The following is a 56,585-nucleotide window of genomic DNA, read 5'->3' as shown; positions in this document are numbered from 1 at the left end:
ACTACAACATCGGCGTCAAGGAACAGATCATCTTCCCTGAAATCGATTACGACAAGATCGACGCGCTGCGTGGCATGAACATCTCGATCACGACCACCGCTAAGACCGACGAAGAAGCCAAAGCGCTGCTCGCCGCCTTCAAATTCCCGTTCAGGAACTAAGAGCATGGCAAAACTTGCACTGATTAACCGCGAACAGAAGCGTGCAGACCTGGTGGAGAAATTCGCCGCAAAGCGTGCAGCTCTGAAAGCGATCATCAACGACCAGTCGAAGTCGGAAGAAGAGCAATACGAAGCACGCCTGAAACTGCAGGCACTGCCACGTAACTCGGCGCCGACCCGCCAGCGTAACCGCTGCGCAATCACCGGTCGTCCACGTGGCACTTTCCGTAAATTCGGTCTTGCCCGCACCAAAGTCCGTGAGTTCGCCATGAAAGGCGAAATCCCGGGTATGACCAAAGCCAGCTGGTAATAGGAGAATATGCAATGAGTATGAGCGATCCTATCGCCGATATGCTGACCCGCATTCGCAACGCACAAGTTGTCCAGAAAACCACGGTCGCAATGCCGTCGTCCAAAGTCAAGGTTGCCATTGCCAACGTCCTGAAGGACGAGGGTTACATTGAAGATTTCGCCGTGTCCACCGAAGGTGGCAAGTCGGAACTGAAAATCGGTTTGAAGTATTACACCGGCCGTCCGGTCATCGAGCGCATCGAGCGCGTCTCGCGTCCAGGCCTGCGCGTCTACAAGGGCAAGAACGAGATCCCAACCGTCATGAACGGCCTGGGTGTCGCTATCGTTTCGACCCCGCAAGGCGTCATGACCGACCGCAAAGCACGTGCTACCGGCGTCGGTGGCGAAGTGCTGTGCTACGTGGCTTAAGGAGTAGACATGTCTCGAGTAGCTAAGATGCCAATCGCCGTCCCGGCCGGTACCGATGTCGCGATCAACGCGTCGTCGATCACCGTCAAGGGCCCGCTGGGCACCCTGACCCAGGCCCTGAACGGCCAGGTCAAAGTAGAAAACAAAGACGGCACGCTGACTTTCGACGTAGTGGACGATTCCCGTGAATCGAACGCCATGTCGGGTACCCTGCGCGCCCTGGTCAACAACATGGTTACCGGCGTCACCAAGGGTTTCGAGCGCAAGCTGAACCTGGTGGGCGTGGGCTACAAGGCAGCAGTGCAGGGCAACGCCCTGAACCTGTCCCTGGGCTTCTCGCACCCGGTGCTGCACGCGATGCCGGAAGGCGTCACTGCAACCACCCCGACCCCGACCGAGATCCTGATCAAGGGTATCGATCGTCAAAAGGTCGGCCAGGTGGCTGCCGAAGTGCGTGCTTACCGCTCGCCTGAGCCTTACAAAGGCAAGGGTGTCCGTTATTCGGACGAAGTGGTGAAGCTTAAAGAAACCAAGAAGAAATAATCGGAGCTGACATGGACAAAAAAGAATCACGTCTGCGTCGCGGACGTCAAACCCGCATCAAGATTGCACAGCTGGGCGTGAACCGTTTGTCGGTTCACCGCACCAACCTGCACATCTATGCGAACCTGACCAGCCCGGACGCAAAGGTGCTGGTGTCGGCTTCGACGCTGGAAGCTGAAGTGCGCGCTGAACTGGCTGGCAAGACCGGCGTCGGCGGTAACGCTGCCGCTGCTGCCATCGTCGGCAAGCGCGTCGCTGAAAAAGCACTGAAAGCAGGAATCACCGAAGTAGCGTTCGACCGCTCGGGTTTCCGTTACCACGGCCGTGTGAAGGCGCTGGCGGAAGCCGCGCGTGAAGCCGGTCTGAAGTTCTAAGGAAGAATCGTCATGGCAAAAATGCAAGCGAAAATGGCAAGCGACAAGCCGGATGATGGCATGCGCGAGAAAATGATCGCGATCAACCGCGTGACCAAAGTGGTCAAGGGTGGTCGTATCATGGGTTTTGCAGCGCTGACCGTTGTCGGTGACGGCGATGGCCGCATCGGCATGGGCAAAGGCAAGTCGAAGGAAGTTCCAGTCGGCGTGCAAAAAGCGATGGAAGAAGCCCGCCGCAACCTGATCAAGGTGCCCCTCAAGAACGGTACGCTGCACCACACCGTCACCGGTCGTCACGGCGCCTCGCGCGTCATGATGTCGCCAGCCAAGCCTGGTACCGGCGTCATCGCTGGTGGCGCAATGCGCGCTATCTTCGAAGTGATGGGCGTGACCGACGTGGTCGCCAAATCGACCGGTTCGTCGAACCCGTACAACCTGGTTCGCGCAACGCTCGACGGCCTGTCGAAAATGAGCACTGCTTCCGACATCGCCGCCAAGCGCGGCAAGTCGGTTGAAGACATCCTGGGTTAAGGGGAACAAACATGGCAAACACTGTCAAAGTTCAGCTCGTCAAGGGCTTGATCGGTACCCGTCAGGATCACCGTGCCACCGTGCGCGGCCTGGGTCTGCGTCGTGTCAACTCGGTCTCCGAGCTGCAGGACACCCCATCCGTGCGTGGCATGATCAACAAAGTCGCGTACCTCGTTAAAGTAGTCTCGTAAGCCCTCGGGCTTACGTACGGAGAAATCAATGGAACTCAATACCATTCAACCAGCTGACGGCGCCAAGCACTACAAGCGCCGCGTCGGTCGCGGTATCGGCTCCGGCCTGGGCAAGACTGCCGGCCGTGGTCACAAGGGTCAGAAATCGCGTTCGGGCGGCTTCCACAAAGTCGGCTTCGAAGGCGGTCAGATGCCTCTGCAGCGTCGTCTGCCGAAGCGTGGCTTCAAGTCGCTGAACGCGACCTTCAAGGCGGAAGTTCGCCTGTCGGACCTGAACAACCTGGCAGTCGGCGATGTCGACATCATGGTGCTCAAGCAAGCAGGTATCCTGCCTGTGCTGGCACGTGATGTCCGCGTCATCCTGTCGGGCGAGGTCACCAAGGCGGTGAACCTCAAGGGCCTGAAGGTCTCGGCCGGCGCGAAAGCGGCGATCGAAGCAGCTGGCGGTTCGGTCGCTTAATTGCGGCCCTGCCTGATCGGAGCAAAAATTGGCGACTAATTCACAACTTGGTAAAAGCGCTGCTTCCGGATTCCCCTGGGGCCGGCTGTGGTTTTTGCTTGGCGCGTTGGTCGTGTACCGCATCGGTGCTCACATCCCGGTTCCCGGGATTGACCCGGTGCAGCTGGCGGCACTGTTCAAGCAGAACGAAGGCGGCATCCTGGGCATGTTCAACATGTTCTCGGGCGGCGCCTTGTCCCGCTTTACCGTGTTCGCCCTCGGCATCATGCCTTACATTTCGGCTTCGATCATCATGCAGCTCGCATCGATTGTCTCGCCGCAACTCGAGGCATTGAAGAAAGAGGGCGAGGCCGGCCGTCGCAAGATCACCCAGTACACCCGTTATTTCACGGTGGCGCTGGCGCTGTTCCAGGCGTTCGGTATCTCGGTTGCGCTCGAGTCGCAACCTGGTCTCGTGCTCGATCCGGGCATGGGCTTCCGCTTCGTCACGGTGACGACCCTGCTGACTGGCACCATGTTCCTTATGTGGCTGGGCGAGCAAATCACCGAGCGTGGTCTTGGTAACGGTATTTCGATCATCATTTTTGCCGGTATCGCAGCAGGTCTGCCGTCGGCCCTCGGTGGCTTGTTCACCCTGGTTTCGAACGGTTCGATCAGCAGCTTCTCCGCGATCATTATCGTGGTCCTGGTAGCAGCGGTAACGTATGCTGTCGTGTTCGTGGAGCGCGGGCAGCGCAAGATCCTGGTCAATTACGCCAAGCGTCAAGTCGGTAACAAGATCTACGGTGGCCAAACCAGCCACCTGCCCTTGAAACTGAACATGGCCGGCGTGATCCCACCGATCTTCGCTTCCTCGATCATCCTGTTCCCGGCGACGATCGTCGACTGGTTCACGCGTGGCAAGGATTCCACGAGCCCGTTCATCGGGTTCCTGAAAGACCTCGCTGCGTCGATGGGTCCAGGCGAGCCGATCCACGCGTTGCTGTATGCGGTGGCGATTGTGTTTTTCTGCTTCTTCTATACGGCGCTGGTATTTAACAGCAAGGAAACGGCGGACAACTTGAAGAAGAGCGGCGCGTTTGTCCCAGGCATCCGTCCTGGCGACCAGACCGCACGCTACATCGACAAGATCCTGATGCGCCTGACCCTGGCCGGTGCGGTTTATATCACCCTGGTGTGTTTGGTGCCGGAATTCATGACCTCGCAGTGGAAAGTTCCTTTCTACTTCGGTGGTACGTCCCTCCTCATTGTCGTGGTGGTGACGATGGACTTCATGGCACAAGTACAGAATTACGTCATGTCGCAACAGTACGAATCATTGTTGCGGAAGGCGAATTTCAAGGGCGGTATTCCGTCACGTTAAGCGGGAAGGCATAGAGCGTATGGCAAAAGACGACGTCATCCAAATGCAAGGGGAGATTCTCGAGAATCTCCCGAACGCAACATTTCGCGTGAAGCTGGAAAATGGGCACGTGGTTCTTGGGCATATCTCGGGTAAAATGCGGATGAATTACATCCGTATTCTCCCGGGCGACAAGGTGACGGTGGAGTTGACCCCGTACGACCTGTCCCGGGCCCGCATTGTGTTCCGCACCAAGTAAAAATCATTAAGTAAACGAACCGAAGAGAGTGCAAAATGAAAGTTAACGCTTCAGTCAAGCGGATCTGCCGCAACTGCAAGATCATCAAGCGCAAGGGCGTGGTCCGTGTGATCTGCGTCGAGCCGCGTCACAAGCAGCGTCAAGGTTAAGAGGAATAACGAATGGCACGTATTGCAGGGGTTAACATCCCAAATCATCAGCACACTGTTATCGGCCTGACGGCGATCTACGGTGTTGGCCGCCCACGCTCGCAGAAGATCTGCGACGCGACTGGTATCGCGACCAACAAGAAGGTCAAGGACCTCGACGATAACGAACTCGAGAAGCTGCGTGACGAAGTCGCGAAGTTTGTCGTGGAAGGCGATCTGCGCCGCGAACTGTCCATGAACATCAAGCGTCTGATGGATCTGGGCTGCTACCGCGGCATGCGTCACCGTAAGGGTCTGCCAGTGCGCGGTCAGCGTACCCGCACCAATGCTCGCACCCGCAAGGGTCCGCGCAAGGCCGCTCAATCGCTCAAGAAATAATCTAGGAACCGACTATGGCCAAGCAACAGAGCAGCGCAGCAGCAGCCCGCGTGCGCAAGAAAGTCAAGAAGAACGTTGCCGAGGGCATCGCCCACGTGCACGCGTCCTTCAACAACACGATCATCACGATCACCGACCGCCAGGGCAACGCCCTGTCGTGGGCAACCTCCGGCGGCGCCGGCTTCAAGGGTTCGCGCAAATCGACCCCGTTCGCAGCTCAGGTCGCTGCCGAAGCTGCTGGCAAGGTCGCTCAGGAGTCGGGCGTGAAGAACCTGGAAGTGCGCATCAAGGGCCCAGGCCCAGGCCGTGAATCGGCTGTGCGTGCACTGAACAACCTGGGCATCAAGATCACCGAGATCCAGGACGTTACTCCAGTTCCGCACAACGGCTGCCGTCCTCCAAAGCGTCGTCGTATCTAATTGATACTACACGCGTGCAGTGAGCGGTTTTCGGATCGCTGACTGTGGCGAAAAGCCGTCATACGGGGCCTAGCGCCCCGTTATGTATTACGAGATCAGCCGGTGCAGAGCCCAGAAATGGGTTATACTGCCCGGCTCTTGTCGCCTGTCGCATTTTGTTGGCAGGTGTTTTTAAGCCACGTCCGCTCATTCACTGGGTCGGACTAGCGCCTGGATGCGAAAGCATCGCTGGGGCGTGATTATTCATAAAAGGTAACTAACGTGGCACGTTATATCGGACCAAAAGCAAAACTGTCGCGCCGTGAAGGCACTGACCTGTTCCTGAAGAGCGCACGTCGCTCGCTCGATTCGAAGTGCAAACTGGACATCAAGCCAGGCCAGCACGGCGTCAAGTCGGGTGCCCGCACCTCGGACTACGGCAACCAGCTGCGTGAAAAGCAGAAGGTCAAGCGCATGTACGGCATCCTGGAACGTCAGTTCCGCCGCTACTTCGCCGACGCATCGCGTAAAAAAGGCAACACCGGCGAAACCCTGCTGAAGCTGCTGGAAGCGCGTCTCGACAACGTCGCTTACCGCATGGGCTTCGGCTCGACCCGCGCTGAAGCGCGCCAGCTGGTGAGCCACAAGGCTTTCACCGTGAATGGCCAGGTCGTGAACATCGCTTCGTACCAGGTCAAGACCGGCGACGTGATCGCTGTGCGCGAAAAGGCCAAGAAGCAGGTGCGTATCGCTGAAGCCCTGTCGCTGGCTGAACAAGTCGGCATGCCGAGCTGGGTGTCGGTCGACAGCAAGAAGATGGAAGGGACCTTCCGTTCGTTCCCAGAACGTAACGAAATCGCTGCTGACGTCAACGAAGCGCTGATCGTCGAACTGTACTCGCGTTAATTGACGACCTCGGGGACGGCTTGCCGTCCCCATGTCGTCACCCCGGCGGAGGCCGGGGCCCAAGTTTGCTGGCTTCGCCGCGAACTTGGATCCCGGCCTGCGCCGGGATGACGGGAGTGGTAGTGCGGGAGCAGCAACCTCGGGTTGGCACCGCACCGGATTCAAAGTCCTGCCTCTTCCGTCATCTCAGAATTCGTCTCACCGCCTGCTCGTCGAGCAGGCGCTTTATTTATTAATGCCATCAGCCTTATCGGTGTAACGAACCGAGGGTATTGAAAAGGACATTTCATGCAAAACAGTCTGTTGAAGCCACGTATCATCGACGTCGAAGCACTCGGCGCCGGCCACGCGAAAGTCGTGATGGAGCCGTTCGAACGTGGTTATGGCCACACCCTGGGCAACGCGCTGCGCCGCGTGCTGCTGTCGTCGATGACCGGCTACGCGCCGACCGAAGTGACGATCGCGGGTGTCGTGCACGAATACTCGTCGCTGGATGGCGTGCAGGAAGACGTCGTCGACCTGCTGCTGAACCTGAAGGGTGTCGTCTTCAAGGTCCACAACCGTGACTCCGTGACGCTGACCCTGAAGAAGGAAGGCGAAGGCGCCGTCCTGGCTTCGGACATCGACCTGCCGCATGACGTGGAACTGATCAACCCGGATCACGTGATCGCTCACCTGACCGCCGGTGGCAAGCTGGACATGCAGATCAAGGTCGAAAAAGGCCGCGGCTATGTGCCGGGCAACGTCCGCCGCCTGTCGGAAGACACCAACAAGACCATCGGCCGCATCATCCTGGACGCGTCGTTCTCGCCAGTGCGCCGCGTGTCGTACGCAGTGGAATCGGCACGTGTCGAACAGCGTACCGACCTGGACAAGCTGATCATCAACATCGAGACCAACGGCGTCATCACCCCGGAAGAAGCGATCCGCCAGTCGGCACGCGTCCTGGTGGACCAGCTGAACGTGTTCGCTGCCCTGGAAGGCACCGAAGCCGCCGCCGAAGCGCCATCGCGCGCTCCGCTGGTCGATCCGATCCTGCTGCGTCCAGTCGACGACCTCGAGCTGACGGTGCGTTCGGCAAACTGCCTGAAAGCAGAGAACATCTACTACATCGGCGACCTGATCCAGCGTTCGGAAAACGAACTGCTCAAGACGCCAAACCTGGGCCGCAAGTCGCTCAACGAAATCAAGGAAGTCCTGGCTTCCCGTGGTCTCACTTTGGGCATGAAGCTCGAGAACTGGCCACCTGCCGGCCTGGAGAAGTAAAAAGTATTCACCCGAAAGTACACACCTACTTTCGGGTGCTAGCAGCCAAAAAGGACTGGCGAAGCCAGATCCTTTTTGGATGACAAAACCGTAGTAATTAACCCTAATAGAACCGGTCCGCGGGCATGCGCAAGCATGAACGATCGAAGAACTGGAATATAAACACTCGAAAGGAACTACCATGCGTCACCGTCACGGCCTTCGCAAGCTGAACCGTACTTCGTCCCACCGCCTGGCAATGCTGCGCAACATGACCGTCTCCCTGCTGCGTCATGAAGCCATCAAAACCACCGTGCCAAAAGCTAAGGAACTGCGCCGCGTTATCGAGCCGATCCTGACCCTGGGCAAGACCGACACCCTGGCAAACAAGCGCCTGGCCTTCGCTCGCCTGCGCGACCGCGAAATGGTCCTGAAGCTGTTCGCTGAACTGGGCCCACGTTACGCCAACCGTAACGGCGGCTACCTGCGCATCCTGAAAATGGGTTTCCGCGTGGGCGACAACGCGCCAATGGCGTATGTCGAACTGATGGACCGTCCGGACGAAACCTCGGTGGAAGACGCTCCAACCGCTGAGTAATCGCTTCTCGCGACGACTGAAAGAACCAGGCCTCGTGCCTGGTTTTTTTTCGTCCCTGCCCGGCGCCGCTGCTGCACGCGGAAGGCGTCCTCGGTGTACCATGCCGGTGCGCTGTAACAACTCATCCGACACCATGCTCCGATCATCCTGTTTCTCCTCACGCAGCCTGCTGCAGGCCTGTGTGCTGTTCCTGGCCTCGCTGTTGCTGTTCACCGCCGCAGGCGCACGTGCCGCCGACAATTTCCTCGATCCGGCCATCGCCTTCCGCTTCGACGCCCGCATGGCGGACCCGAAGACGGTCGAGGTGCGCTACCAGATCGCCGAGGGCTATTACATGTACCGCGAGCGCTTCGCTTTCCGTGCGACTGGCGCCACGCTGGGCGCGCCCGAGATCCCTCCGGGGAAGGTGAAGTACGACGAGACCTTCCAGAAAGACGTCGAGACCCACAAGAATGAGCTGTTGATCCGTATCCCGGTCGAGGGGAGCGGGCCGTTCACCCTGACGGCGATCAGCCAGGGCTGCGCCGACGCCGGGCTGTGCTATCCGCCGCAGGAACATTCGGCCCAACTGGCGGCCGCCGGCGGCACGCCCGCACTACCTGCACTGCCGATTGGCGCCAATGCGCCGCCTGTGTCGACCTCGCCTTTGTCGCCGCAGCCTGCCATGGAGACTGCGCCCGCAAAGCCAGTCGCCGCCCCGGCGGCAGCGCCGGCCACGCTGCCGGCGGCAGCAGCCTCGCAAGCGCCCTCGGACCTGTCCACCATCGCCGCCGTGCTGGGCGGCGGCAGCCTGCTTGCCATCGTGCCGGCTTTCGTTTTGCTCGGCCTGGGCCTGGCCTTCACGCCCTGCGTGCTGCCGATGGTGCCGATCCTGTCCTCGATCATCGTGGGGGAGGGCAAGGAGGTGCCCCGTTCGCGCGGCTTCATCCTGTCGGTGGCCTATTCGCTCGGCATGGCCATCGTCTACACGGCGCTCGGTATCGCGGCCGGCCTGGCCGGCGAGGGTCTCGCGGCGGCGCTGCAGAACCCGTTGGTGCTGGGCAGCTTTGCCCTGCTGATCGTGGCGATGTCGCTGTCGATGTTCGGCTTTTATGAGCTGCAGCTACCTACTTCGCTGCAAAGCCGGCTGGCCTCCGCCTCCGGCCGCCAGTCCGGCGGCAAGCTGGCCGGGGTGTTCGCGATGGGCGCCATCTCCGCGCTGATCGTCGGGCCTTGCGTGGCGGCGCCGCTGGCCGGTGCGCTGGTCTATATCAGCCAGACCCGCGACGTGCTGGTGGGCGGCGCGGCGCTGTTCGCGATGGCGGTCGGGATGAGCATTCCGCTGCTGCTGGTCGGCGTCTCGGCCGGTTCGCTGCTGCCGCGCGCAGGCGCCTGGATGGAATCGGTCAAGCGCCTGTTCGGCGTGCTGATGCTGGCCATGGCCTTGTGGCTGGTGTCGCCGGTGCTGCCGCCCGTGGTGCAGATGCTGGGCTGGGCCGCGCTGCTGCTCGGCTATGGCTTCTATCTGCTGCGCAAGCACCGCCACTGGGCCTCCATGGCGGCGGGCGCCGTCTTCGCGCTGCTGGGCGCCATGCAGCTGGTCGGTGCGGCCAGCGGCGGGCGCGATGCGCTGGCGCCGCTGGCGCACCTGACCGGCGGCGCGCACCAGGAGCTGGTGTTCAAGCGGGTCAAGACCGTGGCGCAGCTGGAATCGGCGCTGGCCTCTACCGGCGGCAAGACGGCGATGCTCGACTTCTACGCGGACTGGTGCGTGTCCTGCAAGGAGATGGAAAAGCTGACCTTCGTGGATCCGGCGGTGCAGGCGAAGCTGGCCAATACGGTGCTGCTGCAGGTGGACGTGACGGCGAATGACGCGGATGACAAGGCGATGCTCAAGCGCTTCGGCTTGTTCGGGCCGCCCGGAATCATCCTGTTCGACGCGCAAGGCAAGGAAATACCGGAAAGCCGTGTGATCGGCTATCAGGATGCGCGCAAATTCCTGGCGTCGCTCGAACGCCTGCGCTAGAAATGAAGCGGCAAGACCTGTCGGAAAACCTTACACCCCCCCACGAGGAATTTTCCAAGGAGGATAAAAATCCTATTGGAAACAAAGGTTTAGTTTCGGCAACAGGTCGTGGCATGGATTGTGCATAACAGAAGGAAACTACTCTTTCTGGGATGAAAAATGAAAAACAGCCTTCTTACCACTCTGCTTGCCGCAGCCGCCATTACTGCAATTGCTCCTGCCGCGCAAGCCGGTGTCATCGTGGCCGGTAACGCCACCACCTACATCACCAGCGCCTTGAATTCGCTCGGTGTGAGCTACACCGTGGGCGGACAGCAAATGCCGGCGACCGTTGCGGCAACCGACACACTGATCCTGTCCTTCGACGGCGGCGGCGCGCCTTACGTCAACTATACCGCCGCCCTCAACGCCGGCGCGGACATCATCGTCATCGGCGGCAGCTGCGACGGCGCGGGCTTCACCGGCTTCATCGGCCAGTACATCAAGAACGATGCGACTTGCAACGGATGGCATATCGCCAATGGCTGGACCACCGCGTCGACAAATAATGCGACCAAGTTCCTGCCTGCAAACTATGTCGCGCAGATGAACACGATCGGCTACCACATGACCCATCTGCAAGCGACCGAGAATACCGTCGTTCTCGGCCGCAACAGCGAAGGCAACAACATCGCCGCCTTCCGTACCTATGACAACGGCGGCTCTTTCCATTACATGGGCATGGACATCGGACGGTATGGTTCGCCAGCCGATACCGCCGCATTCGTAGCGCCTTACATGCGCGGCGCGCTGCTGGCTGCCTCGAATGGCCTGAACAGCGCGGCCATTCCTGAGCCTGGTTCGCTCTCCCTGGTCGGACTGGCATTGGCCGGCCTGCTCGCCGCCCGCCGCAAGCGCGCCTGACAAGACAAGAGGCGGCCCCGGCGCCGCCTCTCAATAACAAGGGCCTGACCGTTCACCCGGCCAGGCCCTTGTTGCATCCAGCGCCGCTGCCTCAGCCGCGCATCATGCCGTGGCCACCATCCCCACCATGATGACGCCCACCACGACGCCCCTGCTTCTGCTCATCGAACACCTTGCGCTGTTCCGGCGTCAGCGCCGAGTACAGGCTGTTCAGTGCCGACAGGCGCGCTTCCATGCGGGCGGTGCGCTGCTTCTGCATGGCGATGCGGCGTTCCAGGCGCTGCGGGGCGGTGAGGCGCTGTTTCTCCTCCAGGCGCTGCTCTTTCGTCAAGCGCTGCGCTGCACGATCGCCTTGTTGCGGCGGCGTCATGCTGGCCACGAAGGCCTGCCACACCGGCTGCTGGGCCGGGGTCAGCTTCAGGGCTTCGTGCAGCTTGGCCTGGCGGGCGGCGCGGTGCTCGAGGCGCTTGGCCTTGAACTCGGCCATCCTGGCCTGGCGCTGTTCCGGGCTCAGCTTGCGGAATTCGGCGCGCTTGGCCTGGCGCTCGTCCTTGCTCACTGCATGGGCGTGGCGGCCGTCGTGCGGCGCCTGGGTCTGCGCCTGCACGCCGATCGAGGCGCCGGCGATACCGAGTGCGGCCAGCACGATCACGATGTTTTTGCCGATGGTCTTCATGTTTATTCCTTGTGTGAGAGTCTGTCAGGTGTGCATCCGGCATCCGGACTGCTCGCTGCACGGTTCCCATGATGGGCGCGAAGTGTAACCGTGGGATTTCCCCTGTCCGGTTCTTTGTATCAATATGTTTCGGCGCTATCGGCATATACAAGCCGATACAAAACGGCTGTCCATCCTTGCCTTGAATGCGGATAATTGAGGTTATGGATAATCCCTCAACGATCTTGATCGTCGACGACGACCGCGACATCCGCACCTTGCTGGCCGACTACCTCGAGTCGAACGGTTACCGTACGCTCGCTGCCCCCGACGGCACTGGCATGTGGAAGTCGCTCGACGAGGCGCGCCCCGACCTGATCGTGCTCGACCTGAACATGCCGGGCGACGACGGGCTGACCCTGTGCCGCAAGCTGCGCGCCACCTCGAGCCTGCCGGTGATCATGCTGACCGCCCGCAACGAGCCGCTCGACCGCATCCTTGGCCTGGAGATGGGGGCCGACGATTACCTCCCTAAACCCTTCGAGCCGCGCGAGCTGCTGGCCCGCATCCGCAGCGTGCTGCGCCGCTCGCATGCGATGCCGTCCAATGCGCCGTCCGAGAACGTGCAGCAGATGCGCTTTTCCGGCTGGACGCTCGACCTCACCGCACGCCACCTGCTCAACCCGCAGGGCGTGGTGATCATGCTGTCGGGCGCCGAGTTCCGCCTGCTGCGCGTGTTCCTGGAACACCCGAACCGCGTGCTCAACCGCGACCAGCTGCTCAACCTCACCCAGGGCCGCGACGCCGACCCTTTTGATCGCTCGATCGACATCCAGATCAGCCGCCTGCGCCAGAAGCTCGGCGAAGACGCGCGCATGCCGCAGATCATCAAGACCGTGCGCAACGGCGGCTATGTGCTGGCCGGCCAGGTGACCGTGGAGCCGCCGGCGTGAAGGCTTTCCTCGGATCGATGACCGGGCGCGTGTTCATCACGCTGCTGCTCGGCATCTTGCTGACCGCAACGCTGACCCAGCTGGTGTCTGACCTGGAGCGCCAGCGCCTCATCGAACAGCAGCGCGACCAGCACCTGCTGGAACGCGCCGAACAACTGGTGATGGCGACCGAGATCGTGCCGACCTCGGCGCGCTCGGTCTACCTGTCGGTGGCCAACCGTCCCGGCCTGCGCCTGGAAGTGGCTGCCCCCCAGCCGCTGGCCGAGCCGCCGACCTGGTTCGCGCGCTCGCTGGCGGCGCGCCTGGGCGACGGCTACCGCATTACCTCGACTGGCCTGCGCCCGGCCTCGTGCGACATGCCGCACCAGCAGACCGTGCTGTACGGCCTGATCCGCACCCAGTGGAAGGGCGCCTGCGAAGCGCTGAACGTGCGCCTGCGCGACGGCGAGGAACTGCGCCTGTCGGTGCTGCCGCCGCGTTCTGCCATCACCGGCCCCGAAACCGATTACCGCACCGTCATCAGCCTGTTCCTGGTCAGCATCGGGGTGCTGGCCTATCTGGTGGCGCGCATGACCACGCGCCCGCTGAAGGTGCTGGCGCGCGCCGCGCAAGACCTCGGCCATGACATCAACCGCGCACCGCTCGCGCTCACCGGCGCCAGCGAAATCCGCCAGGCCAGCGCCGCCTTCAATGCGATGCAGGCGCGGATTCGCCAGTACATCTTCCAGCGCACCCAGATGCTGGCGGCGATCACGCACGACCTGCAGACGCCGTTGACCCGCATGCGCCTGCGCCTGGAAAAAGTGGGCGACGTCGAGCTGCAGGAACGCCTGGTCGGCGACCTGTCGGCGATGCAGGAAATGGTGCGCGAAGGCCTGGTGCTGGCGCGCAGCATGGACACCACCGAGAACATGCACATGCTCGACCTCGACTCGCTGCTCGAAGCCGTGTGCGCCGACGCGGTCGATGCCGGCCAGCAGGTCGAGCTGAAGGGCCATGCCGGCATCGCCATGCTGGGCCGCCCACTGGACCTGCGCCGTTGCCTCGGCAACCTGATCGACAATGCGGTGAAGTACGGCCGCAATGCGCGCGTCTGCGTCGAGCGCATGAACGGCGCGGCGCGCGTGCGCATCCGCGACAGCGGCCCGGGCATCCCGGCCGGGGAGATGGCCAGGGTGTTCGACCCGTTCTACCGCGTGGAAACCTCGCGTTCGCGCGAGTCGGGCGGCACCGGCCTGGGGCTGACGATCGCCCGCAACATCGCCGAGCAGCATGGCGGCAGCATCGCGCTGGCCAACCACCCGGAAGGCGGCCTGGAAGTGACGCTGGTGCTGCCGGAGTACTACCCGAACAAGTAGTAGAAAACGCGTGAACCGGTTTTGCAGAGTGAAGCTGCCGGCAGGGCCTTGCGAAGCAAGCCTGGTTACATAAGCCTGACATACGGGTATGCGAGAATGCAGCGCCGCGTTTCGACGATGGCGCCGGCATACCGGACCACACATGAGAGAAGCCGCAGGGACTGGCGGCAAGGGACGAACATGAACAAGAAAAATATCGGAATCACCGCCACGATCGTGGCCCTCGCCGTTGCCGGCGCCTGGTACATGAACAAGGGCGACGGCGCGCAGGCCGATGGCGCAGGGGGCCCGGGCGGGCCGGGCGGCAAGGGCGGCCAGCCGCCGACCACCGTCAACACCATAGCGCCGCAGCGCCAGGACGTCGGCGTCGAGCTGTCCGCGAACGGCACCGTCACGCCGGTGCGCACGGTCGACCTGCATCCGCAGACCACCGCCACCATCCGCCAGGTGCACATCCGCGAAGGCCAGTTCGTCAAGGAAGGGCAGGTGATGTTCTCGCTGGACGACCGCGCCGACCGCGCCAACGTGGCGCGCGCCGAAGCGCAAGTGGCCCAGAACCGCGCGACCCTGGCCGACCTCGAGCGCCAGTACAAGCGCAGCCAGGAGCTGGCTTCGCAGAAATTCCTCTCCCAGAGCGCGGTCGATTCGCTCAAGAGCCAGGTCGATGCCGCGCGCGCGCTGGTGCAGAGCAACGTGGCCGCCACGCGCGCCAGCCAGGTCAGCGCCAGCTACACCACCATCCGCGCCCCGATGTCGGGCCGGGTCGGCGCCATCGATGTCCACCCGGGCGCGCTGGTGCAGCCCACTACCTCGCTGACCTCGGTCACCCAGCTCGACCCGATCGACGTCTCGTTCAACCTGCCGGAATCGGCGCTGGGTTCGGTGCTGGCCGCGCAGCGCGCCGGCAAGGTGGAAGTGCAGGCCACGGCCGGGGCCGAAGCGAAGCCGGTCACCGGCGAGCTCAGGTTCGTGGACAACGCGGTGGACCCGGCTGCCGGCACCATCCGCGTCAAGGCCCAGTTCCCGAATGCCCAGCAAAACCTGTGGCCGGGCCAATACGTCACCACCCGCGTCACTGTCCAGACCATCCGCGATGCGGTCGTGATCCCGCAGAACGCCATCATCACCGGCACCCAGGGCACCTTCGTCTACGTGGTCGGCGAGGGCAACGAAGCACGCCAGGTCAAGGTGGCGCGCCTGCACGGGTTTGGCGAGTATGCTGCCGTGACCGGCCTTGCCGGCACCGAGAAGGTCATCACCGAAGGCAAGCAGAACCTGCGTCCGGGTGGCAAGGTGCGTCCGGCCGGCGCTCCGGCGGCCGGCGCCAAGCCCCAGGCTGCGCCCGCCGCCGCGGCGGCGTCCGAAGGCAAGAAAGGTGACAAGGCATGAACCTGTCCGAACTGTGTATCCGCCGTCCGGTGATGGTGGTGCTGCTGTCGCTGGCCATGATCCTGGTCGGCGTGCTGGCCTACATGCACATCCCGGTCGCGGCGCTGCCGAGCTATAACACCCCCGTCATCAACGTCAACGCCAACCTCGCGGGCGCCAGCCCGGAGAACATGGCCTCGTCGGTCGCGCTGCCGCTGGAAAAGCAGTTCGCGACCATCGCGGGCATCAAGATGATCAGCTCGACCAGCACCCAGGGCAATACCTCGCTGACGCTCGAGTTCGACGAATCGATCGACGTCAACCAGGCCGCCGTCGACGTGCAGGCCGCGCTGCTGCAGGCCCAGCGCCAGCTGCCGCAGGAGATGACCGACCTGCCGTCCTACCGCAAGATCAACCCCGCCGACGCTCCGGTGCTGTTCATGCACATGACCTCGCCGTCGATGGACCTGTCCGAGCTGAACGACTACGCGGAAAACCTGGTCTCGCCGGCAATCTCGACCCTTCCGGGCATCGCCCAGGTGACGGTTAACGGCGGCAAGCGTTTCGCGGTGCGGGTGCGCGCGCAACACGACCTGATGAGTGCCCGCGACATCTCGATGTCCGAACTGGCCACCGCGCTGCGCTCGGCCAATTCGATCACCCCGCTCGGCATCCTGGACGGCCCGACCCAGAGCCTGACCATCCAGGGCGGCGGCCAGCTGATGCGCGCCGCCGACTTCGCCGGCCTGATCGTCGCCACCCGCGACGGCCTGCCGGTACGCCTGCGCGACATCGCCCAGGTCGAGGACAGCTACCAGTCGGTCAAGGCCATGGGCAGCCTGAACGGCGAACGCTCGATCGTGCTGATGGTCCAGCGCCAGCCCAACGCCAACACCGTGCAGGTGGTCGACTCGGTGCGCGCGCTGATGCCGCGCTTCGAGACCCAGCTGCCGCAATCCATCAAGATCCACCTGGTCAACGACCGTTCGGATTCGATCCGCGAGGCGATCCACGATGTCAACCTGACCCTGGCCGGCACCGTCGTGCTGGTCATCCTGGTGATCTTCCTGTTCCTGCACCGCTTGACCGCCACCTTCATCCCGGCCGTCACCGTGCCGATCTCGCTGCTGGGCGCGCTGTCGCTGCTGTACGCCTTCGGCTACAGCCTCGACAACATCTCGCTGCTCGGCATCACGCTGGCGGTCGGCCTGGTGGTCGACGATGCCATCGTGGTGCTGGAAAATATCGTGCGCCACATGGAGATGGGCAAGAAGCCGATGCAGGCGGCGCTCATCGGCTCGCGCGAGATGGGCTTCACCATCATCTCGATCTCGATCTCGCTGGTCGCGGTATTCATCCCGATCTTCTTCATGCCGGGCGTGATCGGCCTGCTGTTCCGCGAATTCGCCGTGGTCGTCGGCCTGGCCGTGCTGGTGTCGGCCATCGTATCGCTGACCCTGGTGCCGATGCTGTGCTCGCGCCTGATCAAGCACGGCGGCCACGTCGACCCGAAAGACATGTCCTGGGTCGGCCGCCGCTTCGAGGCGATGTTCACGAACGTGCGCGACGGCTATGGCCGCAGCCTCGATATGGCGCTGCGCCACCGTTTCCTGGTGCTGATGCTGGCGCTCGGTACCTTCGTGCTGACCGCCGTGCTCTACATCACAATGCCGAAAGGCTTCTTCCCTGAAGAAGACATCGGCCAGCTGCGCGTGACGGTCGAAGCGTCGGAAGACACGTCCTCGCTGGCGCTGCAGAAGCTGCAGGCACAGGTGGTGGACATCGTGCGCGCCAATCCCCATGTAAAGGACGTCACCTCATTCACCGGCGGCGGCAATAACGGCCGCATGTTCCTGGTGTTGAAGCCGAGAAGCGAGCGTCCGCCCATGCCGGAGGTGGTCGATGCGCTGCGCAAGGCCACGCGCCAGGTCGCCGGGGTGCAGGTCTTCCTGTCGCCGGTGCAGAACCTGCAGCTGGGCGGCCGCCAGTCCAAGAGCCGCTACCAGTACACGCTGCAGAGCGTGTCGGGCGGCGAGATCGGCGGCTGGGCCGAGCAATTCCTCGAGCGCATGCGCAACGACCAGCGTTTCCGCGACGTCACCAGCGACTCGCAGAACAAGGCCCTGCAGGCCACCATCGACATCGACCGCGACAAGGCGGCGCTGCTTGGCGTGGAGATGGCCGACATCCGCACCGTGCTGTATGCCTCGTTCGGCGAGCGCCAGGTCTCGACCATCTACTCCACCGCGGCCAGCTACTACGTCATCCTGGAAGCGGCCCCGAGCGACCGCTACTACGACGAAGCCTTGTCGCGGGTCTCGGTGCGCTCCAAGTCCGGGGCGCTGGTCAGGCTGTCGAGCTTTGCCTCGGTCAAGCGCACGGTCGGCCCGCTGGCGGTCAATCACCAGGGCCAGCTGCAGGCAATCACGCTGTCGTTCAACCTGGCGCCCGAGGTCCCGCTGGGCGACGCCACCGCCGCCATCGAGCAGATGGGTCGCGACATGAAATTGCCGGCCTCGGTCATTACCAACTATGGCGGCGACGCGGCCGTGTTCAAGGACACCCAGTCGAGCCAGCTGATCCTGATCGTCACCGCGCTCCTCGTCATCTACGTGCTGCTGGGCGTTCTGTACGAAAGCTATATCCACCCGCTGACCATCCTGGCCGGCCTGCCGTCGGCGGCAGTGGGGGCGCTGCTGACGCTGTGGATCTTCGACATGGACCTGACCCTGATCGCGATGATCGGCATCCTGATGCTGATCGGCATCGTCAAGAAGAACGCGATCATGATGATCGACTTCGCACTCGACGCCCAGCGTAACGGGGGCATGAAGCCGGCCGATGCAATCCGCGAGGCCTGCATCCTGCGCTTCCGCCCGATTTTAATGACCACGCTGGCGGCGATGATGGGCGCGCTGCCGATCGCGCTGGGCATCGGCGCCGGCGCCGAGCTGCGCCAGCCGCTGGGCCTGGCAGTGGTGGGCGGCCTGATCTTTTCGCAGGTCATCACCCTGTACATCACCCCGGTGATCTACCTCTACCTCGACAAGTACAGCGGCACCGGCCCGATGACGGACCGGCAGCTGGCCAGGCTCGAAGCCATCCATGGGACGCCGCACGACGCCGCACACGACCCCGCGCACGCGCCAGTGCAGAAACGGGCGCATTGAAGGGGGGCGCCAGGCAGGCGGGCTGCCTGGCGGTTTTTCCACCTCTGAAACATCTTGTAACATCCGTCAACGCCGGGGCCGGGTAAGCTGTACGGGCGCCGAGGGTGCAAGAGATGCGCCACTGCCGCAAAACGGTTAGACTGCGGCTCTCGTGCAGCCTTCATTGCCTTGACTCACAGACGCCGTCCCAGGAAACCGTTCGACCTTGCGTGACCATTCCCACATCTACGACGAGCACAGCGACGTGTGCGCCCACTGCGGCCAGACGCTGCCCGGGCGCACCGTGCTCCAGTACGGCCGCCAGGGCCCGAACCGGCCGGCGCTGGCCGCCGCGATCCTGCTGCACCTGCTGCTGGTGGCGGTCTGGCTGTTCCAGCCCGAGCAGGACGAGAAGCAGGCCAAGCCGGCCTCGGGCGACGAGGGCGAGGTCGTTTACGTCGCCCCGCTGAAGCAGCCGTCCAAGCCGGCCCCGCGCGAGCAGGCGCCGACACCGGTGCCGAAGGTCAAGCCGGCGCCGAAGCCGCGCCAGGAGCGCATCGAGATCGCGCGCCTGCCGGACACCATCACCACGCCGCCCGAAGAACCGGTCGAGCAGCCAAAGCCGCAGCCAAAGTTCGACGCCGAGCAGCCGATGGACATGCAGGCCTTCATCGAAGCGCGCCGGCGCCAGCGCGGCGCCACGGTCGGCAGCGACCAGCCGGCCGAGGAAAGCGAAGCCGCCCGCGGCACCCGCAACGCCCTGGCCAACATCGCCGCCATCAACGGCCGCGGCCGCGAAGACCGCAACGAGAGCGGCGGCGTGTTCTCGGTGACGAACAAGACCTTCCACAGCATGGACCTGAAGTTCCGCGGATGGAACCCGAGCTTCAAGCGCCGCTGGCTCACGCACGTGACGGTGGAGCAGGGCAGCGAACCGGACATCGAGATCGCCGTGGTCAAGAAGATGCTCGAGTTGATCCGCAAGGAAAAGACCGGCGATTTCGAGTGGGATTCGCATCGGCTGGGACGCATCGTGAAGTTGAGTGCACGGCCGCAGGATACGGATCAGCTGATGACGTTCTTGTTTAAAGAGATGTTCCCGGAATATAAGCCGCCGCAGCAGTGGCGCTAGTGCAGCGGCTGCCCTTGTCGGGATAACGCGCCCGCCGCACGCATCCCGATTACCCGCGCAGCATAAATGTTACAGTGCCCGCTACGCACAACACCGCAGGATACATCTAGCCCGGGATAAGCAGTGCGCAATTATAAGAATTGGTCCGTCCGTCACTTGCTGTACAGCTTGACTGCGGCGGCAGTACTTCCTGCGTCGATCCTGCTGACGTTTTCAGTATGGAATCAGTACAAGACAGATGAGCTTGAGGCCGCGCGGTCTGCCTACAGCCTTGCCCAGTTGACGGCGAATAATCTTCAGGAGCTACTGTCGGATGCGCGGCATGTGTTGGACACACTTGCCAAGCGGCCGGGCGTGCGCGCTGTCAGTGGCCTGGACTGTGACCAGATCTTCGGTCAGTTCACGGATTTGTACCCGCAGTTCTCCAATCTCAGCAAGGCTGACCGGCGGGGCTATATCGTTTGTTCCGCCAAGGCCCAGCCGCACGACAAGCCCACTTTTGTGGGTGACGCGCTCTGGTACAAACGCGTGAGCGCCACCCAGAAGTTTACCTTGGGTTCTCCCTATCTGGGTCCGGTCACCGGACGGGTAGTCGCAGTTCTGGCGCATCCGCTGTTCGACGATGCCGGAGTCATGACCGGTTCCATCCAGATGCCGATCGACCTTGCCAAACTGCGGGTCGTCGTGGGTGCAGAAAAACTGCCTGAATCTACCGTCATCGCCGTGATCGACAGCAGGGGCGTGCTGGTGGCCCGGTCGCGTGGCGCCGAGGGGCTGGTCGGTAAAGACCTGAGTGACACCAGTGGTGTAAAAAGCGTCCTTGCCACGAAAGACGGCACCGGTCGCGCCGTCACGTCCGATGGCATTGAGCGGATTATCGGGTTCCTGCCGATCCCGGGAACCGACTGGTTCGCCGTCGCCGGCATCGACACGGAGGCAGTGCTGTTCAGTGCGCGCCAGGCCGCATTGCGTAACCTGGTGTTCGGTGGCCTGACGCTGCTGCTGGTCTTCGCTCTCGCCCTGTATGTCAGCAAACGCATTTCCCGTCCGATGATGGCGGTGCAGGAAGCAGCGCGCAGGGCGGCTGCCGGCGATCTCGACGCCCGGGTTCCGTATTCCGGCCCGCTCGAAGTGGTCGATTTTGCTGCCCAATTCAATCACATGCTCGATGCGATCCGTGCCTCGCAGAACAAGCTGGCCGATGCCAAGTCTGAGCTGGTGCTGTTGGGAACTTGCCTATCGCATCTGACCGACATGGTCATCATCATGGACGCGGGGCAGGCCGCCATGGACTGGCCGCCGATTATCTTCGTCAACGATGCGTTCGAGGGCGTGACAGGTTATCCGCGCGACGAGGTCCTGGGTCGCCCCAGCTCCCTGCTGCATGGTCCCGCCACCAGTTCGGAAGCGATTGCCGGCATCCGCGCAGGTTTCCTGGCGCAGGCGCCGTTTCGGGAAGAACTGGTTCATTACACCCGCAACGGCGTTCATTTCTGGGTCGAACTGGACATGATCCCGATCCGGAATCCGGCGGGTGCCCTGACCCACTGGGTTTCGATCGAGCGCGACGTTACGCTGCGCAAGCTGGCCGAGCAAAGCATTCACCGGCTTGCCTATTATGATGTCCTGACCGGCTTGCCCAACCGATCTTTGCTGATGAGCAGCATCGACGCCGCGCTGGCGATGGCCGCCTGCAACGGGCAGATGGGGGCGGTGCTGTTTGTCGACCTCGATCATTTCAAGAACATCAACGATGCGCGCGGGCATGCCGTCGGGGATGCGTTCCTCCAGGCCGTGGCGCAACGACTCGCCTCCACGGTCCACCAGCCGGGCACGCTGGCGCGGCTCGGTGGAGATGAGTTCGTAATCCTCCTGACCGGCCTCGCGGGAGACGAGCGAACCAGCGAGTCGCTGGCCATGGTGGAAGCAGGCAAGGTGTGTCGTGCACTCGCGCGTCCGTTCGAGGTCAATGGCCAGCCTTATATTTCGTCGGCCAGTATCGGTGTGACCCTGCTGCGCGGCACGGGCCAGTCCACACACGACCTGCTGCGCGAATCGGACACGGCAATGTACCGGGCCAAGAAACGCGGCCGCAATCACGCCGCATTCTTTACACAGGACATGCAGGTGGAAGTGGAGCTCAGGCTGGCTCTCGAAAATGAGCTCGCGTGCGCCATTGCCAACCAGGAAATGACCATCTATGTGCAGACGCAGGTCGACTGCGAGGGCCAGCCCGCGGGTGCGGAATTCCTGTTGCGCTGGCGCCACCCGGTAAGGGGACAGATTTCTCCAGCCCAGTTTATCCCGGTTGCAGAAGAAAGCGGGCTGATCCTTGGACTGGGTGCCTGGGTCCTTGGGCAGGCTTGCATGGCCCTGTCGACATTGAGTAAAGTTGGTCATCGCCTGCCGGTTTCCGTCAATGTCAGTCCAAGGCAGTTCCATCAGCCGGGCTTCGTCGCCCAGGTAAAAGAAATACTGGCGACAACGGGCGCCCCGGCAGGACAACTGATCCTGGAAGTGACGGAGAGCCTCCTGATCGACGACCTGGACGAGGCAATTGGCCGCATGAACGAGCTGGCGGCGCTGGGCATCCGTTTTTCAATCGATGATTTTGGTACCGGCTATTCCAGCCTTGCTTACCTGAAGCGTTTGCCCTTGCACGAGCTTAAAATTGACAAGAGCTTTGTGCAGGACACGCCGCACAATGGTAACGACACGGCGATCGTGAACTCGATCCTGTCGATGGCGCGGCACCTGAACTTGAAGGTGGTCGCCGAAGGCGTGGAAACCAGGGCACAGGCAGAATTCCTGATCGCCAATCATTGTCACGTATTGCAGGGGTATTTTTATTCGCGGCCCGAGGACATCGAGCAATGGCTGTCACGGTTGCTGGCGGCAGGCAGCCAGGAAAACTGACGGCCGCCAGCGCAAGGCAGGAGCCCCGTGCACGGCCGGCCAAGAGGCGTCAGGTCAGGCGCGCGCCTTCAACAAGCGCGCAATCTCCAGCGCAAAATAGGTCAGCACCCCATCCGCCCCCGCACGCTTGAAGGCCATCATCGATTCCATCATGACCTTGTCATGGTCCAGCCAGCCGTTCTGCGCGGCCGCCTTGATCATCGCGTACTCGCCGCTGACCTGGTAAGCAAAGGTCGGCACCTTGAACTCGTCCTTCACGCGGCGCACCACGTCCAGGTAGGGCATGCCAGGCTTGACCATCACCATGTCCGCGCCTTCGGCGATATCGAGCGCCACTTCGCGCAGGGCTTCGTCGCTGTTGGCCGGGTCCATCTGGTAGGTGTTCTTGTCGGCCTTGCCCAGGTTGGCGGCCGAACCGACGGCGTCGCGGAAGGGCCCGTAAAACGCCGAGGCATACTTGGCCGAATAGGCCATGATGCGGGTGTGGATGTGGCCGTTCGCCTCCAGCGCGCCGCGGATCGCGCCGATGCGGCCGTCCATCATGTCCGAAGGCGCCACCATGTCCACACCGGCTTCGGCCTGGGCCAGCGACTGCCTGATCAGCATCTCGATCGTCTTATCATTGACGATGTAGCCGTTCTCGTCCGGCAGGCCGTCCTGGCCGTGGGTCGTGTACGGGTCCAGCGCGACGTCGGTCATGAGCCCCAGTTCCGGGAAGCGGCGCTTGAGCTCGCGCACCGCGCGCGGCACCAGGCCGTCCGGGTTGGTCGCCTCGATGCCATCATAGGTCTTGAGCGAGGCATCCACCACCGGGAACAGGGCCATCACCGGGATGCCCAGCGCCACGCATTCCTCGGCCACCGTCAAGAGCAGGTCGACCGAGACCCGCTCGACACCCGGCATCGATGCCACCTGCTGGCGCTGGTTCTCGCCCTCGAGGATGAACACCGGATAGATCAGGTCCGAGGCGGTCACGATGTTTTCGCGCATCAGGGCGCGCGAGAACGGGTCGCGGCGCATGCGGCGCATGCGGGCTGCAGGGTAGGTGGCAGGAGTGATGATGGTCATGGTCGTTTTAGTGTGTCCTAAAATTATTCCGAATCCGAATCCGAATCGTCGTCCGTGCGTGGAGCGGCGCCGTCCTGCGGGGCGTCTTCGCCCTCGCTGTCCTCGTCCGTCACTTCTTCGTCGCGGTCAAGCCCAACCAGTTCCTGGATCTTGGCGTCCGCTTCTTCGATGCCGATGCGCTTGAGCGCGGAGAACAGCTGCACCGTGAACGGGAAGCCCTGGCCGTCTTCGTCGACATAGCTGTCGAGGATCTGGCGCGACTGGCGCAGGATGTTCGCCTTTTCGTTCTGGTTGAGCTTGTCGGCCTTGGTCAGGATGCAGTGGATCGGCTTGCCGGTCGGTGCGAACCATTCCAGCATCTGCGTGTCGAGATCGGTGAACGGGCGGCGCGAATCCATGATCAGCACCAGCGCAGCCAATTGCTCGCGGCGCTGGACGTAGTCGCCCAGCAGCTTCTGCCAGTGCAGCTTGGCCGTGCCGGACACTTCCGCATAGCCATAGCCGGGAAGGTCGACCAGCAGGGCGCGGATCTCCTCGACAATGGTCGGGTCCTTGCGGTGCTGGGCCACGTGGGCGCCGCCGATCGAGAAGTAATTGATGTGCTGGGTGCGGCCCGGCGTCTTGGACGCGAAGGCCAAGCCCTTTTGATTGGTGAGGATATTGATCGCCGTGGATTTGCCCGCGTTCGAGCGCCCGGCGAAGGCAATCTCCGGCACCTGGGTGTCGGGCAGATCGCGCAGCTGATTAACGGTCGTGAAGAACCGGGCTTGCCATAATTTGGACATGCTTTTGGACGTGGGGAAAGGTTTAAGTGACAACTGAATGGCGATGCGGAAACAAAGCTATTGTACAATAAGGGGTTAATCCCTGCTCCGCCGGGGGGTATCGGCAAGACTGCTGCACTGTTTCACTGTAAATTCCAAAATCTGCTTTTGACTTTTTCAGGGTGCTTGAATGAATCGTTTGACGTTTTCGCTTTTGAAGTCCTTGTTGGTTGCAACCCTGGCCGTGTGCGGCAGTGCTTCTGCGGCCGATGTGCCCCGCGTCGCCAACAAGGCCGATCCGGCCAAGGGCGGCACCCTCTACGATTCGGGCGATGCCGCGCGCGGCCTGCCGGCCTGCATGTCCTGCCACGGCGCCGCCGGCAACTCGACCATGGTCGCCAACCCGAAGCTGTCGAACCAGATCGAAGCCTATACCTACAAGCAGCTGGTCGACTTTACCACCCCGCAGCGCCAGCAGCCGGTCATGACGACCTACGCCAAGATGCTGAGCGACGACGAGAAGCGCCATATCGCGGCCTATCTCGCCGTGCAAAAGGCCAAGCCGGGCGCTGCCAAGAACAAGGACACCGTGGAACTGGGTCGCAAGATCTACCGCGGCGGCATCGCCGAGAAGGGCGTCGCTGCCTGCGCCAGCTGCCACGGCGCCAACGCCGGCGGCATCCCGGCCCAGTACCCGCGCCTGTCGGGCCAGCACCAGGACTACACCTATGCCCAGCTCGATGCATTCAAGACCGGCACCCGCAAGAACAGCGTGCAGATGACCACGCTGGCACAGCGCATGTCGCCGGAAGAAATGAAGGCGGTATCGGACTATATCGCGGGCCTCAAATAACTGCGATTCCGTAGGGTGGGCGGCTTCGCCGCCCGCGCGTTCAACTGCCGCCAGCATTGTCGCGACGTATCTCCATGTAACTATCACCGCGTGGGCGTGATACAGGCCACTGGCCTCTATCACCCTGCCCACCCTACGTGTATGCTCTGACGGTTACGAGCGCTGTAAAGAAGCAAAACATGAGTACCACCGGAATTGAACTGAACACCCGCCGCCGCTGGCTGGCCGAAGCGGTCGAGCTGGTGTCGTCGATGCGCTTCGCCATCAGCCTGCTCACGATCGTCTCGATCGCGTCCATCATCGGCACCGTGCTCAAGCAGAACGAGCCGATGCCGAACTACGTCAACCAGCTGGGCCCCTTCTGGTTCGAGGTCTTCAACAAGCTCGGCCTGTACAGCGTGTATTCGAGCTGGTGGTTCCTGCTGATCCTGGTCACCCTGATCCTGTCGACCGGCCTGTGCGTGGTGCGCAACGGGCCGAAGATGATGCGCGACATGCGCAGCTGGCGCGAGAACGTGCGCGAAGAATCGCTGCGCAATTTCCACCACAAGATGGAATGGACCGCGCCGCTGGACCGCGCCGCGCTGGCCGGCCAGACCGCCGAGCGCCTGCGCCATGCCGGCTATGCGGTCAAGCTGGTGGAAAAAGACGGCGGCACGCTGGTGGCAGCCAAGAAGGGCGCTGGCAACAAGTTCGGCTATATCTTTGCGCACAGCGCGATCATCGTCATCCTGCTGGGTGGCATGCTCGACTCGGAACTGCCGGTCAAGTTCCAGCAATGGTTCCTGGGTAAGACGCCTTTCGGCGGCAGCGGCGTGATCGCCGACATCCCGGCCCAGCACCGCCTCACCACCTCCAACCCTACCTTCCGCGGCAATACCCTGATCGCCGAAGGCCAGACCACCAATACCGCGCTGCTGCCCCAGGCCTCGGGCGTGCTGGTACAGGAGCTGCCGTTCTCGATCACGCTGAAGAAATTCGTCGTCGATTTCTACTCGACCGGCATGCCCAAGCTGTTCGCCAGCGAAGTCGTGGTGCGCGACCATGAAACCGGGAAGACTTTCCCGGCCTCGATCAAGGTCAACCAGCCGCTGATCTACAAGGGCATCGCCGTCTACCAGTCGAGCTTCGACGATGGCGGCAGCAAGCTCACCCTCACTGGCTTCCCAATGGCGGGCAACAAGGCGGACGCTTTCCCCATCGCCGGCGCGGTCGGGTCAGCCACCGAACTGAAGCAAAACGGCGAGACCTGGTCGGTCGAATGGTCGGGCTTCCGTCCTTTCAATGTCGAGAACATCGCTGCCACCCAGGACGCGCGTTCGGTAGCGAAGAACACTTCGTTCAACGAGCAAGTGACGGCCACCCTGGGCAAGGCATCCGGCTCGGCCGCCAAGAATGTGGACAACAAGGATTTGAAGAACGTCGGGCCGAGCGTGCAGTACAAGCTGCGCGACAAGACCGGCCAGGCGCGCGAGTTCATGAACTACATGCAGCCTGTGACGATCGACGGCGCCCAGGTCTACCTGGCCGGTGTGCGTGCCAGCCCGTCCGATCCTTTCAGCTACCTGCGCATCCCGGCAGACGACCAGTACAGCGTGCGCACCTGGATGCGCCTGCGCGCGGCGCTGGCCGACCCGGCCCTGCGCGCCGAGGCGGCCAAGCGCTATGCCGAACGCGCGCTGGCGCCCGAGCAGCGGGCCCAGGGCGGCCTGGGCCGGCAACTGGAAGAATCCGCGGCCCGCACGCTGGCGATCTTCTCGGGTGAGGACGGGCGCGGCGGTTTCGCCGGCGTCTCGCAATTCCTGGAAAAGATCCCGGCAGCCGAGCAGGAAAAGGCCGCCAATATTTTCATGAAGATGCTCAACGGCGCCTTGTGGGAGCTGTGGCAGGTAGCCCAGGTGCGTGCCGGCGAGCCCCTGGTCGAGCCGACCGAAGCGCACGGCCGCTACCTGCAACTGGCCACCAATGCGCTGTCCGACAGCGTGTTCTACGGCGCCCCGGTCTACCTGCAGCTGGACGAATTCGTCGAGATCAAGGCCTCGGTGCTGCAGCTGACCCGCTCGCCGGGCAAGCCGATCGTGTATTTTGGTTGCATCTTGCTGGTAGCGGGCGTGTTCGCGATGTTCTATATTCGTGAACGGCGCCTGTGGGTCTGGGTGCGCGAGAGCGAAGAGGGCGCGCATGCGCTGATGGCCATGAGCACCCAGCGCAAGACGCTCGATTTCGAGCACGAATTTGTTGACCTGAAAGAAAAACTGCCGCAAACGGCCTAGGCCACGCGGCACCTGGAGAGAACGATGGAATTGTCCCAAACACAGGCCAGCCAGCCGAAGACCTATACCCGGGAAGCCGGTTTCTTCCGGCGCCTGACCGCCATCGACTGGCTGTACGGCGCCGGGCTGCTGGCGGCCGCGCTGTTCGCGCTGAACCGCTACGGCCATTTCATGGATGGATACGAACAGGCGATCCTGGTGCTGACCGCGCCGACCTTCGCGCTGCTGGGCTGGCACTGGAAGCCGATGCGCTGGCTCATGCCGCTGGTGGCGCTGCTGTCGCTGTGGGCCATTTCCATGTATGGCGGCGCAATCGACGCCGCCAACACCAAGTTCTTCCTCAAATACATGCTGTCGAGCCAGTCCGCGATCTTGTGGATGAGCGCGCTGTTCGTGTTCTCGACCGTGTTCTACTGGATGGGCCTGATCAGCCGCTCCGAGTTCGGCGGCGCCATCGGCAGCAAGCTGTGCTGGGCGGCAGTGGTGCTTGGCTCGGTCGGCATGATGGTGCGCTGGTACGAGTCTTACCTGATGGGGGCCGACGTCGGCCACATCCCGGTGTCGAACCTGTACGAAGTCTTTATCCTTTTCTCGATCATCACCGCACTGTTCTACCTGTACTACGAACAGCACTACGCCACCCGCCAGCTGGGCGCCTTCGTGCTCCTGATCATCGCCGCGGCAGTGGGCTTCCTGCTGTGGTACACGGTGTCGCGCGACGCCGCGCAAATCCAGCCGCTGGTGCCGGCGCTGCAGAGCTGGTGGATGAAGATCCACGTGCCGGCCAATTTCATCGGCTACGGCACCTTCGCGCTGGCCGCCATGGTCGGCACCGCCTACCTGCTGAAATCCCATGGCATCCTGGCCGACCGCCTGCCCGCACTCGAGGTGCTGGACGACGTGATGTACAAGTCGATCTCGGTCGGCTTCGCCTTCTTCACCGTCGCTACCATCCTGGGCGCGCTGTGGGCCGCCGAAGCCTGGGGCGGCTACTGGTCCTGGGACCCGAAGGAAACCTGGGCGCTGATCGTCTGGCTCAACTACGCGGCCTGGCTGCACATGCGCCTGATGTCGGGCCTGCGCGGCCGAGTGGCGGCCTGGTGGTCGGTGGTGGGCTTGCTGGTGACCACCTTCGCCTTCCTCGGCGTGAACATGTTCTTGTCTGGCCTGCATTCCTACGGCGAACTCTAGGCGTTCGCCGCGTTCGCCTCAGTTGCCGCGGTAGGTGGAATAGCCAAAGGGACTGAGCAGCAGCGGAATGTGGGTGTGCTGCGCCTTCGCATCGACGGTGAATTCGACCGGGATACGCGGGAAGAAGGTGGCCTGGCCCTGGCGGGCGTAGTGTTCACCCGTTTTGAACACGATGCGGTATTCGGCAGCGGCCATCGGCTTGCCCTCAGGGTACAGCGCGGCGATGCGTCCCTGGGCATTGGTGACGCCAGAGGCCAGTTCGCGCCACTGCGCGCCCTGGCGTTGTTCCAGCGTGACCTGGATGCCCGCGGTCGGCTGGCCGCTTTGCAAGTCGAGTACATGCACGCTCAACGGATTGCGGTCGGCGGCGCCGGCCAGGGTGGCGGTGGCGAGCAGGGTGGCAAGTACAAGTGCTTCGATGGTCTTCATGGTGTGACTCCTCTGGTTGGAAAAATTCATGGCGTGACCGGATCAAACCCGGGCACCGCCGCGATGGCGGCCGCCGCGCAGGCATGGTCGTTGGCCGGCCCGCCGCCGCCGGCCACCCCGACCGCGCCGACCGGGCTGCCCTTGGCCAGCAGCGGCACGCCGCCGCCCAGCAGCAGCAGTTCAGGCAGCGTGGCCAGGTTGGCGGTATCCGGATTGGCCCGGGCATCGCGCGCCAGCGCCAGCGTCGCCTTGCGGGTGGATAAGGCGGTAAACGCCTTGCGCCGGCTGGCTTCGCCGTTGTGCGGGCCGACTGCCGGATCGCGCTGCAGGACCAGCAGCGCGCCGCCGCGGTCGACGACGGTCACGGCTACCGTGCGGCCCGACTGGCGGCAGGCATCGGCGGCGGCGCCGGCCAGGCGCTGGGCCGTTGCCAGGCCGAGTTCAGCGGCGGGCGGCGTGTGCGCCGCCGCCGGGACTGCGGTCAGCGCGGCCAGCATCAGGAAAAGGGGGACGTGCTTGGGCATGGCATGCTGCCTGTCGAGTGGGAATGGCAGGCATCTTGCCACCGGGCTGCCGACACCGGCATGACCGCCAGATGACAGGTTCGTCATCTTCGCGCCGCCCCCGGCGGCATACAATGGGTTTTTCTCCCACCCATGCCCGCCATGACCATCCTGGTGATCGAAGACGAGCCGAAGACCGGCGACTACCTGCAGCGAGGCCTGTCCGAGTCGGGCTTTGTCGTGCGGCTCACGCGCAATGGTCGCGATGGGCTGGCGATCGCTCGCGAAGAAGAGCTCGAGCTGGTGGTGCTCGACGTGATGCTGCCGCGCATGGACGGCTGGCAGGTGCTCGCCGCCCTGCGCGCCGATCCTGCGACCGAGGCCGTGCCGGTGCTGTTCCTGACTGCGCGCGACGAAGTACAGGACCGCGTGCGCGGCCTGGAACTCGGCGCCGACGACTACCTGGTCAAGCCCTTCGCCTTCGTCGAACTGGTCGCGCGCATCCGCACGCTGCTGCGGCGCGGTCCGGTACGCGAGGATGAACTGATCCGCATTGCCGACCTCGAGATCGACGTCCTGCGGCGCCGCGTGCGCCGCGGCGCGGCCACGATTGCCCTGACCGCGCAGGAGTTCTCGCTGCTGCACCTGCTGGCGCGGCGCCGGGGGCAGGTGCTGTCGCGGGCGCTGATCGCCTCGCAGGTATGGGACATGAACTTCGACAGCGACACCAACGTGATCGACGCCGCTGTGCGGCGCCTGCGGCGCAAGGTGGACGACCCGTTCCAGCAGAAGCTGATCCACACGCGGCGCGGCATGGGCTATGTCTGCGAAGCCCAGGAGCCGGCATGAGGGCCGCACTGCGCCATTCGCTGGCCCTGCGCTTGGCCACGGTGCTGGTGCTGGTCGTGGCGCTGGTGGCGGCCGGCCTGGGCGCCTACCTGTACCGCGCCTTCGTGGCCGAGATCGAGCGGCGCGACGATATCCAGTTGCTGGGCAAGCTGCGCCAGGTGCAGGTGGTGCTGGGCCGTCCCGGCGCGGACGAACTGGTACGCGCACAGCCCGGCTTCTTCCGCGACACCATGAGCGGCCAGGAGAATTCGCTGGTGCGCATCGTGGGCGCCGGCGGCCGGGTGCTGGCCGACATCAATCCTGGCTCCGAGCGCTACCCGGTCCCAACCGCGGGCGGCGCGCCTGCCGGCTGGGTGGCGCGCAGCGGCGCGCCGGGCCGGGTGGTGGCCGGCAGCGCGCGTCTCGGGGCCGACCCGGTGAAGGTGGTGGTGGCGCGCGCCTATGGCGAGCGCAGCGCCATGTTCGCGCGCTACCGCGAACGCATCGTCGCCGCCTCGCTGGTGAGCGCCCTGGCTGCGGCGGCGCTGGCGGTGCTGCTGCTGCGCCGTGGCCTGCGCCCCTTGCGCCAGGTGGCGGACCACGCGGGCCTGGTGCGGCCGGGAACCCTGGCCCAGCGGCTCGACACCGGCATGGCGCCGTCCGAGCTGTGGTCGCTGATCGAGGCCTTCAATGCCATGCTGGACCGGCTCGAGGAAGGCTATGCGCGCCTGTCGGGATTTTCCGCCGACCTGGCCCACGAATTCCGCACCCCGGTGGCCAACATGATCGGCCAGAGCCAGGTGATGCTGGCCCATCCGCGCGGCGCGGCCGAGTATGAAGGCCTGATCGTCTCGAACATCGAAGAGCTGGAGCGGCTAGCGCGCATGATCGATGCGATGCTGTTCCTGGCGCGCGCCCACCAGGAAGAAGTGATCCTGGCGCGCCGGCAGGTCGCAGCGCGGGAAGAACTGGAGCGGGTGGCGGGCTTCTTCGAGGGCATGGCCGAGGAGCGTGGCCTGCGGCTGGCCTGCACCGGCGAGGCCGTCTTCCCGGCCGACCCGACCCTGCTGCGCCAGGCGCTGGCCAACCTGGTCTCGAATGCGCTGCGCCACGCCGACCCCGGCAGCGCCGTCACGCTCGATGCCGTCCGCCATGGCGATACGGTGGAACTCAGTGTGAGCAACCAGGGCGCTTGCATCGCGCAGGCCCACCTGGCGCGCCTGTTCGAGCGTTTCTACCGCGCCGATGCCTCGCGCAGCGACGCCGAAGGCTCGACTGGGCTGGGACTGTCGATCGTCAGCGCCATCATGGGGCTGCATGGCGGGACGGCGAGGATAGAGGCCGAGGGTCGCGAGGTGCGCTTTACGCTGGCCTTTCCGGCCGCATGAACATGGCCGCCACCTTGTCGCGGGTTTGTCCTGCGTTCAAGGCGCGGCTTCCTACCGGGCGGCGGGGCACTAACGTGCACTTAAGCCACTTGGTGTAATCTGACCTTTCTCTCTGTTTCGGAGTCAAGCATGCTCATCAAACCCAGCCAGGACCAGCTCGTCCTCCCATCGGAGATCACGCCGCGCGAGGTCTACGAAGACCGCCGCCGCTTCCTTGCACGCATGGCGGCCACGGCCGCCGTCGGTAGCGCGGTCTGGGAGATGGCCAACCGCGAAGCCTTTGCGCAAGCGGCCGGCCAGCGCCTCGCCGCCACCGCCAACGCCGCACTCTCCACGCAAGAAAAGCAAACCTCGTTCAAGGATGCCAGCTCGTACAACAATTTCTACGAGTTCGGCACCGACAAGGGCGACCCGGTCGAGAACGCGCACACCCTCAAGACCCGTCCCTGGACGGTGACCATCGAGGGCGAAGTGAAAAAGCCCATCACGCTCGACATCGACCGCATCCTGAAGCTGGCGCCGCTCGAAGAGCGCGTCTACCGCCTGCGCTGCGTCGAAGGCTGGTCGATGGTGATCCCCTGGGTCGGCTATTCGCTCTCGACCCTGCTCAAGCAGGTCGAGCCGACCGGCAATGCCAAGTATGTGGAATTCACCACCCTGGCCGACCCGCGCCAGATGCCGGGGCTGCGCAGCCCGGTGCTGAACTGGCCGTATGTCGAAGGCCTGCGCATGGACGAGGCCATGCATCCGCTCGCGCTGCTGGGACTCGGCATGTACGGCCAGGTGCTGCCGAACCAGAACGGTGCCCCGGTGCGCTTGGTCGTGCCATGGAAATACGGCTTCAAGTCGGCCAAGTCGATCGTCAGGATCCGCCTGACGAGCCGCCAGCCGCGCACTGCCTGGAACGATTCGGCGCCCAACGAATACGGCTTTTACTCGAACGTGAACCCGGAAGTGGACCACCCGCGCTGGTCGCAGGCGACCGAACGCCGCATCGGCGAGGACGGCTTCTTCCAGAAGAAGCGCAAGACCCTGATGTTCAATGGGTACGACCAGGTGGCCTCGCTGTATACCGGCATGAACCTGAAGAAGTTCTTCTGAACGATGGCGTTTAATCCGTCCACTAAACAGATCGGTTTTATCAAGGCGGCGCTGTTCGTGCTGGCGCTGCTGCCTTTCCTGCGCATGGCGTATCTTGTGGCGCAGGGCGTGCCGGTCGAGCCGCTCGAATTCCTCACGCGCGGCACCGGCGACTGGACGCTCTACTTCCTCTGCATTACCCTGGCGGTGACGCCGCTGCGCCGCTTCACGGGCTGGAACTGGGTGATCAAGCTGCGTCGCATGTTCGGCCTCTTCACCTTCTTCTACGCGCTGCTGCACTTCACCTGCTTCCTCTGGTTCGACCATTTCTTCGATATCGCGGAAATGCTCAAGGACGTGGTCAAGCGGCCCTTCATCACGGTCGGCTTCATCGCCTTCGTGCTGCTGGTTCCACTGGCGGCGACCAGCACCAATGCCATGATCAGGAAGCTGGGCGGCAAGCGCTGGCAGCAGCTGCACCGCCTGGTCTATGTGATCGCGCCGCTCGGGATCCTGCATTTCTGGTGGATGAAGGCGGGGAAGAACGATTTCCAGGAGCCGATCATTTTCGGGGTGATCGTGGCGGTGCTGCTGGGATTGCGGGTGTATTGGAGTGTTGCGAAGAGACCTGCAACATCGTAGCGTGGGCGGCTTCGCCGCCCACGCGGTGATCGCTGACGGCTCCGCTCTCGTACCGGATGATCTCGCTGCTATCTATCACCGCGTGGGCAGGTAAAACAGTCCAGTGGACTGTTTTACGCCCACCCTACGATTCAACACCATGCCGCGAGCGCGGCAGAGGCTTACGGAGTGTTGCGAAGAGACCTGCGACATCGTAGGGTGGGCGGGTCTCCCGCCCACGCGGTGAGCGCTGACGGCTCCGCTCTCGTACCGGATGATCTTGCTGCTATCTATCACCGCGTGGGCAGGTAAAACAGTCCAGTGGACTGTTTTACGCCCACGCTACGATTTAACACGACGCCGCGAGCGCGGCAGAGGCTTACTTGAGCAGCGATTCCAGCGCAAACAAATCCGCCGGATTCTCGCGCTGGCGCACCAGGTGCACCTGCTCGCCATCGACGATGACTTCAGCCGCGCGGCCGCGCGTGTTGTAGTTCGAGGCCATCGTCATGCCATAGGCGCCGGCGGTCATGATCGCCAGCAGGTCGCCCGGCTCGACGGCGAGTTCGCGCTCGCGCGCCAGCCAGTCGCCCGATTCGCAGATCGGGCCGACCACGTCGTAGATCAACTTGTCGCCGTCGCGCGGCGCCACCGGCTGCACGCCCATCCAGGCCTGATACAGGGTCGGGCGCATCAGGTCGTTCATCGCCGCATCGACGATCGCAAAATTCTTTTCCACGCCGGGTTTGAGGAATTCGATCCGGGTCAGCAGCACGCCGGTATTCGCGACAATCGAGCGGCCCGGCTCGAAGATCACCTTGATCGGCTGCCCGCCATGCTTCTCAGCGCGCCACGCATCGATGCGCGCGAACAGGCGGCCCAGGTAGGTACCGACCGGCACCGGCGGCTTGTCGCCTTCCGCGCCGTAGTCGACACCGAGGCCGCCGCCGATATCCAGGTGGTGGAGATTGATTCCTTCGCTGCCCAGCTGGTCGATCAGCTCGATCAGCTTGTCGAGTGCTTCCAGCAGCGGCGCGTCATCCAGCAATTGCGAACCGATGTGGCAGTCGATGCCGACCACGTCCAGGTTCGGCAGCGCCGCGGCGGCGCGGTAGGTGTCCAGCGCATCGTCGAAGGCCACGCCGAACTTGTTGGCTTTCAGGCCGGTGGCGATATAGGGGTGGGTCTTGGCGTCGACGTTCGGGTTCACGCGCAGCGATACCGGCGCGCGCTTGCCCATGCCGGCGGCGACCTCGTTCAGGCGGTGCAGCTCGGGGATCGACTCCACGTTGAAGCACAGGATGTTCTTTTCCAGCGCCAGCGTCATCTCGTCGACGGTCTTGCCGATGCCCGAGAAGATGGTCTTGCCCGGGTCGCCGCCGGCCGCGATCACGCGCAGCAGTTCGCCGCCCGAGACGATGTCGAAGCCGGCGCCTTCGCGGCCCAAGAGGTCGAGGATGGCCAGGTTCGAGTTGGCTTTCATCGCATAGCACACCAGCGCATCGCGGCCTTTGCAAGCATCGAAATACGCGCCGAAGTTCTCCAGCAGTGCGGCCTTCGAATAGACATAGGTCGGGGTGCCGAATTGGTCGGCGATGGCGGGCAGGGCGGCGCCGTCGGCGTGCAGCACGCCGTTCTGGTACGAGAAATGCGACATCAGGGGCTTTACTTGGTCGGTGCCGGGACGGAGGCGTTATTCGATGGGACGGGTTGGGCAGGCTGCTCGACAGCGGCGGCTGGAACAGGCTTGGCGGGCGGGTTCGGCATGTAGAGCGGGCCGGTCTGGCCGCAGCCAGCGAGGGCGGCCAGCATGGCTGCGCCGCAAAGAAGTGCGATCGAGGACTTCACGATTAGAATGGAGGTTTGATTAGCAGACTTTGGAGTGTAGCATGACCGAATCCGAATTTTTGGCGCTCGCCGAAAGCACCCTGGACCGCATCGAGGAATGCCTCGACCGCCTCAACGACGAAGACGTGGTGGACGTGGAATGCAAGCGTAGCGGCAACGTGCTCGAACTCGAGTTCTTGCGTAACGGCTCGAAGATCATCATCAACAGCCAGGCCCCGTTGCAGGAAATGTGGCTGGCGGCGCGTTCGGGCGGCTTCCACTACAAGCGCGTGGGCGAGGAATGGCGCAATACGCGCGACGACACCGAGTTGTTTGCGTCGCTGTCGCAATGCGTGACGGAGCAGGGCGGGGCGCCAGTGGCATTGGGTTGAACGTTGGCGCGGCACCGGGGTTGATTTTGTAGGGTGGGCGGGGTAATTTCGGGCAATGCCCGGAATCACAAACGCCCACGCGGTGATAGTTAGCGTAAGAATGCCGCGCGCGATGATCTTGCAGCCGGTTGAACGCGTGGGCAGAATCTGCCCACCCTACGGTGTGAGACGGAGCATGAGGTAGCGGCAAGCACAACCAAAAATGGCGGCCTGTTCATCAGGGCCGCCATTTTTTTTACAACTGTCAAAAAATCAGAACAGCTCGTTCCTCACCGCGTCGCGCGCCTTCTGCTCGGCCGGCGCTGGCGGGGCGCCGACGTCGAGCGACTGGACCCCGGTGCCCGGCGGGTTCTCGGCGTAGTAGTACTCGCCGTTGGCCTGGATGAGCCCCGGCGGCACGTCGCGGTCGACGCTTTCCTCGCCCTTGAGCGCCTTGCCCATGTAGCCGATCCAGATCGGCAGGGCCAGGCCGCCGCCGGTTTCGCGGTTGCCCAGGTTCTTCGGCTGGTCGTAGCCGATCCAGGCGATGCCCACCAGTTTCGGGTTGTAGCCGGCGAACCAGGCGTCGATCGAATCGTTGGTGGTGCCGGTCTTGCCGGCCAGGTCGGTGCGCTTGAGCGACAGGGCCTTGGTGGCGGTGCCGTGGCGGACCACGTCGCGCAGCATGCTGTCGACCAGGAAGGCGTTGCGCGCGTCGATCACGCGGTTCGCTTCCAGGCCGGCGCGTTCCGGCCGGGCCTCGGACAGCACCTTGCCGGCGCTGTCGGTCACCTTCGAGATGATGTAGGGGCTGACGCGGTAGCCGCCGTTCGCGAACACGGCATAGGCGCCGGCCATCTGCAGCGGCGTGGTGGAACCTGCGCCCAGCGCCAGGGTCAGGTAGGCCGGGTTGCGGTCCGGGTCGAAGCCGAAGCGGGTCGCGAATTCCTGGCCGTAGCGGGCGCCGATCTTGTTCAGGATGCGGATCGAGATCATGTTCTTCGACTGCGTCAGGCCGCGGCGCATGGTCATCGGGCCTTCGTACTTGTTGTCGTAGTTCTTCGGCTCCCAGGCCTGGCCACCGGTCTGGCCGGCATCGAAACTGATCGGCGCGTCATTGATGACGGTGGCCGGCGACAGCCCGCGCTCGAGCGAGGCCGAGTAAATAAACGGCTTGAACGAGGAACCCGGCTGGCGCCAGGCTTGGGTCACGTGGTTGAACTTGTTGCGGTTGAAGTCGAAGCCGCCGACCAGCGCGCGGATCGCGCCGTCGTCGGTGTTGGCCGCGACAAACGCCGATTCGACTTCCGGCATCTGGGTGATGATCCATTTCGATTCGTCGTCCTGCATCACGCGGATCACGGCGCCGCGGCGCAGGCGGCGGTTCGGCGCGGCTTTCTCGGACAGCCAGGCTTTCGCAAAGCTCAGGCCCGGGCCGCTCATCTTGATGGTCTCGCCCGAGGCGATGGTGGCGGTCACCTGGGCCGGGGAAGCCTGCAGCACGATGGCGGCCACGATGTTGTCGCTGTCCGGGTGCTCGGCCAGTTCGGCTTCGATGGCTTCGTCGGCTTCGCTCTTCTCGCCCGGGATCTCGATGTACGACTCCGGTCCGCGGTAAGGGTGGCGGCGCTCGTATTCCATCACGCCGCGGCGCACCGCCAGGTAGGCTGCATCCTGGTCGGCCTTGGTGATGGTGGTGAACACGTTCAGGCCGCGGGTATAGGTGTCTTCCTTGAACTGCTCGTACACCAGTTGGCGCGCCATCTCGGCCACGTATTCGGCGTGCACGCCGAAGGCCGTGCTGTCCGACTTGATCTTCAGTGGCTCCACTTTGGCCTGGTTGAACTGCGCGTCGGTGATATAGCCGAGCGAATGCATGCGCTGCAGGATGTACTGCTGGCGGGTCTTCGCGCGGGTCGGGTTGACGACCGGGTTGTAGGCCGACGGGGCCTTTGGCAGGCCGGCCAGCATCGCGGCTTCGGCCACGCTGATGTCGCGCAGGTCCTTGCCGAAATAGATCTGGGCCGCCGACTGGAAGCCGAAGGCGCGCTGGCCCAGGTAGATCTGGTTCATGTAGAGCTCGAGGATCTGGTCCTTGCTCAGGTTCTTCTCGATCTTCCAGGCCAGCATCGCTTCATAGGCCTTGCGCTTGAAGGTCTGCTCCGAGGACAGGAAGAAGTTGCGCGCTACCTGCTGGGTGATGGTCGAGGCGCCCTGGCGCGCGCCGCCGGTCGCGTTCTTGAACACGGCGCGCAGGATGCCCAGGTAGTCAACGCCGCTGTGCTCGTAGAAGCGGTCGTCCTCGATCGACAGCACCGCCTTCTTCATGACGTCCGGGATGTCCTTGAAACGCACCAGGGTGCGGCGCTCTTCGCCGAACTCGCCGATCAGCACGTTATCCGCGGTGAAGATCCGCAGCGGCATCTTGGGGCGGTAGTCGGTGATGGTGTCGAGCGCCGGCAGGTTCGGGTAAGCCATCGCCAGTGCAAAGACCAGCACCAGCACGCCGATGACCGCCAGGCCGCTGAAGGCGGCCAGCGCCATCAGCACCAGGCGTTTCGGGCTGTATTTCGATGGCGAAGAAGGTGATGCTTGTTTCTCTTTCATGCTGGCTTTCGCTGTATTGGTTTCATTCCGTCAAGCGCCTCATTATAAGGCAGCCATTTCACCTGCCCAAGTAAATGAGCTCAACAAAACGGCCTTAACAATATCAAGCAGGAAACGGTCGTGGCAGCGGTGATAACACCCTTCGCCATAGTGTGGCGCGCGCGCCCCGGATTGCGATGTTCCTGCATAGAAATATCTTGTCTGGGGGCATCCTTATTGCTACGATCTCAGGCACTGCCTCATATATGTGCATTAACTTTGTGATTTTCTGCAGGTTATTAGAAACAAAATCCCGCGTGCGGGCGTTCAACATCAAATCCCGCGTCAAACGGGAAGGGCACCAGGGAGTACGCTCGTGATCAATCTAGGTTCCTTGTTCGGGAAGTCCAGTCCGCCGTTGGCCGGGCTCGACATCAGCACATCGGGCGTGCGCCTGGTGGAGCTGGGCGACGCCGGCAAGGGGGAGCTGCGCCTGGAGCGCTTTGCCGCCGAACCGCTGCCGCGTGGCGCTGTCGTCGACGGCAATATCGAAAACATCGACCAGGTCGCCGACGCGGTGCGCCGCGTCTGGACCAAGAGCGGCACCCGGGCCAGGCATGTTGCCCTCGGCATGCCGCCGGCCTCGGTCATCACCAAGAAAATCATCCTGCCGGCCGGCATGTCGGAAGACCAGCTTGAAGTACAGGTCGAATCCGAAGCCAGCCAGTACATCCCGTTCGCGCTCGACGAGGTCAGCCTCGACTTCGACGTGATCGGCCAGGCCCCGAATTCACAGGAAGACATGGAAGTCATGCTGGCCGCCGCGCGCCGCGAGAAGGTCGAGGACCGCGTGGCGATCGCCGAAGCGGCCGGCCTGACTGCCACCGTGATGGACATCGAATCGTATGCGGCGCGCGCTGCGCTGGCGCGTGTGGCCGGCGGCAAGGCCGACCAGATCATCGCGCTGTTCCAGATCGGCGCCCAGTCGACCCACGTCTCGGTGCTGCAGAACGGCGACACCATCTACGAGCGCGAGCAGCCTTTCGGCGGCAACCAGCTGACCCAGGACATCGTGCGCGCCTACGGCATGGCCTTCGAGGAAGCGGAAAACCGCAAGAAGGCCGGCGACCTGCCCGAGAACTACCGCGCCGATTTGCTGGGCCCCTTCATGGAAAGCGCGGCGCTGGAAATCACCCGCGCAATCCAGTTCTTCTTTACCTCGACGCCCTACACCCGCATCGACGCGCTGTACCTGGCCGGCGGCTGCGCCGCGCTGCCCGGCCTGCTCGAACTGATCGGCAATCGTACCCGCATCCCGAGCAGCATCGTGGCGCCGTTCGAGGGCATGTCGATCGGTGCGCAAGTGCGCGAACAGCAGCTGCGCCAGGAAGGCGCAGCCTACCTGGTCGCCTGCGGCCTTGCCATGCGGAGGTTTGGCTGATGATCCGGATTAACCTGTTACCCCACCGCGAAGCCAAGCGCAAACAGAAGCAGAAAGCCTTCGTGGCGCTGCTGGCCCTGGGCGGCGTCGCCGGCGCCGTCGTGGTGCTGCTGGTGGGCGGCTACAACGCCAGCCGCATCGCGGCCCAGAACCAGCGCAACCTGGTGCTCAAGACCGCCAGCGCGGAGCTGGACAAGAAGATCGGCGAGATCGACACGCTGAAAGAAGAAATCGAAGCCCTCAAGGCACGCCAGCAGGCGGTCGAGGACTTGCAGGGCGACCGCAACCAGCCGGTCTACCTGCTCGACGAGCTGGTGCGCCAGACCCCGGAAGGCGTGTACCTGAAGTCGTTCAGGCAGGACGGCCAGAAAGTGACGCTGGCCGGCTACGCCCAGTCGCAGGAACGCGTCGCCGAACTGCTGCGCAACGTCTCCGGTCCTTCGCCCTGGCTCGAACGCCCCAACCTGACCGAAGTGAAGGTCGCCCCGCTGGCCCAGAGCAAGACCGGCCGCAAGGTCGTCGAATTCAGCATGGACGTGGCGATCAAGCGGACGCGCGAACAGGTGCAGGACGAGGATGGCAAACTGAGCGCCAAGCCAGGCGCCAGGGTTGCCGGCGCCGATGCCAAGGCCAGGACGGAAGCACCATGAATATCGATCTGAAAGACCTCGGCGCCCGCCTCGCGGCGCAGTTCCAGGACCTGCAGGGGCGCCAGCCCGGCCAGTGGCCGCTGGCCCCGCGCCTGCTGTGCGCGACCGGCGTGATGGCCGCCGTCGTCGGCCTCGGCTATTTCTTCTACTGGGATGGCCAGTTCGAGAAGCAGAAGAAGGGCGCCAAGGAAGAAACCAAGCTGCGCGCCGAATACAAGAGCAAGATGGCGCAGGCCATCAACCTCGAGGCGCTGCAGGCGCAGAAGGTGCAGGTCGACCAGTACGTCGAGCGCCTCGAGAAGCAGTTGCCGAACAAGTCGGAAATGGCGGACCTGCTGTCCGACATCAACCAGGCCGGCGTCGGCCGTGGCCTGCAGTTCGAACTGTTCAAGCCGGGCTCGGAAGTCGTGCGCGACTACTACGCCGAGCTGCCGATCAATATCAAGGTGAGCGGCAAGTACAACGATGTCGGCGCTTTTGCTGCCGACATGGCCAACCTGCCGCGCATCGTCACGCTCAACAACATGTCGCTCACCTCGAAAGAGGGCGGCCTGCAGCTCGAAGCGGTGGCCAAGACCTTCCGCTACCTCGATCCGGAAGAGATCGATGCGCAGAACAAGGCGCGCGGCGACAAGAAGGGCAAGGGCAAGGGCGGCAAGAACGCCAAGGGCGGGGCCAAGGCCAAGCCGGCAAAAGGAGCGAAGAAATGATGCGCCTGCGATTAGCCGGCGCCCTGTGCGCCGCGACACTGCTGGCCGGTTGCGGCGACGGCGACGTCAAGGAAGTGCGCGACTGGATGAAGAAGGTCGAGCGCGAAACCGTGCCGGCCGTGAAGCCCCTGCCGGAGCCGAAGCAATTCGTGCCCTACGCTTACAATCCGGGCGGCGCGATCGAACCCTTCAGCCAGGAAAAGCTGCTCGGGGAGATGGCGCGCGTGGCACAGGCATCGGCCAACCCGATGCAGCCGAATTTGAATCGTCCGCGCGAGCCGCTCGAGAACTACCCGCTCGACACGATGCGGATGGTGGGCACGCTGCAAAAAGGCGGCGCGAACTATGCGCTGGTACAGATCGACGCCCTGATCCACCAGGTCAGGGTCGGCCAGCGCATCGGCCAGAATCACGGGTTGGTCACGCGCGTCAGCGACAGCGCGATCGACATCAGGGAAGTTGTGCAGGACGCCACCGGCGACTGGGTCGAACGCAAGGCGACGATCGAGTTGGCGGAAAGCAAGGAGACCGGGAAATGAGCCCAAATACCACCATTCGCATGACCGTACCGCTCTGGCTGGCGCGCACCGGCGCCGTCATGCTGCTGGCGCTCGGCGCCGGCGCAGCTGCCGCACAGGGCAATGCGATCGAGTCGATCACGGCCAACCAGCAGGGCGCCAACGTGGTCCTAAACATCGCCATGCGCGAGGCGCCAGCCAAGGCGCCGATCGGCTTCTCGATCACCAACCCGGCCCGCATCGCCCTCGATTTCGGCGCCACCGCGAATGCCACCGGCAAGTCGTCCCAGGACATCAACCTCGGCGACGTGCGCGGCCTGAACCTGGTGCAGGCCGGCGCACGCACCCGCATGGTGCTGAACCTGGCCCGTCCGCTGAACTACGCCGCCGCGATCGACGGCAAGTCGGTGATCGTCACCGTCGAAGGCTCGGGCGGCGTGGCGCAGGCGGTGAACGCTTCCGGCCTGCCGGTCGCAGCCCCCGCTGCTGCTGCTCCCGCCGGCAAACAACTCTTGCGCGACCTCGACTTCCGCCGCGGCGCGAATGGCGAAGGCCGCGTCGTGGTCGACCTGCCGCATGGCCAGGTCGGCGTCGATGTGCGCCAGGTCGGCAACCAGATCCTGGTCGACTTTATGAAGACCGGCCTGCCGGAAACCCTGCGCCGCCGCCTCGACGTGACCGATTTCGGCACCCCGGTGTCGCGCATCACCACCGCCGTGCAGGGCCAGAACGTGCGCATGACCATCGACGCGCAAGGCGTGTGGGAGCAGTCGGTCTACCAGAGCGACACCCAGCTGGTGGTGGACGTGCGTCCGATCAAGGAAGACCCGAACAAGCTCGCCCAGGGCACCACCGGCTACCGCGGCGAGAAGCTGTCGTTCAACTTCCAGAACGTGGAAGTGCGCGCGGCGCTGCAGGCGATCGCCGACATCTCGGGCCTGAACATCATCACCAGCGATTCCGTCAGCGGTAACCTGACCCTGCGCCTGCGCGACGTGCCGTGGGACCACGCGCTCGACGTGGTCTTGCAGGCCAAGGGCCTGGATATGCGCAAGAACGGCAACGTGCTGTGGATCGCCCCGCGCGAAGAATTGCTGACCAAGGAAAAGCTCGAGCTCGAGCAGCGCGCCCAGATCGCCGACCTCGAGCCGCTGCGCTCCGAGATCTTCCAGCTCAACTACCAGAAGGTCGAGGCATTCCGCACCGTGTTCGGCCTGGACGCCGCCGGCGGGGCTTCCGCCGACAGCAAGAACCGCGTCCTGTCCAAGCGCGGCAGCGCGATCATCGACCCGCGCACCAACCAGTTGTTCATCACCGACGTCGCCTCGAAGATCGAAGACATCCGCAAGCTGATCCTGAAGACCGACGTCGCCTCCAAGCAGGTGCTGATCGAAGCGCGCCTGGTGGAAGCGAATGACGGCTTCTCGCGCAACCTCGGCGCCAAGCTGGGCTTCTCGGACATGCGCGGCATCCGCGGCGGCGACGCCGGCTGGTCTGTCGGCGGCAACGAGCGCCTGGCGATCGCCGGCAACCTGACCGGCGTCGGCCAGGCCACCGGCCAGGTCGCCAACAGCGCCGACAGCTTCAACAACATGAGCCTGGTGAACCTGCCGGCCGCGGCGATCGGCGGCATTGCGCCGTCCTCGCTGGCCTTCAGCCTGTTCTCGTCGGCCGCCAACCGTTTCCTGAACCTGGAACTGTCGGCGCTGGAAGCGGACGGCAAGGGCAAGATCATCTCGAGCCCGCGCGTGGTCACTGAAGACAAGCAGCTCGCCGTGATCGAGCAGGGTATCGAACTGCCGTACCAGGTCGCCACCAGCAGCGGCGCGACCTCGATCACCTTCAAGAAGGCCAACCTGCGCCTGGAAGTCACGCCCCAGATCACCCCGGACGGCAATGTCGTGCTCGAGGTGGACGTGAACAAGGATTCGAAGGGCGAGGAAACCCGCGCCGGCTTCGCCATCAACACCCAGCACGTCAAGACCAAGGTAATGGTCGAGAACGGCGGCACGGTGGTATTGGGCGGCATCTACCAGCAGACCGAACGCAGCAACGAGACCAAGGTCCCGCTGCTCGGCGACGTGCCGGTGCTCGGCTACCTGTTCAAGACCAAGGGCCGCGAAACCGCCAAGACCGAACTGCTGGTGTTCATCACGCCGAAGATCGTGACCGACGCCGCCGCGCGCTGAGCCGGCCCGACACCCCACCAAACGAACGATAAAAGCCAAGACATGAAAACCCCGCAATCGAACACCTTCAAGGGCGGCGCCGCGCTGCTGCTCGCCGTATTGCTCGCTGCCTGCGGCGGCGGCGGCGGCAGCCCCGGCACCGTGACCGGTGGCGGCACAGGCACCGGCGGCACCGGCGGCACCACCACCCCGGCAGCATCGACGGTCGGCCTGAGCTTCGTCAACGCCAGCGGCCAGGCCAGCAACTCGCTCACCGGCGCCGCGCCGCTGACGGTGCGCGCCCTGGTGCGCAATCCGGCCGGCCAGCCGCTGCCGAACGTGCTGGTGTCGTTTGCCACCGACCCGGCGCTGGCGGTGTTCTCGCCGACCGCCGGCACCAGCCTGACCGACGCCAGCGGCGTCGCCAGCGTGACCATGCGCACCGCCAGCCTGGCCGCGGGCGGGGCCGGCAAGGTGACGGCGACCGCCGCCGTCGCCGGCGCTACCATCACCAGCGAAGCCAATTACTCGGTCGGCGCCACCGCGCTGACCTTCAGCGTCCTGCGCCTGGCCCCGGCCAGCATCGCGGCCTATGGCTCGACCGAGATCTCGCTCGACCTGCTGGCCAACGGCGCGCCCTACACCGGGCAGGTGTCGGTGAAATTCAGTTCCGCCTGCGCCACGGCCGGCAAGGCCACCCTGGCCGATACCGCTGCCACCAATAACGGCACCGCGAAAGTAGTCTACCGCGACCAGGGCTGCGGCAACAGCGACGTCATCACGGCCTCGGCCGACGGCGTGACGACCCCGGCCTCGGCGACCCTGCAGATCGCAGCGCCGGCAGCGGCATCGGTGCAGTTCGTCTCGGCGCTGCCGAACGATAAATCGATCGTGATCCAGGGCCAGGGCGGCATCAACCGCACCGAGACCGCCACCCTGCGTTTCCGCGTGTTCGACATCTTCGACCGTCCGCTGGTGGGCCAGCGCGTGGACTTCATCGTGGCCCCGGCAGGCGCCGTGACCCTGAACAAGGCCAGCGACACCACCGACCAGAGTGGCGAAGTCATCACCACCGTCAACTCGCTCAGCTTCCCGACCACCTTCCGCGTCCAGGCCACGCTGCCGCAAACCGCGACCGCGACCCGCCCGAACATCTCGACCACCTCGGATTCGATCGTCGTGACCACCGGCCTGCCGGTGCAGCGCTCGGTCTCGCTGAGCGTGACCACCGCCAATATCGAGGGCTGGGCCTACGACAGCGGCACGACCACGCCGGCGGCCTCGTTCAATATCCTGCTCGCCGATGGCTTCGGCAATCCAGTGGCCGACGGCACCCCGGTGGTCTTCCAGACCAACATGGGCGCGATCGGCTCCTCGGACCGGGGTGGCTGCAACACGCTCAACGGCGGCTGCTCGGTCGACTTCCGCACCCAGAACCCGCGCCTGCCGTCGCCGAACACGCCGGCCACCCCATGCAATACCGGCCCGGGCTCGTCGCCCGACGCCACCCGCCGCGGCGTGGCCACGATCTGCGCCAGCACCACCGATGGCGCGGTCACGCAGTTTGCCAAATCGGCGGTGTTCTTCAGCGACGGCCGCGTGAAGCATGTCTTCTTGAATAACGCGGCCACGGCGCTGCCGGAAAACCAGACCGTTGCGATCGGGCCGGTACCGGCCGATACCCCGCTGGTGTTCACGCTGCAGCTGAACGACCTGAACTTCAACCCGCTGCCGGCAGGCTCGACGGTTGCCGTCACCGGCATCGCCAATGGCAGCGTGGTGGGCGTGGTTCCGGCCATCGTGCCGAACATCTTCCCGCACGATGCCAATAACGACGACCCGACCGGCAACACGATCAGCGGCAACCAGGGTTCGACCCACCGCTTCACGATCACCAGTGTCGGCGAAAAGCCGTGCACGGCCGGCAGCGTGGCGACCTTCGACGTGACGGTCACCTCGCCGAAAGGCTCGGTCACTTCGATTCCGTTCCGGGTCGCCTTCAGCTGCCCATGAGGGTGTAAGCAACTGATGGATTGACGCAAAGAGAGGCGGCCGGTCTATACTGGCCGTCTTTTTTATTTCTGCGGACCTGGCAGTGTCTCATCCCAAGAACAACAATATTTTCCTCGTTGGCCTGATGGGGGCTGGGAAGACCACCATCGGACGCCAGCTCGCGCGCAAGCTCGGCAAGCGCTTCGTCGATTCCGACCACGAGATCGAAGCGCGCACCGGCGCCTCGGTGCCGTGGATTTTCGAGATCGAGGGCGAGCCGAGCTTCCGCCGCCGCGAAGCCGACATGATTCGCGACCTGACCACCCAGGACCACCTGGTGCTGGCCACCGGCGGCGGCGCCGTGCTCGATCCGGTCAGCCGCGCGCTGCTGGCCGAGCGCGGCACCGTGATTTATTTGCGCGCCGCGATCGGCAGCATCCTGCAGCGCACCTCGCACGACAAGAACCGCCCGTTGCTGCAAACCGCCGACCCGCGCGCCAAGCTCGAGGAACTGCTGGCCACGCGCGACCCGCTCTACCGCGAGATTGCAGACCTCGTCATCGACACCGGCCGACCTAACGTACAATCGATGGTTCAAACCATTCTGGACCAGCTCGCCGCGCTCGATACCGGACGCGCGCAGGAGCTGGCAAGCGATTCGATGAACGAACAGGCAAGCACTACCCTCAACGTCGACCTGGGCGAGCGCAGCTACCCGATCGCCATCGGCCGCGACCTGCTCGGCGATGCCGCGCTGCTCACCCGCCACATCGACAGCGGCAAGGTCGCCATCGTCACCAACACCGTCGTTGCTCCCCTGTACCTGGCGAAGGTCGCCGGCGCGCTGCGCGCCGCGGGCCGCGACGTGGTCGAGATCGTGCTGCCGGACGGCGAAGAGTACAAGACCTGGCAGTCGCTGAACCTGGTGTACGACGCGCTGCTGGCCAACCGCTGCGACCGCAAGACCACCCTGGTGGCGCTTGGCGGCGGCGTGATCGGCGACCTCACCGGCTTCGCGGCCAGCAGCTACATGCGCGGCGTGCCCTTCGTGCAGGTGCCGACAACGCTGCTGTCGCAGGTCGATTCCTCGGTGGGCGGCAAGACCGGCATCAACCACCCGCTCGGCAAGAACATGATCGGCGCCTTCTACCAGCCGCGCGCCGTGATCGCCGATACCGCCACCCTCGACACGCTGCCCGCACGCGAACTGTCGGCCGGCCTGGCCGAGGTGATCAAGCATGGCGCGATCCTGGATGCCGCCTATTTCGAATGGATCGAGCAGAACATCGGCAGGCTGGTGGCACGCGAGCCGGAAGCGATGGCCTACGCAATCGCACGCTCCTGCGAGATCAAGGCCGAAGTGGTGCGCAAGGACGAACGCGAAGGCGGCCTGCGCGCCGTGCTCAATTTCGGCCACACCTTCGGCCATGCGATCGAATCGGGCCTCGGCTACGGTAACTGGCTGCACGGCGAAGCGGTCGGCTGCGGCATGGTGATGGCGGCCGATTTGTCGGCGCGCCTTGGCCTGGTCGACGCGGCCACCGTCGAACGCCTGCGCGCGCTGGTGGCGGCTGCCGGCCTGCCGACCAGGGCGCCAGACCTGGGCCTGGAGCGCTGGATCGAGCTGATGGCGGTGGACAAGAAGAACGAGGGCGGGGCGATCAGGTTCATCCTGCTCAAACCATTGGGCAGCCCGTCGATCACGACGGCGCCGCCAGATATGCTGCGCGCCACGCTCGCAGCCTGCGTGCGGTGAATGCCATGGACTTCGACGCTCGATTAGCTCCCTACGCGGCCCATTCGTCGAAGTCGCGCGGCCGCATCCACATCGAGCCGCCGGCCGGTTCGCGCAGCGAATTCCAGCGCGACCGCGACCGTATCATCCACTCGACGGCCTTCCGCCGCCTCGAGTACAAGACCCAGGTGTTCCTGAACCACGAGGGCGATTTGTTCCGCACCCGGCTCACGCACAGCATCGAGGTGGCCCAGATCGGCCGCACGCTGGCGCGCAGCCTGCAGCTGAACGAAGACCTGGTCGAGGCTTGCGCGCTGGCGCACGACCTCGGTCATACGCCTTTCGGTCATGTGGGCCAGGACGTGCTCAATGAATGCATGAAGGACTACGGCGGCTTCGAGCACAACCTGCAAAGCCTGCGCGTGGTCGACCAGCTCGAAGAGCACTACGGCGCCTTCGACGGCCTGAATCTCACCTTCGAAACGCGCGAGGGCATCCTCAAGCACTGCTCGCTGGCCAACGCGCGCCAGCTGGGCGAGCTGGGACACCGCTTCATGAACCGCTGCCAGCCCAGCCTGGAAGCGCAGCTGACCGACCTGGCCGACGAGATCGCGTACAACAACCACGACATCGACGACGGCCTGCGTTCGGGCTTGTTGACGATGGCGCAGATGGAAGAGGTGGAGCTGTTTGCACGCCACCGCCATACGGTGGAAACGCAGTATCCCGGCTTGCCGGGACGGCGCGCCCTGTACGAGACAATCCGCCTGATGATCACGGCGATGACGGCTGACCTGGTCGAGACTTCGGCAGCCCTGATCGCGGAGGCGGCGCCGCAGGACATCGACGACGTGCGCGCATCGCTTCCCCTGATCCGCTTCTCGCCCCAGATGCGTGCCGAGACCACGGCGCTCAAGCGTTTCCTGTACGCGAACCTGTACCGCCACTTCCAGGTCAACCGCATGCGCGTCAAGGCCAGCCGCATCGTGCGCGAGCTGTTCGAGGCATTCTTGCAAGACCCGGTGCTGCTGCCGAAGGATTACCAGGTCGACGGGGACCCGATGGGGCAGGCGCGGAAGATCGCGGATTACATTGCGGGGATGACGGACCGGTATGCGATCCGGGAGCATCGGCGCATCTTTTCGCTGGATCATTTCTAGACCGTAGCGTGGGCGGGTCTCCCGCCCACGCGTTCAAATCACGGTGATGTCGCCCGTGCAGCTGCTCGCACCGAAACTATCACCGCGTGGGCAAGGGACTTGCCCACCCTACGGGGCAGCTAGTATTTAATTAAACAACCCCGGCCTTCCCAACTCCAGCAACAGCTTCTTCACCGGCGCCGGCAAGGGCGCCGCATCGATCCGCTCCATATCCCACCACACATGCCGTCCGGTCGCGCCCCCGCGTTCCGACAGCACCACCTGCCACGGCGCGATGTGCAGCTTGTAGTGCGTGAACACGTGCACCAGCGGCCGCAGCGCCTGGATCTCTTCCACGGCGCCGAACTGCGCCGCCGCCACCGTAATCTCCGAAGCCAGCACCGCATCCACGTCGACCCCAAGGTGCCCATCCACCTCCGGTAGCGACATCAGCCCGCCCCAGATACCGGTGCCGGGCCGCTGCTCCAGCAGCACCTGGCCGCGGTCGATCACGACCAGCAGCGCCGCGCGCTTTTCCGGCGAAGTCTTTTTCGGCTTGCGCACCGGGAGTTCCGCCGTGCGCCCAGTGGCATAGGCCACGCAGCGCTCCTTCAAAGGGCAGCGTGGGCAATCCGGGCGGCTGCGGGTGCAGAGAGTCGCGCCCAGGTCCATCAGCCCCTGCGTGTACGATTCGATGCCTTGCTCGGGCAACAGCGCATCGGCACGGCGCCACAGGGCGTCTTCGACCCGCTTCCCGCCCGGGTACTGCTCGATGCCGAACACCCGCGCGAACACGCGCTTGACGTTGCCGTCCATGATCGCAACGCGTGCGCCCACCGAGAAGGCGGCGATGGCCGCCGCCGTCGAGCGGCCGATGCCCGGCAGGTCCGCCAGCAGCGCCGGGTCGCCCGGGAAGACGCCGCCGTATTCCTCCACCACGCGCCTGGCGCAGGCATGCAGGTTGCGCGCGCGGGTGTAGTAGCCCAGCCCGCTCCAGTGGGCCATCACGTCGTCAAGCGGCGCGTCGGCCAGCGCCTGCACCGTCGGGAAGCGCTCCAGGAAGCGTGCGTAATAGCCGAGCACCGCGGCGACCTGGGTCTGTTGCAGCATGATCTCGGACAGCCAGATGCGGTAGGCGTCCGTCGTGTTCTGCCATGGCAGCGTGTGGCGGCCATGGGTGCGCTGCCAACGGATCACGGCGTGCGAGAAAGTCGGGTCGGCCAGCTGGTCGAATTCGGTCAAGCGCTTCATGCGGGGTGTTCCTAAATGCGTGCTTCCAGTGTGGCGGCGACCTGTGCGGACAAGGCCGCCAGGTGCGCGCGCGTGCCTTCGAGCGCCGCGTGGCTGCCCTCGAAGGCGGTGATTTTCTGTTCCAGGCTGTCGGTGGCCTCGAAGATGCGGCCGATCGAAGCCTGGCGGCCGCGCAGCTGCTCGCGGTGCTGGCGGATCGCGGTTTCCAGCGGCGCCATGATCACCTTCAGCCAGGCTTCGGCGTCCAGGTTCGCGGCGCGGAAACTGCGCCGCACGCGCGAGGCGATCGAATCGAAGAAGCGCTCCAGCAAGGTAGCGCGGCTGGTCATGAGCAGGGTGGCGGTGCCGAACTGCTTCAGGAACAGCTCTTCGACCTCGTCGATTTCAATCCGGTAGCGCTCGAGCGACAATGTCATCGGGCTGGCCAGCGCCAGGCCATGCTCGGCCGCGAACTTGCGCACCATGCTGTCCATCATCGCGCCGATCTCGGCAACCTTCGCGTTCGATGCGTCCAGATTGGCGCGCGCCGTATCGAAAAAGGCGCGCACCGGCTGGCGCATGCCGGTGGCAAAGCGCGCCGCCTGCATCTCGGCGCGCACGGCATCGGTCTGCCCTTGCACGGTGTCCATGCCCAGCGTCGAATACAGCTCGGTCGACAGGCGGGCGAACACCGCGCGCGTGCCCTGCAGCTTGAACAGGCTGGCGTCGAATTCCTTCTTTTCCAGCTCCACGCGGCGCATCATGTGCGCGATCACGTTCTGGTTCTTGCCGCGCAGGCTCTTGAGCTCGCGCAGCTGGTCGACCAGGTCGCGCATGCGGGCGCCGGCCAGCGCCGCCTGGCCGGCGGCCACTTGTTCGAGGTCGAGGTCCAGTTGGCGCCGCACGATCTCCTTGCGCGCCGGGATCAGGTCGTGGAACAGCGCCGCTTCGAGCGCGCCCAGCCGGCTCTTCTCGAACAGGGCCATGTCGCCGTTGATCTTGCCGACCAGCGCCTTTTGCGCCGACACCGGATACACCCGCGCGCTGTCCAGCCCCAGTTGCTGGGCCACGCCCAGCTGCTGGCGCGCGATCTCGGCGTCGTTCTGTTCGGGCGTGCGCAGCTCGTCCCACATGGCGTCGATCTTGTTCAGCACCGCCAGCCGCCCCGGCCCGGCGCCGATATGCGTGCGCCAGACATCGATGTCGCTCTTGGTCACGCCGGTTTCGGCGGCCAGGATGAACAGCACCGCGTGCGCATTCGGGATCAGGTTCAGGGTCAGTTCCGGCTCGGTGCCGATCGCGTTCAGGCCCGGCGTGTCGAGGATTACCAGGCCCTGCCTGAGCAGCGGGTGGGGCAGGTTGATGATCGCGTGGCGCCACTGCGGGATCTCGACCGTGCCGTCCGGCCCCAGGCTGGTGGCGGTGTCCGGGTCGGCCGGGTCCCACAGGCCGTAGCGTTCCGCCTCCAGCGCCGGCACGCGGCGCGTCAGGCTTACCTGGCGGAAGGCCTCGGTCATGCGCTCGGGCGCGTCGAGATCCAGGGGCAGGGTAGTCCAGGCGCTTGGGTCGTCGCGGAAATCGCTGGTGGACAGGTGTTCGGCGCGGGTCTCGATCGGCAGCAGGCGGATGCAGGGCGGCAGCGCCGCGTCGTACAGCAGCTCGGTCGGGCACATCGTGGTGCGTCCAGCGCTCGAGGGCAGGATGCGCTGGCCGTAGTCGGCGAAGAACAGTGCGTTGATCAGCTCGGTTTTTCCGCGCGAGAATTCGGCCACGAAGGCCACCGAAAGGCGGTCGTCGCGCAAGCGCGCCAGTGCCCGTGCCAGCTGCTGCTCGCCCGCGCCATCGACCAGCGCGGCATCGCGCAGCGCGGCGCCATAGGCTTCCAGCGCTGCGGTGACGGCGGCGCGCCAGGCGCCATACTGTTGGAAATCCTGCATGTTTCTTTGCCTGTAAATTGGCCGGTTAATGTAGGGTGGGCGGGTCTCCCGCCCACGCGGTCAACGAACGTACCCGAAGCACATACGCGTATTCATTGACGTGATTTGGACGCGCGGGGTGGTCTGGTCCAGTGGACCAGACCACAAGCCGCCCACCCTACGGTCAACGCTGGCATTGCACGCAATAGAAAGTCGAGCGCTGGCCCTGCTTGATCTGGCGGACCGGCGCGCCACAGTTGCGGCAAGGCACTCCTGCACGATCATAGACGAAATATGTCTGCTGGAAATATCCGGATTGTCCGTTTACAGCAATAAAGTCCTTCAGGGTGCTGCCGCCCTGGACGATGGCGGCGGCCAGGATCTCCTTGATCGCCACGGCCAGCCGGTCGTAGCGGGCGCGGCTAATGCGCGCGGCCGGGGTTTTCGGGTTGATCCCGGCCTGGAACAGGCTTTCGCAGGCGTAGATATTGCCGACGCCGACCACGATATCGCCCGCCAGCAGCACCTGCTTGATCGGCGCACTGCGCTTGCGGGTCTCGCGGTGCAGCAGTTCGCCCGAAAAGCCGTCCTCGAGCGGCTCGATCCCCAGGCCGCGCAGCAGCAGGTGGTCGCCCAGCGCGCCTTCATCCTGGTCGTGCCAGAGTACGGCGCCGAAGCGGCGCGGATCGTGCAGGCGCAATACCTGTTGGCCTTCCGGCCCGGCCACGACCAGGTCGAAGTGGTCGTGCTTGCGCGGCTCGACCCCTGGCGGCAGTACGCGCAGGTGGCCGGACATGCCGAGGTGGATGATCAGGGCGCCATGTTCGAAATGGACCAGCAGGTATTTGCCGCGGCGGCCGGTGTGCGTGATGCGTTGCCCGACCAGCAAGCCGGAGAGGCCGGGCGGGAAGGGCCAGCGCAGGCCTTCGCGGCGCATCACCACCGCGTCGACGACGCGGCCTTCGATATGGGGAGCGACACCGCGCCGGGTGACTTCTACTTCTGGGAGTTCGGGCATGGGGAGGAATTCGGTGACAATTCTTGGAAAGCGACTAACGGCAACTGCGCTCCAGTGCACGCGGGACCACGCTTGAGCGTAGAATCAGACGACACCCAGAACACAGGATTTGCCTTGAAAAACGCTTTCGTTATTGTAACCCTCTCCAGCATCCTGGCGGCGTGCGCTGTCGCGCCCACACAGCAGCCGGCGGTGGCGTCCAGCGCCGCGCTGGCGGCGGGCGCCGACATCCCGCTCGGGCAGGAACAGGACGACACGGCGGCGGCTACGGAGAGCGCCGAAGAGCTCGAAGCGAAACTCCGGGCCGAGGTCGAGGCGCGCCTGCCCAAGGTCGAACTGACCAGCAGCATGCTGAACCAGCTACTTAAGGCCGAGTTCGCATTCCGCAAGGGCGACTGGCAGGGCCCCTACCTCACCATGCTGTCGCTGGCCCAGCAGACCCGCGACCCGCGCCTGGCGCGCCGCGCGGCCGAGATGGCGGTCACTGCGCGCCAGCCCGACGACACCCTGGCCGCCGTGCGCCTGTGGCGCGAGCTCGATCCGGCCTCCGACGAGGCAACCCAGTATTTCGTCGGCATGGTGGTCACCTCGGACGCCATCGCCGAAGTCGAGCCGATCTTCGCCGAGCGCCTGAAGGCCGCCCCGGAAAAGAACCGGGGCGTGCTGATGTTCCAGATCCAGCAGCTGCTCGGCCGCGCCAAGGACAAGGACGCGGCGGCCGCCATGCTCGAGCGCATCGTTACCCCCTATAACGGCACCCTGGAAGCCCACATCGTGCGCGCCCAGGCGGCCCTGGCCCGCGCCGACAAGGGTGCGGCCGTGCGCGAGGCGCAGGCGGCGCTGGCGGCCAAGCCCGACTCCGAAATCGCCATGCTGATGATGGCCCAGGTGCTGGAAGACGACGCCAAGGTGGCGCCGATGCTGGAAGCCTTCCTGAAACAGCATCCGGAAGCGCGCGAAGTGCGCGCCGCCCATGCTCGCGTCCTGGTCAACCAGAAGCAGTTCCCGCAGGCGCGGGCCCAGTTCGAAGCCCTGCTCAAGGCCAGGCCCGACGATGCCGGCAACCTGTATGCGCTGGGCGTGCTGGCCAGCCAGATGAACGACGCCAAGGCCGCCGAAACCTATTTCACTCGCTTTGTCGAGATCCTCGGCCGTAACCCGGAAGACGACCGCGACCCGACCCGCGCGCTCTTGATCCTGGCGCAACTGGCCGAAGACCGCGGCGACTATCCCGGCGCGCTGAAGTGGCTAGAGAAAGTCCCGGCCGGCACCGAGCCGCAACTGTTGTTCAGCGCCCAGCTGCGCCGCGCAGGCCTGCTGGCGAAGGGCGGCGACCTGGCCGGTGGACGCCAGCTGCTGGCCAGCCTGAAACCCGCCGAGCCGGTGCAGCAGGCCCAGGTGGCGGTGGCCGAATCGCAGCTGCTGCGCGATGCCGGCCAGGTGCTCGAGGCGTACACGCTGATGGAAGCGGCCGCCCAGCGCTTCCCGAAGAATCCCGACCTGCTGTACGACTTCGCGCTGCTGGCCGAAAAGATCGGCCGGGTCGAGGTAATGGAAAAGGTGCTGCGCGAGGTGATGGCGCTGGCGCCGGACAACCACCATGCCTACAACGCCCTTGGCTATTCGCTGGCCGAGCGCAACATCCGCCTGCAGGAAGCCCACGAGTTGATAGGCAAGGCGCTCGCGATGGCGCCGGGCGACCCCTTCATCATGGACAGCATGGGCTGGGTGCAGTACCGCCTGGGCAAGCTCGACGAGGCGGAAAAATACCTGCGCCAGGCCTATGCGCTGCGGCGCGACCCGGAAATCGCGGTGCACCTTGGCGAGGTGCTGTTCCAGAAGGGCAGGCAGGCGGATGCCCAACAATTGTGGCGTGAGGCGCGCGCCAAGGATCCGCAGAACGATACGCTGCGCAGCACGCTGGCGCGGCTGCGGCAGACCTTGTGAAATAATCCAGCTTTGCATTGGCCGCCTTTGTAGGGTGGGCGGGTTTCCCGCCCGCGCGTTCAACGGGCGCCGGCATCGCCGCGATATATCAACCGATTGTTATCACCGCGTGGGCGGGAAACCCGCCCGCCCTACGAACACCTGACTTTTTCATCAATGCCAATCACCAGACGCCTGACCCTGCTCGCCCTCGCCGCCACCATCCTCACCGGCTGCGCCACCACCAGCACCAATGTCGCCACCGTCGGCGCTTACCGCGACAGCATCGACCTGAATGGCCGCCTGGCGGTCAACTACCAGAAGGATGGCAAGACCGAATCGCTGAACGGCAATTTCAGCTGGGCGCAGCGCCCGGGACATGTCGACGTCGAGCTGGTGTCGCCGCTGGGGCAAACCGTGGCGACCATCGCCGTCACGCCCGGTTCGGCCACCCTCACCCAGGCCGGCCGGGCGCCGGTGAGCGCGACCGACATCGACGGGCTGACCCAGCAGGCGCTGGGCTGGCCGCTGCCGGTCTCGGGCCTGCGCGACTGGCTGCAGGGCTATGCGGTGGATGCCGGCGGGCAGCGCTTCTCGGCTTCGCCCGCGCATAACAGCGTGACCACGCGCGACGGCTGGCGACTGCGCTTCGTCGAGTGGCAAAATGCCGATGCGGCCCAGCCGGCGCCGCGCGTGATCCATGCCGAGCGCGCCGCGGCAGGCGATATCCAGGACCTGTCGATCCGCATCGTCGTGAACCCGGCAGGGCAGGGGTAAGACCGCATGCGTTCGCTGCACGATTGCCCGGCTCCGGCCAAGCTCAATTTGTTCCTGCACGTCGTCGGCCGCCGCGCCGACGGCTACCACCTGCTGCAAAGCGTGTTCCAGCTGGTCGACCGCGCCGACACCCTGCATTTCGACCTGCGCGACGATGAGCTCATCGTGCGCACGACCGAGGTGCCGGGCGTGCCGGCCGACCAGGACCTGATCGTGCGCGCGCTGCGCCTGTTGCAGGCGGAATACGCGCGCCGCCACGGCCGCCTGCCGCCGGGCATCGACGTGGCCGTGGAAAAGATCCTGCCGATGGGTGGCGGGCTGGGAGGAGGGTCGTCGGATGCGGCCACCGCGCTGATGGCGGCCAACCGCCTGTGGCAGGCTGGATTGTCGCAGCAGGAGTTGATGGATCTCGGCCTGCCGCTGGGCGCCGACATCCCGTTCTTCCTGTTCGGCGAGACCGCCTTCGCCGAGGGCGTCGGCGAGCGCTTGCTGCCTGTGCGCGGCCCCGACTGCTGGTATGTCATTATCGAACCGGGCGTCGCAGTACCGACCCCGGCAATATTTTCGGCGCCGGATTTGACAAGGGATACTGGGCGGGTCATAATATCGGACTTTTCCAGCAGCTACGAAGTTTCAGGCAAGCATCGTGGTTTCGGGAAGAATGATTTGCAGGACGTGGCTGAGCGCCTGTTCCCGCCGGTAGCTCAGGCGGTAGAATGGTTGGGCAGGCATGGCGATGCCAGGATGACTGGCTCCGGGGCGTGTGTGTTTTGCGCGTTCTCCAGCGAGCGTGAAGCTGACCAGGTGGTGGCCCTTGTGCCAGGTACTTGGCGGGCTTGGAAAGCACATTCGCTGTCGAGGCATCCGATGAAATCGCTCTTGCAGAATC

General features: G+C 64.5%; 54 protein-coding genes (2 of these 54 cut by a window edge). 43 read left to right on the top strand and 11 right to left on the bottom strand.

The genetic code is table 11. The features are described from left to right. From rplE to HGB41_RS13320, 18 genes are all read left to right on the top strand, one after another. A protein-coding gene (gene rplE / locus HGB41_RS13405) for a 50S ribosomal protein L5 (RefSeq protein WP_171085177.1) crosses the window boundary here: on the top strand, positions 1-161 show its 3' portion. Its footprint begins 379 nt before the window's first position; the window shows 161 of its 540 coding nt (coding positions 380-540); the start codon falls outside the window, past its left edge; the stop codon is at positions 159-161. A gap of 4 nt (positions 162-165) precedes the next feature. Continuing rightward, complete coding sequence (gene rpsN, locus HGB41_RS13400; protein ID WP_091877215.1) at positions 166-471, top strand: 30S ribosomal protein S14; 306 nt, start codon at positions 166-168, stop codon at positions 469-471. 14 nt (positions 472-485) lie between these two features. Continuing rightward, positions 486-881: a 30S ribosomal protein S8 gene (gene rpsH / locus HGB41_RS13395; protein ID WP_171085175.1), complete on the top strand. Its 396-nt coding sequence runs from the start codon at positions 486-488 to the stop codon at positions 879-881. Positions 882-890: 9 nt separating this feature from the next. After that, positions 891-1,424, top strand: a complete 534-nt coding sequence (gene rplF, locus HGB41_RS13390; RefSeq protein WP_171085173.1) for a 50S ribosomal protein L6 — start codon at positions 891-893, stop codon at positions 1,422-1,424. 11 nt (positions 1,425-1,435) lie between these two features. Beyond that, positions 1,436-1,798: a 50S ribosomal protein L18 gene (rplR, locus tag HGB41_RS13385; protein ID WP_171085170.1), complete on the top strand. Its 363-nt coding sequence runs from the start codon at positions 1,436-1,438 to the stop codon at positions 1,796-1,798. A 12-nt stretch (positions 1,799-1,810) separates the two neighbouring features. Further along, positions 1,811-2,329, top strand: a complete 519-nt coding sequence (rpsE, locus tag HGB41_RS13380) for a 30S ribosomal protein S5 (RefSeq protein ID WP_036208946.1) — start codon at positions 1,811-1,813, stop codon at positions 2,327-2,329. Between the two features lie 11 nt (positions 2,330-2,340). After that, positions 2,341-2,520: a 50S ribosomal protein L30 gene (gene rpmD, locus HGB41_RS13375; RefSeq protein WP_020655693.1), complete on the top strand. Its 180-nt coding sequence runs from the start codon at positions 2,341-2,343 to the stop codon at positions 2,518-2,520. A 28-nt stretch (positions 2,521-2,548) separates the two neighbouring features. Continuing rightward, positions 2,549-2,980 (top strand): 50S ribosomal protein L15, encoded by a 432-nt coding sequence (gene rplO, locus HGB41_RS13370; RefSeq protein WP_171085167.1) that lies wholly within the window; start codon positions 2,549-2,551, stop codon positions 2,978-2,980. Positions 2,981-3,008: 28 nt separating this feature from the next. Further along, a complete protein-coding gene (gene secY, locus HGB41_RS13365; RefSeq protein WP_171085165.1) occupies positions 3,009-4,343 on the top strand; it encodes a preprotein translocase subunit SecY in 1,335 nt (444 codons plus the stop codon). 19 nt (positions 4,344-4,362) lie between these two features. Further along, positions 4,363-4,581, top strand: a complete 219-nt coding sequence (gene infA, locus HGB41_RS13360; RefSeq protein ID WP_005663428.1) for a translation initiation factor IF-1 — start codon at positions 4,363-4,365, stop codon at positions 4,579-4,581. Between the two features lie 35 nt (positions 4,582-4,616). Beyond that, the gene (gene rpmJ / locus HGB41_RS13355) at positions 4,617-4,730 is read left to right on the top strand and encodes a 50S ribosomal protein L36 (protein ID WP_005663407.1); all 114 of its coding nucleotides are present in this window, start codon (positions 4,617-4,619) and stop codon (positions 4,728-4,730) included. Between the two features lie 12 nt (positions 4,731-4,742). Continuing rightward, entirely contained in the window at positions 4,743-5,108 is a 366-nt protein-coding gene (gene rpsM, locus HGB41_RS13350) for a 30S ribosomal protein S13 (RefSeq protein WP_056337616.1), read from the top strand. Between the two features lie 14 nt (positions 5,109-5,122). Beyond that, entirely contained in the window at positions 5,123-5,527 is a 405-nt protein-coding gene (gene rpsK / locus HGB41_RS13345) for a 30S ribosomal protein S11 (RefSeq protein ID WP_005663404.1), read from the top strand. Positions 5,528-5,788: 261 nt separating this feature from the next. Then, positions 5,789-6,412 carry a 30S ribosomal protein S4 gene (rpsD, locus tag HGB41_RS13340; protein ID WP_091877227.1) on the top strand — a complete coding sequence of 208 codons (624 nt, stop codon included), beginning with the start codon at positions 5,789-5,791 and terminating at the stop codon, positions 6,410-6,412. A 288-nt stretch (positions 6,413-6,700) separates the two neighbouring features. Further along, the gene (locus HGB41_RS13335) at positions 6,701-7,678 is read left to right on the top strand and encodes a DNA-directed RNA polymerase subunit alpha (RefSeq protein ID WP_171085163.1); all 978 of its coding nucleotides are present in this window, start codon (positions 6,701-6,703) and stop codon (positions 7,676-7,678) included. 181 nt (positions 7,679-7,859) lie between these two features. Continuing rightward, positions 7,860-8,255, top strand: coding sequence for a 50S ribosomal protein L17 (gene rplQ / locus HGB41_RS13330; protein ID WP_171085161.1), 396 nt, complete (start codon positions 7,860-7,862; stop codon positions 8,253-8,255). A gap of 133 nt (positions 8,256-8,388) precedes the next feature. Continuing rightward, on the top strand, positions 8,389-10,260 hold the full coding sequence (dsbD, locus tag HGB41_RS13325; protein ID WP_171085159.1) for a protein-disulfide reductase DsbD: 1,872 nt from the start codon (positions 8,389-8,391) through the stop codon (positions 10,258-10,260). Between the two features lie 159 nt (positions 10,261-10,419). Next, positions 10,420-11,163 (top strand): PEP-CTERM sorting domain-containing protein, encoded by a 744-nt coding sequence (locus HGB41_RS13320; protein WP_171085155.1) that lies wholly within the window; start codon positions 10,420-10,422, stop codon positions 11,161-11,163. Between the two features lie 91 nt (positions 11,164-11,254). Here the strand turns inward: HGB41_RS13320 and HGB41_RS13315 are convergent, their stop codons facing one another. Continuing rightward, positions 11,255-11,839: a Spy/CpxP family protein refolding chaperone gene (locus HGB41_RS13315; RefSeq protein ID WP_171085153.1), complete on the bottom strand. Its 585-nt coding sequence runs from the start codon at positions 11,837-11,839 to the stop codon at positions 11,255-11,257. A 203-nt stretch (positions 11,840-12,042) separates the two neighbouring features. Between HGB41_RS13315 and HGB41_RS13310 the strand changes: the two genes are divergently transcribed. From HGB41_RS13310 to HGB41_RS13285, 6 genes are all read left to right on the top strand, one after another. Continuing rightward, a complete protein-coding gene (locus tag HGB41_RS13310) occupies positions 12,043-12,771 on the top strand; it encodes a response regulator (protein WP_171085151.1) in 729 nt (242 codons plus the stop codon). Beyond that, positions 12,768-14,129 (top strand): ATP-binding protein, encoded by a 1,362-nt coding sequence (locus HGB41_RS13305; protein WP_171085149.1) that lies wholly within the window; start codon positions 12,768-12,770, stop codon positions 14,127-14,129. The genes HGB41_RS13310 and HGB41_RS13305 overlap by 4 nt, the downstream gene beginning before the upstream one ends. A gap of 180 nt (positions 14,130-14,309) precedes the next feature. After that, entirely contained in the window at positions 14,310-15,518 is a 1,209-nt protein-coding gene (locus HGB41_RS13300) for an efflux RND transporter periplasmic adaptor subunit (protein ID WP_171085147.1), read from the top strand. Further along, positions 15,515-18,667 carry an efflux RND transporter permease subunit gene (locus HGB41_RS13295; RefSeq protein WP_171085145.1) on the top strand — a complete coding sequence of 1,051 codons (3,153 nt, stop codon included), beginning with the start codon at positions 15,515-15,517 and terminating at the stop codon, positions 18,665-18,667. The genes HGB41_RS13300 and HGB41_RS13295 overlap by 4 nt, the downstream gene beginning before the upstream one ends. Positions 18,668-18,872: 205 nt before the next feature. Beyond that, on the top strand, positions 18,873-19,778 hold the full coding sequence (locus HGB41_RS13290; protein ID WP_171085142.1) for a hypothetical protein: 906 nt from the start codon (positions 18,873-18,875) through the stop codon (positions 19,776-19,778). A 123-nt stretch (positions 19,779-19,901) separates the two neighbouring features. Further along, on the top strand, positions 19,902-22,694 hold the full coding sequence (locus tag HGB41_RS13285; RefSeq protein WP_171085140.1) for a bifunctional diguanylate cyclase/phosphodiesterase: 2,793 nt from the start codon (positions 19,902-19,904) through the stop codon (positions 22,692-22,694). Positions 22,695-22,748: 54 nt separating this feature from the next. On the opposite strand, the gene hemB is transcribed toward HGB41_RS13285, so the two are convergent. Together hemB and yihA are read right to left on the bottom strand one after the other, a co-directional pair. Then, the gene (hemB, locus tag HGB41_RS13280) at positions 22,749-23,762 is read right to left on the bottom strand and encodes a porphobilinogen synthase (RefSeq protein ID WP_171085138.1); all 1,014 of its coding nucleotides are present in this window, start codon (positions 23,760-23,762) and stop codon (positions 22,749-22,751) included. A gap of 23 nt (positions 23,763-23,785) precedes the next feature. After that, positions 23,786-24,547, bottom strand: a complete 762-nt coding sequence (gene yihA, locus HGB41_RS13275) for a ribosome biogenesis GTP-binding protein YihA/YsxC (protein WP_171085136.1) — start codon at positions 24,545-24,547, stop codon at positions 23,786-23,788. Between the two features lie 169 nt (positions 24,548-24,716). On the opposite strand from yihA, the gene HGB41_RS13270 reads away from it, so the two are divergent. From HGB41_RS13270 to ccsB, 3 genes are all read left to right on the top strand, one after another. Then, entirely contained in the window at positions 24,717-25,379 is a 663-nt protein-coding gene (locus HGB41_RS13270; RefSeq protein ID WP_171085133.1) for a c-type cytochrome, read from the top strand. Positions 25,380-25,558: 179 nt separating this feature from the next. After that, the gene (locus tag HGB41_RS13265; protein WP_171085131.1) at positions 25,559-27,652 is read left to right on the top strand and encodes a cytochrome c biogenesis protein ResB; all 2,094 of its coding nucleotides are present in this window, start codon (positions 25,559-25,561) and stop codon (positions 27,650-27,652) included. A gap of 24 nt (positions 27,653-27,676) precedes the next feature. Next, positions 27,677-28,843, top strand: a complete 1,167-nt coding sequence (ccsB, locus tag HGB41_RS13260) for a c-type cytochrome biogenesis protein CcsB (protein ID WP_171085129.1) — start codon at positions 27,677-27,679, stop codon at positions 28,841-28,843. A gap of 18 nt (positions 28,844-28,861) precedes the next feature. On the opposite strand, the gene uraH is transcribed toward ccsB, so the two are convergent. After that, positions 28,862-29,272, bottom strand: coding sequence for a hydroxyisourate hydrolase (uraH, locus tag HGB41_RS13255; RefSeq protein ID WP_171085127.1), 411 nt, complete (start codon positions 29,270-29,272; stop codon positions 28,862-28,864). Between the two features lie 26 nt (positions 29,273-29,298). Then, positions 29,299-29,796, bottom strand: coding sequence for a GlcG/HbpS family heme-binding protein (locus HGB41_RS13250; protein ID WP_171085125.1), 498 nt, complete (start codon positions 29,794-29,796; stop codon positions 29,299-29,301). Positions 29,797-29,937: 141 nt separating this feature from the next. Between HGB41_RS13250 and HGB41_RS13245 the strand changes: the two genes are divergently transcribed. The 4 genes from HGB41_RS13245 to msrQ all read left to right on the top strand — a co-directional run bounded on the left by HGB41_RS13245 (position 29,938) and on the right by msrQ (position 33,713). Next, on the top strand, positions 29,938-30,624 hold the full coding sequence (locus HGB41_RS13245; protein WP_171085672.1) for a heavy metal response regulator transcription factor: 687 nt from the start codon (positions 29,938-29,940) through the stop codon (positions 30,622-30,624). Next, positions 30,621-31,991 (top strand): heavy metal sensor histidine kinase, encoded by a 1,371-nt coding sequence (locus HGB41_RS13240; protein ID WP_171085123.1) that lies wholly within the window; start codon positions 30,621-30,623, stop codon positions 31,989-31,991. Before HGB41_RS13245 ends, HGB41_RS13240 begins: the two co-directional genes overlap by 4 nt. A 129-nt stretch (positions 31,992-32,120) precedes the next feature. After that, positions 32,121-33,092, top strand: coding sequence for a protein-methionine-sulfoxide reductase catalytic subunit MsrP (gene msrP, locus HGB41_RS13235; RefSeq protein WP_171085121.1), 972 nt, complete (start codon positions 32,121-32,123; stop codon positions 33,090-33,092). Between the two features lie 3 nt (positions 33,093-33,095). Then, positions 33,096-33,713, top strand: a complete 618-nt coding sequence (msrQ, locus tag HGB41_RS13230; protein WP_171085119.1) for a protein-methionine-sulfoxide reductase heme-binding subunit MsrQ — start codon at positions 33,096-33,098, stop codon at positions 33,711-33,713. A 358-nt stretch (positions 33,714-34,071) separates the two neighbouring features. Here the strand turns inward: msrQ and lysA are convergent, their stop codons facing one another. Both lysA and lptM read right to left on the bottom strand, forming a co-directional pair. Continuing rightward, positions 34,072-35,349 carry a diaminopimelate decarboxylase gene (gene lysA / locus HGB41_RS13225; protein WP_171085117.1) on the bottom strand — a complete coding sequence of 426 codons (1,278 nt, stop codon included), beginning with the start codon at positions 35,347-35,349 and terminating at the stop codon, positions 34,072-34,074. Between the two features lie 8 nt (positions 35,350-35,357). Continuing rightward, on the bottom strand, positions 35,358-35,540 hold the full coding sequence (gene lptM / locus HGB41_RS13220; RefSeq protein ID WP_371868518.1) for an LPS translocon maturation chaperone LptM: 183 nt from the start codon (positions 35,538-35,540) through the stop codon (positions 35,358-35,360). Between the two features lie 41 nt (positions 35,541-35,581). On the opposite strand from lptM, the gene cyaY reads away from it, so the two are divergent. Continuing rightward, the gene (gene cyaY / locus HGB41_RS13215) at positions 35,582-35,911 is read left to right on the top strand and encodes an iron donor protein CyaY (protein ID WP_171085115.1); all 330 of its coding nucleotides are present in this window, start codon (positions 35,582-35,584) and stop codon (positions 35,909-35,911) included. 252 nt (positions 35,912-36,163) lie between these two features. Here cyaY and HGB41_RS13210 read toward each other — a convergent pair whose 3' ends face one another. Continuing rightward, on the bottom strand, positions 36,164-38,497 hold the full coding sequence (locus tag HGB41_RS13210; protein WP_171085113.1) for a penicillin-binding protein 1A: 2,334 nt from the start codon (positions 38,495-38,497) through the stop codon (positions 36,164-36,166). Between the two features lie 355 nt (positions 38,498-38,852). On the opposite strand from HGB41_RS13210, the gene HGB41_RS13205 reads away from it, so the two are divergent. From HGB41_RS13205 to HGB41_RS13170, 8 genes are all read left to right on the top strand, one after another. Beyond that, the gene (locus HGB41_RS13205; RefSeq protein ID WP_171085111.1) at positions 38,853-39,917 is read left to right on the top strand and encodes a pilus assembly protein PilM; all 1,065 of its coding nucleotides are present in this window, start codon (positions 38,853-38,855) and stop codon (positions 39,915-39,917) included. Next, complete coding sequence (locus tag HGB41_RS13200) at positions 39,917-40,567, top strand: PilN domain-containing protein (RefSeq protein WP_171085109.1); 651 nt, start codon at positions 39,917-39,919, stop codon at positions 40,565-40,567. Before HGB41_RS13205 ends, HGB41_RS13200 begins: the two co-directional genes overlap by 1 nt. Beyond that, entirely contained in the window at positions 40,564-41,277 is a 714-nt protein-coding gene (locus tag HGB41_RS13195; RefSeq protein ID WP_171085107.1) for a type IV pilus inner membrane component PilO, read from the top strand. The genes HGB41_RS13200 and HGB41_RS13195 overlap by 4 nt, the downstream gene beginning before the upstream one ends. Next, positions 41,274-41,816 carry a pilus assembly protein PilP gene (locus HGB41_RS13190; RefSeq protein WP_171085105.1) on the top strand — a complete coding sequence of 181 codons (543 nt, stop codon included), beginning with the start codon at positions 41,274-41,276 and terminating at the stop codon, positions 41,814-41,816. Before HGB41_RS13195 ends, HGB41_RS13190 begins: the two co-directional genes overlap by 4 nt. After that, positions 41,813-43,984: a type IV pilus secretin PilQ gene (locus HGB41_RS13185; RefSeq protein WP_171085103.1), complete on the top strand. Its 2,172-nt coding sequence runs from the start codon at positions 41,813-41,815 to the stop codon at positions 43,982-43,984. The genes HGB41_RS13190 and HGB41_RS13185 overlap by 4 nt, the downstream gene beginning before the upstream one ends. 42 nt (positions 43,985-44,026) lie before the next feature. Further along, positions 44,027-45,976, top strand: coding sequence for a hypothetical protein (locus tag HGB41_RS13180; RefSeq protein WP_171085101.1), 1,950 nt, complete (start codon positions 44,027-44,029; stop codon positions 45,974-45,976). 82 nt (positions 45,977-46,058) lie between these two features. After that, positions 46,059-47,711, top strand: coding sequence for a bifunctional shikimate kinase/3-dehydroquinate synthase AroKB (aroKB, locus tag HGB41_RS13175; RefSeq protein WP_171085099.1), 1,653 nt, complete (start codon positions 46,059-46,061; stop codon positions 47,709-47,711). Positions 47,712-47,716: 5 nt separating this feature from the next. Continuing rightward, a complete protein-coding gene (locus tag HGB41_RS13170) occupies positions 47,717-48,850 on the top strand; it encodes a deoxyguanosinetriphosphate triphosphohydrolase (RefSeq protein ID WP_171085098.1) in 1,134 nt (377 codons plus the stop codon). Positions 48,851-48,976: 126 nt separating this feature from the next. Here HGB41_RS13170 and mutY read toward each other — a convergent pair whose 3' ends face one another. The 3 genes from mutY to mutM all read right to left on the bottom strand — a co-directional run bounded on the left by mutY (position 48,977) and on the right by mutM (position 52,993). After that, complete coding sequence (gene mutY, locus HGB41_RS13165; RefSeq protein ID WP_171085096.1) at positions 48,977-50,080, bottom strand: A/G-specific adenine glycosylase; 1,104 nt, start codon at positions 50,078-50,080, stop codon at positions 48,977-48,979. 11 nt (positions 50,081-50,091) lie between these two features. Next, the gene (locus HGB41_RS13160) at positions 50,092-51,996 is read right to left on the bottom strand and encodes a dynamin family protein (protein ID WP_171085094.1); all 1,905 of its coding nucleotides are present in this window, start codon (positions 51,994-51,996) and stop codon (positions 50,092-50,094) included. A 163-nt stretch (positions 51,997-52,159) separates the two neighbouring features. After that, positions 52,160-52,993: a bifunctional DNA-formamidopyrimidine glycosylase/DNA-(apurinic or apyrimidinic site) lyase gene (gene mutM / locus HGB41_RS13155; RefSeq protein ID WP_171085092.1), complete on the bottom strand. Its 834-nt coding sequence runs from the start codon at positions 52,991-52,993 to the stop codon at positions 52,160-52,162. Between the two features lie 114 nt (positions 52,994-53,107). Here mutM and HGB41_RS13150 point away from each other — a divergent pair, with 114 nt between their 5' ends. From HGB41_RS13150 to ispE, 3 genes are all read left to right on the top strand, one after another. Beyond that, positions 53,108-54,940 (top strand): tetratricopeptide repeat protein, encoded by a 1,833-nt coding sequence (locus HGB41_RS13150; protein ID WP_171085090.1) that lies wholly within the window; start codon positions 53,108-53,110, stop codon positions 54,938-54,940. Positions 54,941-55,096: 156 nt separating this feature from the next. Further along, positions 55,097-55,696 (top strand): lipoprotein insertase outer membrane protein LolB, encoded by a 600-nt coding sequence (gene lolB, locus HGB41_RS13145; RefSeq protein ID WP_171085087.1) that lies wholly within the window; start codon positions 55,097-55,099, stop codon positions 55,694-55,696. Between the two features lie 6 nt (positions 55,697-55,702). Beyond that, positions 55,703-56,585 carry the 5' portion of a 4-(cytidine 5'-diphospho)-2-C-methyl-D-erythritol kinase gene (gene ispE / locus HGB41_RS13140; protein WP_171085085.1) on the top strand. The gene runs 5 nt beyond the window's last position, so 883 of the gene's 888 nt are visible here — the first part of the coding sequence; its start codon is at positions 55,703-55,705; its stop codon lies off the right edge, out of view.

The organism is Telluria aromaticivorans (assembly GCF_013003915.1).
Taxonomy (GTDB): domain Bacteria; phylum Pseudomonadota; class Gammaproteobacteria; order Burkholderiales; family Burkholderiaceae_D; genus Telluria; species Telluria aromaticivorans.
Note: the sequence above shows the minus strand (reverse complement) of the source record. Positions and strands in the feature narration are given on the sequence as shown.

Excerpts from the sequence above, each read along its gene's own strand:
- rpsN (WP_091877215.1), top strand. The coding sequence starts at position 166 with ATGGCAAAACTTGCACTGATTAACCGCGAACAGAAGCGTGCAGACCTG.
- rpsH (WP_171085175.1), top strand. The coding sequence starts at position 486 with ATGAGTATGAGCGATCCTATCGCCGATATGCTGACCCGCATTCGCAAC.
- rplF (WP_171085173.1), top strand. The coding sequence starts at position 891 with ATGTCTCGAGTAGCTAAGATGCCAATCGCCGTCCCGGCCGGTACCGAT.
- rplR (WP_171085170.1), top strand. The coding sequence starts at position 1,436 with ATGGACAAAAAAGAATCACGTCTGCGTCGCGGACGTCAAACCCGCATC.
- rpsE (WP_036208946.1), top strand. The coding sequence starts at position 1,811 with ATGGCAAAAATGCAAGCGAAAATGGCAAGCGACAAGCCGGATGATGGC.
- rpmD (WP_020655693.1), top strand. The coding sequence starts at position 2,341 with ATGGCAAACACTGTCAAAGTTCAGCTCGTCAAGGGCTTGATCGGTACC.
- rplO (WP_171085167.1), top strand. The coding sequence starts at position 2,549 with ATGGAACTCAATACCATTCAACCAGCTGACGGCGCCAAGCACTACAAG.
- infA (WP_005663428.1), top strand. The coding sequence starts at position 4,363 with ATGGCAAAAGACGACGTCATCCAAATGCAAGGGGAGATTCTCGAGAAT.
- rpmJ (WP_005663407.1), top strand. The coding sequence starts at position 4,617 with ATGAAAGTTAACGCTTCAGTCAAGCGGATCTGCCGCAACTGCAAGATC.
- rpsM (WP_056337616.1), top strand. The coding sequence starts at position 4,743 with ATGGCACGTATTGCAGGGGTTAACATCCCAAATCATCAGCACACTGTT.
- rpsK (WP_005663404.1), top strand. The coding sequence starts at position 5,123 with ATGGCCAAGCAACAGAGCAGCGCAGCAGCAGCCCGCGTGCGCAAGAAA.
- HGB41_RS13335 (WP_171085163.1), top strand. The coding sequence starts at position 6,701 with ATGCAAAACAGTCTGTTGAAGCCACGTATCATCGACGTCGAAGCACTC.
- rplQ (WP_171085161.1), top strand. The coding sequence starts at position 7,860 with ATGCGTCACCGTCACGGCCTTCGCAAGCTGAACCGTACTTCGTCCCAC.
- dsbD (WP_171085159.1), top strand. The coding sequence starts at position 8,389 with ATGCTCCGATCATCCTGTTTCTCCTCACGCAGCCTGCTGCAGGCCTGT.
- HGB41_RS13320 (WP_171085155.1), top strand. The coding sequence starts at position 10,420 with ATGAAAAACAGCCTTCTTACCACTCTGCTTGCCGCAGCCGCCATTACT.
- HGB41_RS13315 (WP_171085153.1), bottom strand. The coding sequence starts at position 11,839 with ATGAAGACCATCGGCAAAAACATCGTGATCGTGCTGGCCGCACTCGGT.
- HGB41_RS13310 (WP_171085151.1), top strand. The coding sequence starts at position 12,043 with ATGGATAATCCCTCAACGATCTTGATCGTCGACGACGACCGCGACATC.
- HGB41_RS13300 (WP_171085147.1), top strand. The coding sequence starts at position 14,310 with ATGAACAAGAAAAATATCGGAATCACCGCCACGATCGTGGCCCTCGCC.
- HGB41_RS13295 (WP_171085145.1), top strand. The coding sequence starts at position 15,515 with ATGAACCTGTCCGAACTGTGTATCCGCCGTCCGGTGATGGTGGTGCTG.
- hemB (WP_171085138.1), bottom strand. The coding sequence starts at position 23,762 with ATGACCATCATCACTCCTGCCACCTACCCTGCAGCCCGCATGCGCCGC.
- yihA (WP_171085136.1), bottom strand. The coding sequence starts at position 24,547 with ATGTCCAAATTATGGCAAGCCCGGTTCTTCACGACCGTTAATCAGCTG.
- HGB41_RS13270 (WP_171085133.1), top strand. The coding sequence starts at position 24,717 with ATGAATCGTTTGACGTTTTCGCTTTTGAAGTCCTTGTTGGTTGCAACC.
- HGB41_RS13265 (WP_171085131.1), top strand. The coding sequence starts at position 25,559 with ATGAGTACCACCGGAATTGAACTGAACACCCGCCGCCGCTGGCTGGCC.
- ccsB (WP_171085129.1), top strand. The coding sequence starts at position 27,677 with ATGGAATTGTCCCAAACACAGGCCAGCCAGCCGAAGACCTATACCCGG.
- uraH (WP_171085127.1), bottom strand. The coding sequence starts at position 29,272 with ATGAAGACCATCGAAGCACTTGTACTTGCCACCCTGCTCGCCACCGCC.
- HGB41_RS13250 (WP_171085125.1), bottom strand. The coding sequence starts at position 29,796 with ATGCCCAAGCACGTCCCCCTTTTCCTGATGCTGGCCGCGCTGACCGCA.
- HGB41_RS13245 (WP_171085672.1), top strand. The coding sequence starts at position 29,938 with ATGACCATCCTGGTGATCGAAGACGAGCCGAAGACCGGCGACTACCTG.
- HGB41_RS13240 (WP_171085123.1), top strand. The coding sequence starts at position 30,621 with ATGAGGGCCGCACTGCGCCATTCGCTGGCCCTGCGCTTGGCCACGGTG.
- msrP (WP_171085121.1), top strand. The coding sequence starts at position 32,121 with ATGCTCATCAAACCCAGCCAGGACCAGCTCGTCCTCCCATCGGAGATC.
- msrQ (WP_171085119.1), top strand. The coding sequence starts at position 33,096 with ATGGCGTTTAATCCGTCCACTAAACAGATCGGTTTTATCAAGGCGGCG.
- lysA (WP_171085117.1), bottom strand. The coding sequence starts at position 35,349 with ATGTCGCATTTCTCGTACCAGAACGGCGTGCTGCACGCCGACGGCGCC.
- cyaY (WP_171085115.1), top strand. The coding sequence starts at position 35,582 with ATGACCGAATCCGAATTTTTGGCGCTCGCCGAAAGCACCCTGGACCGC.
- HGB41_RS13210 (WP_171085113.1), bottom strand. The coding sequence starts at position 38,497 with ATGAAAGAGAAACAAGCATCACCTTCTTCGCCATCGAAATACAGCCCG.
- HGB41_RS13200 (WP_171085109.1), top strand. The coding sequence starts at position 39,917 with ATGATCCGGATTAACCTGTTACCCCACCGCGAAGCCAAGCGCAAACAG.
- HGB41_RS13195 (WP_171085107.1), top strand. The coding sequence starts at position 40,564 with ATGAATATCGATCTGAAAGACCTCGGCGCCCGCCTCGCGGCGCAGTTC.
- HGB41_RS13190 (WP_171085105.1), top strand. The coding sequence starts at position 41,274 with ATGATGCGCCTGCGATTAGCCGGCGCCCTGTGCGCCGCGACACTGCTG.
- HGB41_RS13185 (WP_171085103.1), top strand. The coding sequence starts at position 41,813 with ATGAGCCCAAATACCACCATTCGCATGACCGTACCGCTCTGGCTGGCG.
- HGB41_RS13180 (WP_171085101.1), top strand. The coding sequence starts at position 44,027 with ATGAAAACCCCGCAATCGAACACCTTCAAGGGCGGCGCCGCGCTGCTG.
- HGB41_RS13170 (WP_171085098.1), top strand. The coding sequence starts at position 47,717 with ATGGACTTCGACGCTCGATTAGCTCCCTACGCGGCCCATTCGTCGAAG.
- mutY (WP_171085096.1), bottom strand. The coding sequence starts at position 50,080 with ATGAAGCGCTTGACCGAATTCGACCAGCTGGCCGACCCGACTTTCTCG.
- HGB41_RS13160 (WP_171085094.1), bottom strand. The coding sequence starts at position 51,996 with ATGCAGGATTTCCAACAGTATGGCGCCTGGCGCGCCGCCGTCACCGCA.
- mutM (WP_171085092.1), bottom strand. The coding sequence starts at position 52,993 with ATGCCCGAACTCCCAGAAGTAGAAGTCACCCGGCGCGGTGTCGCTCCC.
- lolB (WP_171085087.1), top strand. The coding sequence starts at position 55,097 with ATGCCAATCACCAGACGCCTGACCCTGCTCGCCCTCGCCGCCACCATC.